Source organism: Pseudovibrio sp. Ad46 (genome assembly GCF_001623065.1).
Lineage (GTDB): Bacteria > Pseudomonadota > Alphaproteobacteria > Rhizobiales > Stappiaceae > Pseudovibrio.
On the sequence record NZ_LMCG01000040.1, the window covers coordinates 230,686 to 288,356 of the forward strand.

Here is a 57,671-nt window from a genome sequence, read left to right on the forward strand (position 1 = left end):
AAGCGCTCGTAGAACTGGCTGAAGCCAGCTTCTCAAAACTGTCGAATGCTGCACCGGATGAAGACTATGTAGCGCAATATGTCGGCGGTGAAGGCTCCATTGAGCGTGAACTGCAGGAGTTGCAGGTCATCCTCGGTTTTGAAGGCCTGCCATACGAGCATGAAGACTACTATGCTGTGCAGGTGCTTGCCTCGATCCTCGGCGGCGGCATGTCATCGCGCCTCTTCCAGGAAGTGCGCGAAAAGCGCGGTCTATGCTATTCTGTCTATGCCTTCCATTGGGCTTTCGCGGATACCGGCTTCTTTGGTGTTCATGCCGCAACCGGACCGGAAGATGCCGCAGAACTGACCGAAGTGCTGGTGGAACAGCTGAAAGAAATTGCCAAGGGCGTGACCGAAAAGGAAGTGTCCCGCGCCAAAGCGCAGCTGCGATCCGGATTGCTGATGGCATTGGAAAGCCCGGCAGCACGTGCGGGCCAGATCGCCCGTCAGGTGATGATCTACGGTCATCCCGTCGCGCTGGAAGAACTGGAACGCCGCCTCAATGTTGTGTCGGCTGACCGCGTACAGATCTTGGCAGAAAGGCTGTTTGCCTCTGACAACCCTACATATGTGAAGGTTGGACCAAAGGCACCTATGCTAAATTATGCTGAGCTAAAAGAGCGTTTGGCAGGGATCAAAGCATAAGCCTATTGCAATTCAGGTAATGCTTTTTGCATAATGGAGCTCTGATTAAGAGGGGAGAGAAGCTGTGTCATTTTTCAAAACAAGCACATCTCCCCAATCTCTTGCGACATTGACCACAGGCCGACTGTATTTACGTGCGCCATCCATGGCGGATTACGCGCAGTGGTCTGATCTGCGAGCTCAAAGCAGAGCCTTCCTGCAGCCGTGGGAACCCACGTGGCCGGCAGATGATCTGACAAAAGCTGCCTTCCGAAAACGCATCCGGCGTTACAATCGCAACATCCGCGAAGGCTCTCACTACCCGTTTTTTCTGTTCAACCGGGATACCGACGAGTTGATAGGTGGTTTGAACCTTTCCAACGTCCGTCGTGGTGTCGCACAGGCAACCTCGCTTGGGTACTGGATGGGAGCTTCCTTTGCCGGCAATGGCTTTATGAAAGAGGCCGTTCAGCGCGTCTGTTGTTTCTGCTTCAATGATTTACACTTGCACCGCATCGAAGCAGCCTGTCTGCCTTCAAATGAGGTCTCCAGAGCGCTCTTAATGAAGGTTGGATTCTCTGAACTGGGCTTTGCACCCTCGTATTTATTCATAAACGGAATGTGGCAAGACCATATTTTGTTTGGCAAAATCCGGGATTCTGCGCCTATACCAGCCAAAGTCCTGCCACAATCAGAGGCAGATGGGGATAAATTGCCTGTAACACATGCTTGAACCATGAAACTGGCGCCTTGACGATGTAATGATCTTGGCAAGGAATTCAGTTAATTTTTCGTTATCGTGGAGAAGCCGGTGTCAGGGACTTATTGTCAGCGCATGCAGAACGTTATTCAGGCTGTTCTGTTAAGCGCTCTCCTGCTCATTGTGGTTGCGTCACAAGCCTTAGCTTTGGAGGCGATTGTCGTCCCCAAGGACGTTGATGCACTCGATCTGACCAGCTCCGTCGATATCTATCCCAACACCAGCAAAAGCATTCAGGTATCCACCGCTCCAGACTCAGATGGCATCGTCAGACGCATCGAAGTGCGCTCCATTGACGATACTGCCAGCTCTTGGGCTGTGTTCGCGCTCTCCAATCCGGGGGAGGAGCAGATCGACCGCTTGCTTGTTGCACCTTACTACAAGATGACTGGCGGCGGTGTACTGGTGCCGGACCTTGGTCAGCGCCGCATCGTGTCTTTGACACCTAGTCAGGGCATCCCACCAATTCGCGAGCGCAGCACAGAAGCAGATATTTACCGCATCACGCTAGATCCGGGTGCGAATGTGACCTTCATCGCGGAGGTCAACACCCCAAGCCTGCCGGAACTCCGCCTCTGGAAACCAGAAGCTTACAAAGACAACATCAACGCTTACACGCTTTACCGCGGTATCGTACTTGGTATTGCTGGCCTCTTGGCGCTGTTCCTCACTATCTTGTTTGTGGTGAAGGGAACGGTTCTCTTCCCGGCAACTGCGGCTCTGGCATGGGCTGTTCTTGTTTATTTATGTATCGACTTCGGTTTTTGGAATCTCGTCTTCGGGCGAACGCTGGGGGATGATCAGCTTTATCGAGCGGTGGCGGAAATCAGTCTCACAGCCGCGCTTGTGGTCTTCCTTTACGCCTATCTCGGCCTCAGCCGCTGGCACATCCATTATACGCACCTTGCAATCGGCTTGTTCATCACTGTGCTCAGCTTGTTTGGCTTGGCGCTTTGGGATCCAACCATTGCAGCTGGTATCTCCCGTATCCTGATGGGTGGTGTGGCAATCGCTGGCTTCGGTGTCATCCTGATGCTCACCGTTCGTGGGTTCGAACGCGCGATTATGCTGCTGCCGACATGGTTCCTGTTCCTCGCATGGCTGTTCGCTGCGTGGATGGCAACGACAGGCATGTTGCAAAGTGATCTGGTGCAGCCAGCGCTGGCAGGTGGTCTTGTTCTCTTCGTTCTGCTGCTCGGTTTCACCGTCATGCAGCACGCCTTTGCAGGTTCTGGTCTCTCCCACAGTGTGATGAGCGATGTTGAACGCCGAGCTCTTGCGCTGACAGGCTCCGGCGACATCATCTGGGACTGGGACGTCGACCGCGACAAAATCCACACCAGCGGTGGCTTGGAAGAAGCTCTGGGCATCAAGCCAGGTCTTCTGGATGGACCAGCCCGCCTCTGGCTCGAAATTCTGCACCCGCAGGACCGTGACTTGTTCCGCGGCACATTGGACGCCGTGATTGATCATCGTCGTGGCCGCGTTAATCAAGCGTTCCGCCTCCGTGGTGAAGATGGTCATTATCGCTGGTTCAAAATGCGCGCCCGTCCGGTGCTCGGCTCTGATGGTGAAGTGATCCGCTGCGTTGGTACGCTGCTCGACATCACCTCTCAGAAAACCGCTGAAGAGCGCCTGATGCATGATGCTGTGCACGACAATCTGACTGGCCTGCCAAACCGTGAACTGTTTATGGACCGCCTTGTTGCTGCGCTCGCTCGCTCCAGAGCAGAAGGCAATGGCAACCCGACTGTCATCCTGATCGATCTCGACCGCTTTAAGCAAGTCAACGACAGCATCGGTCAGACGGCTGGCGATTCCATGCTGCTCACCGCTGCACGCCGCCTCTCTCGTTTGATCAAACCGCAGGACTCTCTGTCTCGCATTTCAGCAGATACCTTCGCAGTGCTGATGATCTCCGAGCAGGACGCAACACGCATCGCATCCTTTGCAGATGAGCTCCGCAAATCTCTGCGCACACCAGTCACCTTCGGTGATCAGGAAGTGTTCTTGACAGCCTCCATCGGCGCTTCCATCTTTGATGGTGGGCCTGAAAAGGCAACCGACTTGATGCGCGACGCGGAGATCGCACTCAATCACGCCAAGCGCCTCGGCGGTGACCGCATTGAGATCTTCCGCCCAACGCTGAAGCCAGTGGCAAGCAACACGCTCGCGTTGGACAACGATCTACGTTCTGCTCTTGAAAAAGACGAGATCAAGGTTTTCTTCCAGCCAATCGTACGTCTGTCTGACAAGACGACAGCGGGCTTCGAAGCATTGGCGCGCTGGGAACATCCAAGCCGCGGCCTGATCCCACCATCCGAGTTCATTCCAGTTGCTGAACAAAGCGGCCTGATCAACGAGCTTGGCCTGCGTGTGATGGAGAAAGGTGCTCGTCAGCTTGCTCAATGGCAGCGCGAGTTCAAACACGCACTACCGCTGTTTGTCTCCGTCAACATCTCTTCTCGCCAGCTGTTGAAGCCGGACCTCATTAACGACGTGAAAGCAGTTCTGGCACGCACAGCGCTGACACCGGGCTCTTTGAAACTGGAGCTGACTGAATCTCTGGTCATGCAGAATCCGGAATTCTCCGTGCAGGTTCTTGAGCGCCTGAAAGGTCTGGGCGCTGGTCTGTCTCTGGATGATTTCGGTACAGGCTATTCATCCCTGAGCTACCTCCAGCGCTTCCAGTTCGACACCATCAAGATCGATCAGTCCTTCGTCCGTCCTAACGGCCAAAGCGCTCGTCCGGTCATCCTGCGTACCATCGTAGCGCTGGGGCATGACCTTGGTATGGAAGTGGTTGCGGAAGGTGCTGAGACTGAGTCAGATGCACTGGAGCTGTTCCAGCTTGGTTGCGAATACGTGCAGGGTTTCCACTTCGGCCAGCCCATGCGTGCTGCTGAAGCAGGCCGCATGCTCAAAGAGCAGTTCGCCCAGCAGGGCCGCAACAACCAAAGCTGATACGAGCAGGTAAGTTAGAAAGGCTCTGCATGGTTGCAATGGAAAATTGTAACCATGTGGCCTTTGCAGCGGAGCTGGAGAAAAATTGATCTTTCTCCGCCAAGTTTCCACTGAATAACTCTGGCGATGACATACTCGAGGCAATTTTCTAAGAGCATCCATTTGAGCTCTCTTTTCCCTATCTGAGATTATTAGCTGCATGTTTTGTTTTGGTAATGCGTGTCGAAAACTACACGTCGCTTTGGGTTTGTTTCTGGTTACATCCAGTACCCTAACACCGGCAAGCGCCACGCCATCGCTGGTGTTGAACCTCGACACTCAAAAAGTCCTGTACGCTGAAGATGCAGGCGATCCATGGTATCCCGCTTCAACAACCAAGTTGATGACCGCTCTCGTAACCTTTGAGGCTCTTGCCAACAGAGAGGTCGACCTTGAAACGTCAGTGGTGATGTCCCCTTGGGCGATGAGGCAGGACTCATTGAAGTCCGGCTTGGAGGTTGGAAGCGTCATGACACTGCAGGATGCGCTTTTTGCAGTGCTCGTTGGATCAGCCAATGATGTCGCAGTGGCACTGGCTGAAAGTGTTGCGGGGAGTGAAGATGCATTCGCGCAGCGCATGAATGCCACCGCGCAACGTCTTGGGATGACCGCAAGCCACTTTGTCAATGCCAACGGTTTGTTCGAGCCCACTCAGCAAACATCCGCACGTGATCTGGCCATTTTGGCGAGCGAAGTCTATCTGCGCTTCCCTCAATACCGGGACGTGTTCGCCACATCAAAAGTGTTCATTGATGGTGCCGAAATCAAATCTTACAATGAGTTGCTGACACGACTGCCGGGCACAGTCGGCATGAAGACAGGTTTTGTCTGTTCATCTGGCCGCAATATCGTTGCACTTACAGATCGTGGCGGGCAACGCTTTATGGCCGTCGTTCTTGGTGCGACGACGGGGCGGGAGCGCAGCGAAAGAGCAGCTAAACTCCTGACTGAGGCAATGACTGGTGAACTGACACCCAATGGTTTGCAACTGAATGAAATTGCTAACGATCTGCATCGTCAACCTGAAAATATGCGCAAACGGGTGTGTAGCAGCCAAAGTGCAGCCTATGAGGCGCAGCAAAACAAGCGCTATCCGATGGGGATCGGCAGAAACAAGAGTTACCTGAAGGCGGCGGTGAAGCACAAAAGCCATAGCATCCGCACTTGGAAGGCTGCTGTGGGTTTTAGCGGCCCGCTACCCTATCCAAAGCCAAAGTAACTTGTTGCAATGCCTGCCACATGTCAGAGTTTGGCAGGCTTGGAAGTGAACTTGATGCCGGCTTCTTCGCAATGCAGCCAGACGACCTTGCCGCTGAAGGAAAGTTTGCGGGCTGGCACCTGAATTTTCACCGTGTCACCGGACACGAGCTTTCCGGTATTGATCAGCAGCCGACAACCACCGTTGCTGATGTCTTCAATCACGCAGGATCGGTTGAAATTATCCGTAAGCAGAACAGCGGGCCAATGACAGGCATGCCGTTTATAGTCTCGGTTTTCTATTTCTAAAAGTTTCGGACGAGGTATCATGAGACCGCCGACCCTTACATCAATATGCGATAACTAGAATCATTAGTTTGGAAAACTGATATACGCATTATCAATTATATATTGCGCAGATGTTAACGTGCGAGCGGCCTATCGTCTCAGCCTAAGCTATTCATATCATGAAGGAAATTGAGAAAATTTCGGCTCTAAATATGCTGAGCGTACAGGTTGACTGTAACCTGCGGGAAGCACTACGTAAATTTGAGGCTGTAACCATCAAGTGGATTGTGAAAGGGAAGGGCTGTTCTATTTTCCAGAAATAATCGTCAATTCACAGTCGCCAACAGAAACCTCAAGCGGTGTGCCGCCAAATGGCTCTCCGTCGATTTGAACTGCCGCTGCGCGATAGGCATCTATGCGGGCAGTTCTGATTGCCTTGCACTCAATATTACGGGATTTTGCGACGCTGCCAGTAAGTAAGCGGCATGCGTATTTGAAGAGCGCCCACACCCCGTCCTCTTTAAAGACCAGTAGATGCAGTTTCTTCTCCAGAATGGACGCATCAGGCACCACGAGGTGTTTACCAGCGTAGTAGCGGCCATTGGTGATCAAGGCCATAGCGCACTGCAGCTCTTCATCGTCTGCCCGCACTTTAAAGCTGCCTTTGCGGCGCGAAAATGCCAGTTGGGCCGCAATGAAGAGATAAGCAAACCGACCGTAACGTCGCTTCAGACGCAGAGGTACAACATGCACCACTTCTGCATCAAAGCCGGTTGACGTGGAAAGGAAGAAAGGGCGTCCATTGGCAAACCCATTGTGCAGTTTCTTCGTCTTGCCTGCGATGATGGTCTTGGCAATCTCTTGCGGCGTACTCGGCACACTCAGTTCATGAGCAAGTACATTTGCGGTGCCCAACGGAATAATCGCCAGATGCGGTTTCATTCCGCGCCCCAGCAAAGCAGAAGCAGCCTCACTCACAGAGGCATCCCCACCAGCAACAGCCAGAATATCTGTGTTTAGGTCAGGGTCCGTGCAAGTCTCAGCGATCTCGCTTGCACGGCTGGTGAGTTTCAGCTCCACCTTCATCCCGGCGTCTTCAAGGCATTGCACAATCTCTGTGATGTTTTGAAAACGGAAAGATGTCGCGGTCGGATTGGCAAGAATAAGCACACGCTTGGCTTTGCGTGATTTCTTTTTCGCCTCTTCCGGCCGAGAGTGGGGAAGCTGGTTTTCCATAAACCTGACCTTGCCTTCCCGACTTACTTGGATTTCTGAAAGGGTTTCATACCCTTGCGGGCAAGCTCATCAGCACGTTCGTTTTCTTCGTGCCCGGCATGACCTTTGATCCAGTGCCACGCAACATCATGCCGTTGTGCTGCCGTATCCAGCAGTTGCCATAAATCAGCGTTTTTAACGGGTGAGTTGGAAGCAGTCCGCCAGCCCTTGCGCTTCCAGTTATGCATCCACTGCGTAATGCCGTTTTTCACATAGGAACTGTCGGTGTAAAGATCGACGGCACAAGAGCGCTTCAGGGAATCAAGAGCCTGAATGGCTGCCATCAACTCCATGCGGTTGTTGGTTGTATCAGGCTCGCCACCGCACAATTCTTTTTCATGCTCGCCAAAGCGTAGCAGCACGCCCCAGCCACCAGGTCCCGGGTTGCCGGAGCAAGCTCCATCAGTCCATGTCTCAACACGTTTGGTATCGGTCATTTATCCAGCCCGTATGCACTCGCATTGGATACGCCACGATGGAACCTGAGTTTATGCAGGTATTCAAGTGGATCTTTCGGAACAACAAGCGCACCTTCCGGCACAGACAGCCAGTCGTAAAGACGGGTCAGCAGGAAGCGCAGCGCTGCACCACGACACAGCAAAGGTAGGTTGTCGAATTCAAGCTCGCTGAACGGGCGCACACTGCGATAACCTTCCAGCAATGCCCGCGCTTTCGTGACGTTGAACATGCCATCCGGCTCAAAGCACCAGGCATTGATGCAGATTGCCACGTCATAGGCAAAGGCATCATTACAAGCAAAGTAGAAGTCGATCAGACCGGAAAGTTCTTTGCCCAGATAAAACACATTGTCCGGGAATAGGTCAGCATGAATAACACCGTTTGGCAGTTCTTTCGGCCACAGTGCCTGTAGCTCATCCAGTTCCGCAGTCAGCTCTTCTGCAAGGCCAACCTTCACTTCATGCGCACGCTCACGGCTGGCATCCAGCAAAGGTGCCCAACCATCAACACTCAGAGAGTTTGGTCGCTTGATCTCAAAGTCAGCGCCTGCCAGATGCATCCGCGCCATGCCTTTACCGAGCTCCGCGCAATGCACCAGTTGAGGCTTACGAACCCACATACCATCAAGGAATGTAACCATGGCCGCAGGACGTCCCGCAAGCTCGCCAAGCATCTGCCCGTCACGGTCAATAAGCGGAGTAGGGCAGTTCAGGCCATTATTGGCAAGATGCTGCATCAGCCCCAGAAAAAACGGCAAATCATCAGGATTAACGCGTTTTTCGTAGAGCGTCAGGATGTAATAACCCGTCTCCGTATGAACCAGATAGTTGGAGTTCTCGACACCTTCAGCAATGCCCTTGTAAGAGAGCAGATTGCCAATGTTGAAACGGTCGATGAAAGCGCCCAGCTCTTCATCGGAAACATCGGTATATACAGCCATAACTATTCAGCCGGACTTGTTCCGCTAGGCGCGGCAGCGGTCCGTAACTCTTTCGGTAGATTGAATGAAATGTCTTCTTCAGCAGTTGTAACGGTTTCCAGTGTCACATCATAATGCTCACGGAAGGATTCAACAATTTCTTCAACAAGGATTTCAGGGGCAGACGCACCGGCGGTGATACCGATTGTTTTCGCACCTTCAAAATCATCCCAGAAGATCTCGGAGGCTCGCTGAATGAGGAAAGCCTTGTCACAACCTGCTCTCTCACCAACTTCGCGCAGGCGCTTGGAGTTGGAGGAGTTTGGTGCACCAACAACAATCATCGCATCGCACTTAGGTGCAATTTCCTTCACAGCATGCTGGCGATTGGTTGTTGCGTAACAGATGTCATCCTTGTGAGGCTTCGCAATGGTCGGGAAGCGTTCTTCAAGAATTTTGACAATCTCTTCTGTGTCATCAACAGAAAGAGTCGTCTGAGAAATCCACGCCAATTGCCGGTCGGTCTTCGGTTTAAACTGGCGGGCATCCTCTGCTGTCTCAATAAGGGAGACACGTCCACGCGGCAGCTGACCCATGGTGCCAACAACTTCCGGATGGCCTTTATGACCGATCAGCAGAATTTCGCGCTCACGCCTGTCATGCAAAATAGCTTCTTTGTGCACCTTGGAAACCAGCGGACAGGTCGCATCAAGGAAGAACAGATTACGCAGTCGCGCAGCCTCTGGCACAGATTTCGGTACACCGTGTGCAGAAAAAATAACGGGACGGTCGTCTACCGGGATCTCATCTAATTCCTCAACAAAAACAGCACCTTTGTTGCGCAGAGATTCAACCACATACTTATTGTGAACGATCTCGTGGCGCACATAAACAGGGGCACCGTATTTCTCGAGAGCGAGGTCGACGATCTGGATCGCGCGATCAACACCGGCACAAAAGCCACGTGGAGCGCAAAGAAGAATTTTGATCGGTGCCTTTGTGGTCGGCGTAACCTGCATGATGTATTCCTGAGTTTTGACTTTGAGCAATTGAAGGATGTTGACTGCCTCTGTCAAGAAAAAGAGTTTTTAATCGGGCATCAAGGGCTGATTTTCTCCAATATTCAGCCTGTCAGCTTCCTCTACTGTGTTTCAGGTGCCTGATGTATCTCGCCATTTGCGTTTGTGGCTGATATAGAAACAAAAACTGCAGGTAAATTTGGGATTCGTATGGTGGGCAATTTATTGGCAAAATCACTGCTCAAAAACACAGGCCGGGCAATTCTTCTGGCAGCACTTGGTGCTTCACTGGCAGGATGCGGCAGCTTTATGTCATCGGACAACGAGCTGGAAGCTTCCTCTACAAACCCGCCTGCAACTGAGAAGACCTTTGATCTGTCCGTGCTTCAGGCGCCAGCCTTATGCCCCGCCTTGCAAGAGCTTTCAGGAACAACCATCCTGACAGTGTACCCGCGCGGAAAAGAAAAGACGCCTGAGAATCTGAGCTATCAGGCCATCATCAGGGATTGGGCGCGTACTTGTAAAAAGTCCGGTCAGAATTCCGCGATGAAATTGGGCATCGCAGGTAACATTACACCCGGTCCAACTTGGAAAGGAGGCGAAATTTTGCTTCCTGTGCGTGTAGCAGTCACACAAGGTGTGGATGGCGGAGAAAAAACAATCTACTCCAAACTCTTCAGCGTTCCTGTCACTTTAGGGGCCGGATCGCCGTCTGCAACATGGGCATTTGTGGAAGAAAATATTATCCTTCCGAATGAACCGGGACAAAATGTTGTCTTTGGATTCGACGAAAAGTAAAAAATAGGTTAGTAAGTGATTACAGCTTGGCGTCATAGTGTCGCGCCAGCCTTCTTGAATGACACGTTGCAGTCATTCAGGGGGAATACATTCGCCGGTCTGAGGAGGGCTGGCGCGTGATAGAGCTGTGCGGGAGAGAATAAGCCACCCATTGGGTTATCGCCGAAGGAGCAACCGCCCCGGAAACTCTCAGGCAAAAGGACCGCACAGTAAGCAACACTCTGGAAAGCAGTGCCGAGCACGCAATCCTGCTGGATCGCATGTTAAGGCTCTCACCGAAGGAGTAACCATACTGGTTTTTGTAGCTGCCAGCGTGGGAAATCTCTCAGGTTCTCGAGACAGAGGGGGCGTACTCGATCATTCCGCGACTCTGGAATGGTCGTTGATGTGTACGCCACTGTCTGAGGGGACCATATGGCTGAAGCTGCAGACCTGCTAAAAACACCGCTTTTCGATCTTCATGTAGAGCTTGGCGCTAAAATGGTGCCGTTCGCTGGTTATGATATGCCAGTGCAGTTCCCGCTTGGCGTGATGAAAGAACACCTCTTCACACGTGAAAGCGCAGGCCTCTTTGATGTGTCTCACATGGGGCAGGCTTGGCTCGTAGGCCCAGACCATGCAACCACTGCTGCTGCTCTGGAAACACTTGTTCCTTCCAACATGAAGGAACTGAAGCCGGGCAAACAGCGTTACACCGTTCTGCTCAACGACAACGGCTGCATCATTGATGACCTCATGGTCTCTCGTCCTCTGGCGAGCGAAGACGATGGTCGCCTCATGCTCGTCGTAAATGCTGCATGTAAAGACAACGATTATAAAATCATCGCAGCAGCCCTTCCGGAAAACGTAAAGCTTGAGATCGTTGAAGATCGCGCTTTGATCGCAATCCAAGGTCCAAAAGCTGCTGAAGTAATGGCGCTGCACGCACCAGAAGCTGCAGAAATGGGCTTCATGGAAGCGCGTCCTCTGGAATTTGACGGCATCTCCGTTATCGCCTCCCGCTCAGGGTACACTGGCGAAGATGGCTATGAGATTTCCATTCCGGCTGGCGCTGCTGAAGCAGTTGCAAAAGCGCTGCTCGCAGATGAGCGCGTTGAATCCATCGGGCTTGGCGCTCGTGACAGCCTGCGTCTTGAAGCAGGTCTTTGCCTTTATGGTCACGACATCGACGAAAACACCACACCTGTTGAAGGCAATATCACCTTCTGCATGCAGAAGCGCCGCAAAGAAGCAGGTGATTTCCCAGGTGGTGAACGTGTGCTGAAACAGCTGGCTGAAGGCACCGAAAATCTTCGTGTAGGCTTGCTGCTTGAAGGCCGTGCACCAGCACGTGAAGGCGCGGAAATCCGCGTCCCGGGTACAGAAGAAATTATTGGCCGCGTCACATCTGGCGGTTATGGGCCAACTCTCGGCGCACCAGTTGCGATGGGCTATGTCCCGTCTAATCTGGCGGAAATTGGCACAGAATTAGAGCTTGTGGTCCGTGGCCGCGCGCTTCCTGCCAAGGTTGCTGAGATGCCGTTTGTAGCGCAGCGCTACTACCGCAAACCAAAATAATTCCGGTGAGGGCAGCGGGCTGCCCCAATCACATTTCAATCGACAAACGACAGTGTAGGGAACGCTTAAATGAGCACATATTTCACAAAAGACCACGAGTGGCTGAAGGTTGAGGGAGACGTAGTAACCGTCGGTATCACTGAGTTCGCACAGAGCCAGCTGGGCGATGTTGTGTTCGTCGAACTGCCAGAAAACGGCAAAACCGTCGATCAGGACGATGAAGTTGCTGTTGTGGAATCCGTGAAAGCTGCATCTGAAGTATATGCGCCGCTCGATGGTGAGATCGTTGAAGGCAACGAACTGCTCGTTGATGAGCCTGCAAAAGTGAATGAAGACCCAGAAGGCGCTGCATGGTTCTTCAAAATGAAGCTCGGGAATGCTGCACAGCTAGAAGCCCTGATGAGCGAAGCTGACTACAAAGCATTTGTAGAAACGCTTTAAGGCAAAGCGTACTCCCGAAAAGCCCGACCGGTTTTCGGAATAAGAATACGCAATAAGCCAAAAGCCGTTCATCACCTGCCATGCACGACAGCCGCATGGCAGGAAATGGCAAAAGCCCTGTTCGCTTTTGCTGCAATGTGCATCAGACAATCTGATGGAGAGAGAACATGCGGTATCTTCCGCTTTCAGACAACGACCGCGCCGACATGCTGGCGCGTATCGGCGTAGACTCAATCGATGAGCTGTTTGCCGATATCCCAGAGGCCGTTCGCCTTGAAGAACTGACAACCTTGCCGCGTCGCAAGACCGAAATGCAAGTTGAGCGCCAGCTCAGCGCAATGGCGAACAAGAATGTCAGTGCCGGATCTCTACCGTTCTTCGTTGGGGCAGGGGCGTACAAACACCACGTGCCAGCAACGGTTGATCATCTGATCCAGCGTTCTGAATTTCTGACAAGCTACACCCCGTATCAGCCAGAAATCACACAGGGCACGCTTCAGGCACTCTTCGAATTCCAGACACAGGTGGCAAACCTGACTGGGATGGAAGTCGCCAACGCGTCCATGTACGATGGATCTACCGGCACTGCTGAAGCTGTGTTGATGGCGCACCGTGTAACCCGCAAGAAAAAAGCGGTTCTTTCCGGTGGCCTGCATCCGCAGTACCGCGAAGTGGTCGAAGGTGTTTCTGCAAAGCTGCCTGGTGCATCTGTTGCGGCCCTGCCGGCAGACCCAACTGGTACAGAAGATATTCTGGCACAGATCGACGACGAAACCTCCTGTGTGGTGGTTCAGTCTCCGTCCTTCTACGGCCAGCTGATCGATCTGAAACCGATTGCAGAAAAAGCGCACAAGCACAAAGCTCTGTTGATCGCAGTGTTCACTGAAGTTGTTTCCCTCGGCCTTCTGGAAAGCCCAGGTGCTCAGGGCGCGGACATCGTGGTTGGCGAAGGCCAGTCCATCGGTAACCCGCTCACCTTCGGTGGCCCTTACGTTGGTCTGTTTGCAACCCGCCAGAAATACATCCGCAACATGCCGGGTCGTGTTTGTGGTGAAACAACGGATGCAGAAGGCAAGCGCGGTTTCGTGTTAACCCTCTCCACCCGTGAGCAGCACATCCGTCGTGACAAAGCGACTTCCAACATCTGCACCAACTCCGGTCTGTGTTCCTTGGCGTTCACCATCCACATGACCTTGTTGGGCGGCAAAGGCCTTGCACGCCTTGCTCGCATCAACCACATGAGCGCAGTTGCACTGGCAGATGCTCTTTCCGCGGTTGAGGGTGTTGAAGTGCTGAACTCCGCGTACTTCAACGAGTTCACAATTCGCACGCCAAAGAATGCACATGACGTGATTGAAGCTCTTGCTGCAAAGGGTGTTCTGGGCGGTGTTCCTGTTTGCCGTCTGGACAAATCCGGTGGTGATATCGACAACCTTATCGTTGTTGCAAGCACAGAAGTGAACACCGATGAGGACCGTGCAGCCTACGCGCAGGCTCTGAAGGAGGTGCTGGCATGACTATGAACCATCAGGGACGTCCAACACGTGCTGGTGAAGCTGGCCCCCCAATGCCGCACCAGACCTTTACGGGCAACAAAGCATTGGACATGGAAGAGCCGCTCATCTTTGAGATCGGCCACATGGACAACTGTGGTGTAGACCTTGACGAGCCAATGGACTTCGTTCCACGCCTCGGTAACCACATGCGTTCTGAGCCGGTAGAGCTTCCAGCTCTGTCCGAGCCAGAAACCATGCGCCACTACGTCCGCATGTCCCGCAACAACTATGCGATTGATTCAGGCCTGTACCCACTGGGTTCCTGCACCATGAAGCATAACCCGCGCCTTAACGAAAAGATGGCGCGTCTGCCGGGCTTTGCTGACATTCACCCACTGCAGCCAATCTCCACAGTTCCGGGTGCTTTCGAGCTGATCTCTGAGCTGGCTGACTGGCTGATGGAACTTACCGGTACCAACGCTGTGGCCATGAGCCCGAAAGCTGGTGCTCACGGTGAGCAGTGCGGTATGATGTCTATCAAGCACGCAATTGCAGCCAAAGGTGAAGAACGCTCCGTCGTTCTGGTTCCGGAAAGTGCTCACGGCACCAACCCGGCAACCGCTGCACTGGTTGGCTACAAGGTTGTGTCCATCCCGGCACGTGAAGACGGCACAGTGGCCGTGGAAGCTGTGATCGAAAAGATCGAAGCCCACGCAGGTCAGGTGGCAGCGCTTATGCTCACCAACCCGAACACCTGTGGACTGTTTGAGCCAGAAGTGATTGAGATTGCAAACGCAATCCATGAAGCTGGTGGCTACTTCTACTGTGATGGCGCAAACTTCAACGCGATTGTTGGTAAGGCAAAGCCGGGTGATCTTGGTATTGACGCCATGCACATCAACCTGCACAAAACCTTCTCCACGCCGCATGGCGGTGGTGGCCCAGGTTCTGGTCCGGTTGTTCTGTCTGATCGTCTGGCACCATACGCACCGCTTCCATTCATCCGCAAAAATGGCGATGAGCTGGAAATTGTTGAGACAACCGATCAGTTGAAGGACGGTGAACAGCCATTTGGCCGTATGACCGCATTCTTCGGTCAGATGGGCATGTATGTACGCGCGCTGTCTTACATGCAGTCTCACGGCTCTGATGGCCTCAAGCAGGCATCTGAAGATGCTGTGTTGAACGCCAACTACGTCCGCGTTGGCCTGCAGGACCTGATGACCCTGCCATTCGGTGTAAAGCCATGCATGCACGAAGTTCTGTTTGATGACAGCTTCCTGAATGATACTGGTGTTTCCACGCTCGACTTCGCAAAAGCGATGATCGACGAAGGCTACCACCCAATGACCATGTACTTCCCACTGGTCGTAAGTGGTGCAATGTTGATCGAACCAACCGAAAGCGAAAGCCGCGCTTCTCTGGACCTGTTCGTCGCAACCATGCGCGATCTGGTGATGAGTGCAAAAGCAGGCGAAAAAGACCGCTTCGAGGGTGCTCCGTTCCTGGCTCCGCGCCGTCGTCTGGATGAAACAGCGGCTGCGCGTAAACCAATCCTAAAATGGGTGGCTCCAGAACCAACCAAGGTGGAACCAGAACTCGCGTAACAACGAGCTTTCTGTAAAAACTTATAGCCCGGCTCTTGAAAAAGACGCCGGGCTTTTTTCTGTGCGGCCCAATCCATGCCCATACCGATGCCCATGGATATTGATTGATCAGAATATGCGGATACTGGCAGTGTCCTGCCCGGTATACGGTCATTCGTGCTTAGCAGATAAAACGGGTGAGGTGGGGGATGCGTAAGGCACCTAAATGGCGCAGTTGGCTGCCAACAAGTCGGCAACTTCGGTTCCGGGTGCAATCAACCCTTGCCAGAACCTTCCCGACCATCGGTGATCGAAACAACTTCTTTCCAGACAATGCAAACCCAAGGCTCGCCCCAAATGAGCACCTGCTAACCGTTGATGAGCGCAGCTCTCGTGCGCTGCCGCAAGAGGTGCAGGCGTTTTTTGAAGAACACGGCGCATTGGAGCAAAGCCGCTATCCTTTGCCAATCACACCTGCCGGTCACACGCAGCTCAGGATGTATAAGCTCGTTGATGCACTGGTCCTCGGCAGCACCGGAGCAACAGTCTTAAAGGCGCAGCATCGCCAGATAGAAGCTGCAGCACCCAACACCATGCGGTTTGCGCGTTTAAAGGACAGGACGATCCAGACTGCAGCCATCAACATGCTTGGCATGGCCGCGGGTCATCGGCACTACTACCACTTCCTGTGCGATGTAGCCTTCCCGCTTCTGTTTCTGCTAGAGCAACTGGGGCCGCTGACATTCCCGCTGAAAATACTGCTTCGGGAAAATCTCCCAGAGTTTCAGAAAGAGTTTTACGCGCATCTGGCTCAAGAGACGCCTCTCCTCAGCCTGGAAGAGTGCAAAGCGAACGAACGCATCCATTGCAAGACGTTGTTTCACTGCACACCAGCGATGAACTGCGAATACAGAGTCCCAGCCAGCGAGCAGGCAGCATCTATGGTCGCAACGCATTATCTGGCTGCATACCAACTTGATATGCACAAGACGCCAGCCACAAGGCTCTATATCGCGCGGGATGATGCAAAAACACGCCGAATAGTGAACGAGAAGTCACTCAAAGAGCAGTTGGAGGCACGGGGTTTTCAAAGCATCATTCCCGGCAAACTAAGCCACAAAGAGCAGGTAGAACTCTTCAACAACGCCAGGATCATCGTTGGAACCCACGGCGCAGGGCTGACAAACCTGCTGTTCACACAAGCAGGCGGCAAGCTGATTGAGATCTTCCCTGCAGATTACGTCCAGAGTGCTTATGCATGGCTCGCACATGTACGGGGACTAAGATACGCGCCGGTTATTGGAGAAAAGAGCGGGGCGCACCAACACTTCTCTCTGTCTCAAAACGCAATCGGACAGATCCTGCACGAAGTTGATGCTTTGGAACTCGCCTAAACCGACTTGGGCATTGCAGGCACTATAATCGCTGCCAGTGCGGCGGAACGATCAAACTGTCATCCAGATTGGGGTTCTTGAACCACTTAAGCGGCGCTATCACGTGTTTCTCTTCATTCCCGTTTAAGAAAGCAGCCCACCAGCTGAAGGTACTGTTGGCGGTGACGATGTGATCGCAAGATGACATAACCATCAGATCTTCATAGTCTTTTCCATCCTGCATCGGATCCGCAAAAAACACATTGTCTTGCTGCGGAACCACCTCACGCGCTCGTTCAGGACTGTCAGAGAAGACATAGAAGGTCAGGCCGGGAATGCGCTCTGAGAGGAAATCCATCGCGCCCTTGTAATAGCCAGCAGAGCACAGTCCAAAATTCTGCAAGTTGTGAGCCTGACTATAATCGCCATAACGTACGTGGAGGGCAGCAGACGGACCTGAGTTAATCCGTTGCAGCAGTTTCAGCCGCTCAAGCACCATCGGTTTCTTGAGCGTGATCTCTTCTCGCAATTGCTCCATGATGGAGAATGGCATCTCCCACTTTTGCCAATACCCGTCCAGATAAGCGCTTTGCTTGAAGACGGGCGTATCTCCATCTCGCAGCAACTCATCCTCGCGGATGTAGCGGCGCTGGTAGAAGGGATAGAACTTGCGGCATATCTTGACGGTTTGCCCAAAGGCCTGCGCAGGCCAAAGCACTGCGGACATTTCAGATTCAGTAGCAGATAAGCCCTGCGTTTTGAAAAGGTTGAGGCAATAGGAGCGGTTGAAATACTGCGCGTACTCACTGTGGTCGAAACGAAGTTTCATCCCCGTTTCAAGCGCGATTTTCCGCCCGAAAGCATACTGAAAAAGCTGATTGCCAATGCCGCCGCGGATACGGACAATCAATGTTGGTTTGAGCTTGCGCCGTCGCGCAGCACCAGACTTTCGCACCTGAGAAGCAACTGACATACGTCCCCCGTACACAAATCAGCGTGTTTACCCCTCAGCCTACCGGAGCTTTGGCAAAGGCTCACTACTAGGTTTTTGGGAGTAAATCTCCTAGGTCGAGCTGAAACTGTGCTAGGTCTGCGAGGATAAGTTGTAATGTGCTCCTGCGGTATCATGAAAATGCCATTCTTGCTGACAACACTGCGCCTGATATAACCAACTGGATTTGCTTATGAACTACGATTTACTTATTTGGGATTGCGACGGCTGTTTGATTGATAGCGAGTGGATTGGCTGTCAGGTCGAGGCCGAAGGCTTCACCAAAGCTGGATACCCCATCAGCACGGAAGAAATGATCGCCCGCTTCTGCGGTGTGTCATCTGCAGAAGTATTTGGCCAGGTTGAAGCGGAAATTGGCGTCAACATCCGCCACCACGAGGCGCTCGTAAATCAGGATGAGGCGCTAAAGGCAGCCTTTGAGCAGCATCTCAAGCCAATCGCTGGCATCCATGAAGCATTGCATGAGTTGGACAACTCATTCCCGAATTTGCAAATGTGCATCGCCTCTGGCAGTTCCATGGACCGCCTGGAACATACCCTCAAGCTCACAAATCTATATGATCGGTTTGAGAATAAATATTTCTCGGCTGATCTTGTTGAAAAGGGCAAGCCAGCGCCAGATGTGTTCCTGAAAGCAGCAAGCGAGATGGGCGTCGCTCCCGAAAAATGCGTTGTTGTTGAAGACAGCCACCTCGGCTTGCAAGCTGCCCGGGCAGCAGGCATGACGGCCCTCGGCTTCACCGGAGCCTCCCACGGCAATGCAGATTTACACAGCCGTCTTGAACAGCAAAACCCAATGGCAATCTTTAATGATATGAAAGAGTTAGCCAATCTCATCAAAAAGCTGAATATGCTCAAAAGTACAGCTTGAGGAGCGCCGAGCAGCACAAACTGCCAAAACTTTCTTGACAGGGCAGTGCCGTTGCGGTCATACACTTGGACATGAGCAAGAACCTGACCATCATTTCTGCGGTTTATTATTATGCGCCCGACATATCGGCGGCCGCGTTCCTATAAACTCATGTAAAATTGAGGTCAGAACCAAAAGCCGCCGCGTAGGCGGCTTTCGTGTTTTAGCTCTCCTGCGCGGCGAAGGAGAGCATTATGAAACATACCGTTGTAGACACCACCCGCTGCTTCCGCCCAAAATCTGAAGCCCTTCAACTGTTGATCGATCGCGGTTTCCTGCATCAATGCACGGATCTGGAAGCGCTGGACGAAAAACTCCAAGCAGGCCCCATCACAGCATACGCTGGGTTTGATGCAACCGCCGACAGCTTGCATGTCGGCCACCTGCTGCCATTAATGGCCATGCGCTGGTTGCAGAAAACCGGACACAAACCAATCCTGTTGGTGGGCGGCGGTACCACGCGCGTAGGCGACCCAAGCTTCCGCTCCGAAAGCCGACCACTGCTGGATGATACCCAGATAGAACACAATCTCGCAGGTATCCGCGCAACTGTAGAGCGCCTCTTCGACTTGTCTGAAGGGCAGGGCCAAATCGTCAACAACGCTGAATGGTTGGATGAATTCCGCTTCCTCGAGTTCCTGCGGGACTTCGGCACGCACTTCACCGTCAACCGTATGATGACCTTCGACAGCGTCCGCTCCCGCCTTGAGGCACAACAACCACTTTCCGTGCTCGAGTTCTGCTACATGATGCTGCAAGCCGTTGACTTCGTTGAGCTCAACCAGCGCTTCGACTGCACATTGCAGATTGGCGGTTCTGATCAATGGGGCAACATCGTCAATGGTGTGGACCTTGGCCGCCGTTCCGGCAGCCAGCTTTTCGGCTTCACACTGCCACTGCTGACAACAGCCTCGGGCAGCAAAATGGGCAAAACTGCAGAAGGCGCGGTGTGGCTCAACCCATCCCGCCTGTCCAGCTTCGGCTTCTGGCAGTTCTGGCGCAATGCGGATGATGCTGATGTACCTCGGCTACTGAAACTCTTCACCGATCTGCCACTGGGCGAAATTGACCGCCTGTCTTCCTTACAAGGGCAGGAGCTGAATGAGGCCAAGAAGATCCTGGCAACACAAGTCACCGGCATCGTCCACGGTCTGGCCGCAGCAGAAGCAGCCCTTCAGCAGGGAGAAGCTCTGTTCAGTGGTCAGGAAGACTTCTCTCAGCCAACCCACGAGCTACCTCTATCCCTCCTTGCCAAACCACTCGGCCTCCTAGACCTACTGGTAAAAACCGGCTTCGCCACCACCAACAGCGAAGCCCGCCGCCTCATCCGCGGAGGTGCCGTCCGCCTGAATACATCCATCGTCCTGGAAGAAACCCGGGTGATTTCAGAAGGCGACCTGAAACCGGGTGAAAGGCTGACCCTAGCGGTTGGGAAGCGTCGTAAGGCATTGGTGGAGTTCGTGTAATTAAGCAGAAGGTGGCGGTCAGTCCAGAACTGGCCGCTTCTATGCAGGCTACAAGACCTCACCATTCACGATTGACCAGTGATGAGGTTGAAGTTCTCATAGGTTCTTAAAGATCAGCTTGTTATCACTATTGGAAACTGCTGCCTTCACATCCCCACCCCAATGCACCAACCGCTCCTGACAAATACCGCAGGGTGTTAATATAACAAAGGGGCTGTTCTCATCATCCCGGCAGATACACAGGGAATGGGTTACAACTTCATCCAGCTTATGCGCTTCCAGAATTGCACCTACTTCCATGCAAAGGGATAGGCCATCATTCTTGGTATCTGGTGCAATGCTGGTTAGAATTTTACCGCTCTCGGTTCTTAAAGATGCTGCCCCACCCCAACCATTAGGATAACGATGCTCAATCAGCAGCTTAGCTGCATCAAACAGAGTTTACTCAATAATCATATCTCGAAGTATTACACCCTAAAAGAGTCTTGTACATCGAAGAAAGGCGGCTCTGCCCCGTCCGAGAAATTGACAGGGCAGAGACCAGTACTATTCGATATCAAAATCTAAAATAGCCTGTTTGATTGCCTCAAACTGAGTTTGAGTGTTGTTCCCACAACTGGAGCGTTCCATAAACTTGTTCCCGGGAACCACTGCTGCTTTCAAGCCGTTACATGTTACCGGCATGGTCTGAGAGAAGTTTCCGAGGCCAAAGAGGTGGAGCAGGAGTGATGACCCCAGAGTGACCGTGTTGCGCTCATAATAATAAGCAAGGAAATCACTTGGCAGGATGTAATGTCCCCAGTGAATGAGTTTGCCATCTGTCGGTAGCTTGTCATCTTGCACGTTGCTTGTTTCGGTATCTACCACGCGGATCGGGCAATACATTTGGCCGCTATCGGTTTCCACGAGTGCCCAGAAAGTCCCTGCAACATCATCACTGACTACCTGAACAATTTCTTTCAGCTCAGAGAATGCGTCCGTGGTGGTTCCATTATTGAAGTCAGACACCTGCTGTTTGGTGACAGATTGAGTTGAGAGGTCTCTCAATATTGGAGAAATTTCTTTAGCACTGCTGCCCAGATACTCGACAAAACTTTGGTCTTCCCTAAATGAGTTTTGCGCAATCTTTGATTTCGAAACATCGGGATTTTCGCAGTAGATAAAATATGAGCGCTGGCTTTTCTCATAAGCAACAAAACCGCCGCTATGGAATGGGCGATAGCGAAGTGTTTTTGAATCTGTCATTGGGCCAATGTACAGACTGGGCATCTGTGGTGTGGTTGCGCTGATGTTCTTCAGATCAGCTTTGTCTTCGGTTTTTGTAAGACCTAAAGAGCCGAACATAACATTTTTGGGCTGTATCAGGCTCAGGCTAGAATTTGTTTGCTCAGTGGACATTTGCTTCTCTCGTTGTTGTTTTGATTGCACTGAGAAGACGAGGCTGCTGACATCCTGTGAGAGGGCATAAGCGCTAGGTTTTAGCCAAAGTAAACAAACCACAAAAAAAGCCCCCGCCTAGAAAGGCAGGGGCCAAGTCATATGGATATGAAGCAGGGACAAACCCTGTAAACCGTGGGGCGAGGTCGCCACACGAACTGTGTAAGACGCTACTTAGGCATTTGCGAGCGGACGACTTCCCGAAGGGCGTCAACCGGCTCAAGAGCCTTGCCACGTTTAATGTGCCAGAAGGTCCAGCCATTACAGGCTTGCTGACCCTGAACGAGCGCACCCACCTTATGGATGGATCCTGAATGCTCGCCGCAGATCAAGGAACCATCGGCGCGAACCGTAGCCTTGAAGCGTCCACGGGCATCGGTCAGTTCCGCGCCCGGTGTCAATAATCCTGTCTCCAACAAATTGCCAAACGGAACCCGTGGAAGGGAGCGTTTGCCTTGTGTCATCGCCAGAAAATCATCGTTGGCAGGTGTAACCCGGTCAATCCGTTCGGAAGCGGCTTTAATGTAAGAGTCTTCACGCTCACATCCCACAAAGTGGCGGCCAAGCTTCTTGGCAACAGCACCAGTGGTGCCTGTGCCAAAGAATGGATCAAGGATCACATCGCCCTGGTTTGAAGTGGAGAGCAGCACGCGATAAAGCAGGCTCTCCGGCTTCTGAGTTGGATGCACTTTGTCGCCGTTGTCGTCCTTCAGGCGTTCATGACCAGTGCAGATAGGCAGCACCCAGTCAGACCGCATCTGAAGGTCGTCGTTAAACGTCTTCATCGCATCGTAGTTAAAGGTCGGCTTGCTCTCTTGTGAAGGGCAGGCCCAGATGAGCGTCTCATGAGCATTAGTAAAACGTTTGCCACGGAAGTTCGGCATCGGGTTTGTTTTCAGCCAAACCACATCATTGTTGATCCAGAACCCAAGGTCCTGCATCACCGCACCAACGCGGAAAATGTTGTGATAAGAGCCAATAACCCAGATGGACCCGTTTGGCTTTAACACGCGGCGAACCGCCTGCAGCCAAGCACGAGTGAACTCATCATAAGCTTTAAAGCTGGAGAACTGATCCCAGTGATCATCGCAGGCATCTACCTTCGAATGATCAGGCCTGTGCAGATCTCCGCCCAGCTGTAGGTTATAAGGGGGATCGGCGAAAACCACATCCACGCTGTTGTCAGGAAGCTTGTTCAAAGCCTCAACACAGTCGCCCTTAATAATTGTATCAAGCCAATCTGGCTTGGTGGAAATGTGGGGTGCCATCAAGGACACCCCTTCTTTACGCTGTACTCTCATTGCGACGCAACACCTCACGCAATTCATGAGTGCTATGGTTACCCACTATGGTAAACCAGAGGTTAATAGTGGATATCTTTTATTCTTTTAGAATCAACGCTTTATTTACAGATTCGAATATTCGTCTCGAAGTTAACTCCCATTAATATTCGACCGCGGATTCCCTTGGGGTAGAGGTTTATGAGGAGTTAAAATGGCGAAAATAGAGACTCTAAATATTTTTTTGAGAGTCAAGCTTTTTTGCTGGCTAAAAAGAACAAGGTAAACGCACTGCGGGGACAGCGGGTAAATCGGTTAACGAGTGTGGCAGGGCTTACGCTGCGGACAGTTTAAAAAAAGCGCGCCATGTAAGGCGCGCTTCCAAAATGCAAATCAGTGCAGGAGAGGGGCTTACTCAATCCCCATGCAGTTGGCGTAAAAAGTCACTGTCGCTGGCCAGTCAGAAAACACACCGCTCACTTTCACATCCTGTGCCAGCACATCCAGCAGCTCATAAACGCTGCCTTCGCTGGCGATCGCATCATTGATGCTGCGATAGTACCAGCCGCCTTTGTTATGAGAGAGCAGCCCAGAGCGCTCCAGCGTCCAGGTGAAGATCTTGATGCCAGCCTCATTCGCAGCCTTTGCATAAGCAGATGGCACGATCTTCCCGTTATCCAGAGTGACAAGCATCCAAAGAGGAGGGGAGATATAGTTCACACCCATCTCTTTCAGCTCAGCCATGGACGGCTTGAAGCTGGTTGGATCGGATGTGTCAAAGCCCTGCATACGGAAGCGTCCATCAAGGAACACGGCCTGCTTGCCAAACTCAGGCTCATTCTTGATCCAGTACAGCACATCATCCAAAAAGAAGGACTGAGGATAAACGTCAGAGGCCGGAACACCAGCTGCTTTATATTCATCAATCAGCTTCTGAGCGAAATCTTCCTGAGTGAACCCATCAAATGGCATTTTCACACTTGGGCGCTTCAACTCCGGCGTAAACTTAACGCCCTGTTCTTTGAAGAGCTCAATGGACTGAGCATGGGTCATCAAAGTGCCACCAGCACCAGCTGCCGCATAAAGGTCTGTGCGCCAGTCAGCTGTGCCTTTCAGGAAGTCCTCAACCGTTGTTGCAGCTGGATTAGAGGCGTCCATCTTGCCGGTGAGACCTTGGAACTCCGCCAATGTGATCTCAGAGGTTCTGCACTCCGCCGCTGCCTTCTCGTCATTGGTAGCAGCAGTAAACGGAGCAACACACGTGCTGGCCAGATCAGTCGCGAGGATATCTGTCGTTGTCGCCAGATCATTTTGAGAATGACGGCAGACCAGCTCTTTGTCCTTGGTGAAGGTAACATCGCATTCCTGCACCCCCGCACCCATCACAGCCGCGGCTTGATAAGACTCTAACGTATGCTCAGGAAACTGCAGGGGAGCCCCACGGTGCCCGATCGTGAAACTGGAAGCCTTTGCAGGATTGCCGATGCAGGCGCGCAACTTATCCTTCAACGGGCTCTCTTGCATCTGCTCAACGAGAAAAGCAGGCCGTGGCCCCAACTGGGCAGCTTGTGCGCTCACAGTAAGGCAGGTGCCAGCCACCAAACCAAGCGCAGCAGTACGAACAAAGTGCATAAAAAGATCCCTCCCGATCATCTGAAGCGTAGTCCTGCAAAGTGCCTCTAGAACTCGCCCATGCAATTTTCGGGATAGTTTTACAGAATAAACTGAAGGAGATAAGGGTAAATATGTAGCTATGAATCTCAATTCTGTGTGCAGAGATGAAACTGACGCTGCGTGAAAATATCCTCACTCACTAAAAAATAAACCATATTTGTCCGCAGTTTGTCTTGACCCTGTCGTAAACATCCCTCAGATATATAGTGACACGAAAGAGGAGAAACCGAACGTGTCGACTATATCCGATAGCGACGTTGTGATGGAAAGCCGTTCCATCCGTACGCCTGAGACAATTCCCCCACAATCCTTTAAAGATGCCAGTGAAGCTGTTGCGCACCTGATCTATCTGTTTGATCGGGCGACTGACTTTCTACGTGAGAATTTTAAAGAGGCTGCACAGGGCAGCATGTCGGAAACCAGGGTCAGAGCATTTTACCCGGAACTGCGATTTGAAGTTTCCAGCCACATCCGCGTTGATACGCGCCTGTCCTATGGCTTTGTGGCAAGGCCTGGCAAATACAAAACCACAGTCACCCGGCCAGATCTTTTTAAGAACTACCTGGAACATCAGATTGATCTCCTGATCAAAAACCACGGTCTTGAAGTGGTGATCGCTGAAAGTGATCAGCCGATCCCGCTGCACTTTGCCTTTTATGATGGCGCACACGTGGAAGGCGCTTTGCCATCCAGCGAAGAGCGCCCGTTGCGTGATGTGTTTGATGTGCCGGATCTTGCCGTCATGGATGATGCCATCTCCAATGGCACCTACCGTTCGAAAGATGGCTTTGAGCCGCTGGCGCCGTTTACGGCTCCGCGCGTGGATTATTCCCTGCATCGTTTGCAGCACTACACCGCAACCGCGCCGCGCTATTTCCAGAACTTCGTGCTCTTCACAAACTATCAGTTCTACATTGATGGCTTTGCGCAGATGGCAAAAGAGCTGATCAATGATCCGGAGAGCGGATATGTAGCCTTTGTCGAGCCAGGTAATCTCATCACCTACGCAGGTGATAAAGAACCGCGCGAAGGTGTGGCCCCGCCGCGCCTGCCACAAATGCCAGCCTATCACCTGCTGCGAGAAGATAACTCCGGTATCACCATGGTGAACATCGGTGTTGGCCCGTCCAATGCAAAAACCATCACCGACCACATTGCAGTGCTTCGCCCACATGCCTGGTTGATGCTCGGCCACTGCGCTGGGCTCAGAAGCAGCCAGCAGCTCGGTGATTACGTACTGGCTCATGGTTATGTGCGTGAAGACAAGGTGCTGGATGCTGACCTGCCAACATGGGTTCCAATCCCGCCACTGGCAGAAGTGCAGGTCGCGCTGGAAGATGCCGTTGAAAAGACCACCGGTTACAGCGGCTATGACCTGAAGCGTGTGATGCGCACAGGAACCGTAGCCTCCATCGATAACCGCAACTGGGAACTGCGCGACCACCGCGAGCCGGTGCAGCGTTTCTCTCAGTCCCGTGCGATCGCGCTGGATATGGAATCTGCAACCATCGCTGCCAACGGTTTCCGCTTCCGCGTTCCTTATGGAACCTTGCTCTGCGTATCAGACAAGCCGCTGCATGGGGAATTGAAGCTGCCCGGCATGGCGACAGACTTCTACCGGACGCAAGTGAACCAGCATCTGGAAATTGGTGTGAAGACCATGGAGGTCCTGAGGGAAATGCCGTTGGAACGGCTCCACTCTCGCAAACTCCGCAGCTTCATGGAAACCGCATTCCAATAAGCACTGATCAGCATTTGTAGAAACAAGAAAAGCCGGGCTCCAGACCCGGCTTTTTGCTGCGCACTTAAATCACGCCGCCGGCCTTCAGCGCTTTCATCATCACTGTTGGCAGGGCTTCTCCCTCAAGCTCATCTGGTGCTGACCACCAATAGCCGTCAGGCTCGTCATAATGTGCTGGTGCCTGTGCCTGCCAGACGCTCATTTCCAGATGGAAATGCGTGAAAGTGTGCTTCACATCCTTCGGCGTACGCACCCAGTCCGCAGTGATCGGAGCATGTGAGAGGTCTTCCATCGCTGCATTATCTGCCCAATGCGTGGTGATGGGCTCACTCATGCCAGCAAGCAGTCCTTTATCTTCGCGTTTGCGCAAAAGAATGCGGCCACGTGCATCGCTGAGCAGAAAGGCCATACCGCGTCGTGTCGGTTTCACCTTCTTGGGGGCTTTGCGTGGCAGCGTGTCCGCAATGCCTTGCCTGCGACCCTCACAAACATCCATCCACGGGCAGATGCCACAGGCCGGAGACTTCGGTGTACAGATTGTGGCGCCAAGGTCCATGATGGCCTGCGCAAAATCGCCGGGGCGATCATGCGGCGTCACTTCAGCCATCAAGGGCTTCACTTCAGCTTTTAGAGCAGGGAGCTCTGTCAGCAATGCATGGCGGCGGGACAGAACCCTCTCCACATTGCCATCAACCACAGCAGCATGGCGCCCAAAGGCTATCGTGGAGATTGCAGCAGCCGTGTAAGGACCGATGCCCGGGAGCTTTAAAAGCCGCTCTTCTTCCTCAGGAAAACGCCCATTGTGATGCAATTGGACAAATTTTGCACACTTATACAGATTTCTTGCACGGGAATAATAACCAAGCCCAGCCCACGCTTTTAGGATGTCTTCTTCCTCCGCATTGGCCATATCAGCAAGTGTTGGCCATGTCTTTATGAAGAGATTGAAGTAGTTTTTCACTGCCGCAACAGTAGTCTGCTGAAGCATGATTTCTGAGAGCCAGACATGGTAAGGGTCTGGTTTTACACCGGAAAGTATATCAGCAGGAGCTGTTCGCCATGGCAGTTGGCGAGAATTTCTGTCATACCAGTAAAGAACAACTAGATTATCTTGCATGGTTTTGTGGGTTAACCTTGGTTTTGATCCCTAAATAATTGGGGTTCCCTTGGTAATTCATGGTACCGCGGAAAACGGGACTGAATTAAGACTAATATAAAGCAATGGTCATATATGTGCCTTAATCTAATGGCGTGATGAAGACGATGAAAGCAACTGCGCAAAATCGGGTTTCCAGGAGATCAAGCCATCAGCTAAACGAGCTGATTGGTAAGACCATGCACCCTGTCGCGCGCAAGCGCGGATTTGCCAGTGCCGACCTTCTCACCGCCTGGCCAGAACTTGTCGGCAAGAAGTATCACGGAAAAGTACAGCCCGGTAGGCTTGTTTGGCCAAGAGCCAAAAGCTCTGAAGGAGAGCCGGTTGCAGAACCTGCAACACTTCTTGTTCATGCGGATGGCTCCACTGCTTTGTTCTTCACGCATGAAGCTCCACAACTGCGAGATCGGATAAACGCCTTTTTAGGCTGGAATGCGGTTGGCCGCATCAAGGTTGTGCAGCGTCCGGCGCTCAGAACCAAAAAGATCACACCAAAACCGCTTCGTGAGCTGTCAGAAATTGAAAACCGCCGCATCGAGCAGAAGGTTGCGTCAGTCTCTGATGAACGGTTGAAGAATGCGCTGGAAAAGCTCGGCAAGAACCTCATTGCCCGCACACCTGCAAGCAACTCCTGATCCATCCTTAAAGACCTGCAGTTCTGAATGAGTGATTACTGGCTGACCACCAGATCATGACCCTTTGCGGTATATCCCAGCAAAAGGTCAGGGCGCTCCATCAAAAGATAGGCTGTCGTTGTTTCCTGCGCATTCCGCAGCTCAATGGTATCACCATTCACCGCCCACGCCGTCACGCTGCTCAGCTCTTCATTGGTGCAGCCGCTTGTTGCTGCATGTCCGTTTGGAAAACTGCTGGTCACCGCTGGTGTCACAACAGCAGCGCCTGACGGGGTCTTGCTAAACTGAACCCGACAAGGAGCTGAGCTGTTTCCGCTGCCCTCGCTGACAACCCAGTTCGTAGAGGTAAGTGCGCCCAAATCTGCGGTGCCTGTATAAATTGTATTGGATTTTGCAGGTATAGCAGTCGTTTCAATCGTCGTTTCTTGAGTAGTTGTAGGTATAGCTTCGACGAAATCTTCAGATACAGAGGCTTGGCAGGCAATTAGTGGTGTGCTGAGAAGCATTAAAGTAGTCAAGCGCTTCATAATGTATCCGTATATCTTGTTAGAGAGTTCTATAAATATTTAATAACTCATTAATGAGGCAAAAACAAAACAACACGAGAAATTATTGTTGTTTTCCATGCATAAATTCTGTGGGTATGTATTAGCAGTGTAAATTTAATCATAGCGGATATCTTGGAACGCTCTCTGCCCGTTTGCCGCGAAATGGCAGAACCCCTTTGTTTTAAACGAAGAAAATCGTTTTCTCGCCTAACGTATGCGTCAATCCAGCTGCCTTACCAAAATTTAATATGACTACTCAGGATATTCGGTAGCATCCGACAAGTATTTGCCATAGTTTCCTGAAAACCAATTGTTGCTGGAAAGCGAGCTGTGGGCATGGCTGTATTCTGCGGATGTTCACCAGTTTGTGATCAATGGCTCTTGGGTTGGAGTGGTTATACTCCAGACCAGATGCTGGCTGTCTTTATGGCGATAAACGCGCCGGGTCAGCCAACAGGGCAACACATTTTAACTTGGGATAGAAAAACGTGACACTCTCTCGCCGTAAGTTTCTTGAGCGCACCAGTGCTCTTACAGCCGCTTCTCTTGCCTTTGCCGCTATGCCAACTGTTGCCTCTGCACAGACCTATTCCGAGGCAGACCTGAATAAGGTTGGCCCGTTGGGTGATAAGGTTATCGGCCAGGCAGACGCTCCCGTCACTGTCATTGAATACGCCTCTTTGACATGTGGTCACTGTGCCAACTTCCACAACACCACATATAAAGAGCTGAAGAAGAAATACATCGACACCGGCAAAGTGCGTTTCATCTTCCGTGAATTCCCGCTGGATACAGTCGCCGCAGCTGGCTTTATGCTTGCGCGCTGTGCACCGGAAGACAAATACTTCGATATTATGTCTTTGATGTTCGAACAGCAGCGCAGCTGGGCATTCACCAATGATCCATACAGCGCCCTGTTGAATATGGGCAAGCAGCTCGGTTTCACTGAAGAAGCTGTAAAGGCTTGCTTGACGAATCAGGAAATACTAGACGGAGTAACCGAAGTTCGTGACTACGGCTCAGACACGCTGGGTGTAGATTCAACACCGACCTTCTTTATCAACGGTGAAAAAGTAAGCGGAGCACTCTCTCTTGAGGAGTTCAGCAAGTACGTGGATAAGAATCTGTAAGACAAGCGGGCAGCCCTCAGGGCTGAATCTCCTGCTCGCAGATCTATGCGCGTATGATCGCTTACACCCTGATGTAAGAGTAGGGGGCGCTCTATGAAGTTTCAGCGCCTCCGTGTCCTTGGGTTCAAATCCTTTGTTGAGCCTATGGAGTTTGTCATTGAAGACGGCCTGACAGGTGTTGTCGGGCCCAATGGTTGCGGAAAGTCCAATCTTGTAGAAGCGCTGCGCTGGGTTATGGGAGAGAGCTCCTATAAGAACATGCGCGCCTCCGGAATGGATGATGTAATTTTCTCGGGCAGCCTCAACCGCCCGGCGCGTAACACAGCCGAAGTGACGCTCTTTCTCGATAACCAAGATCGAACAGCCCCCACTGGATATAACGACAGTGACACGCTGGAAGTCACCCGCCGTATCGAGCGCGAAGCTGGCTCTGTCTATAAGATCAACGGCAAAGACGCTCGTGCAAGAGACGTACAGCTGCTGTTTGCCGACGCCTCCACTGGTGCACGCTCGCCGGCAATGGTGCGACAGGGGCAAATCGGCGAGCTGATTTCGTCCAAACCAACATCGCGTAGAAAGATCCTGGAAGAAGCCGCAGGCATCTCCGGTTTGCACAGCCGCCGGAAAGAAGCAGAAATCCGTCTGCGGGCTGCTGAAACCAATCTGGAGCGACTGGAAGATGTGGTTGTTCAAATTGAAGGGCAACTCGACGGCCTGAAGCGGCAGGCAAGACAAGCCACCCGCTACCGCAACCTCTCCTCAGAAATTCGCAAGGCCGAAGCGACGATCCTGTATCTGCGCTGGCAGGAAGCAACATCCGCGCTGGACGCAGCCCGCAAGCAATATGCGGATGCTGAAATCGGAATGCGGGATATCGCGGGTCTGCAGGCGTCTACGGCGAAAGAGCAGGCACTCGCCGCCCATGAGGTTCCAAAGCTCAGAGAAGCCGCAGGTGGCGCTGCTGCTGCGCTCCAGCATCTGATTATCGCGAAAAACGATCTTGAGTCAGAAGACCGCCGGATCAGAGAAAAACTGATGGACCTTCAGGCGCGTCTTGCTCAGATGGAGCAGGACATCGAGCGTGAAGCCCAACTTGCCAGCGAAAACACCAGTCATCTGGAAGAGCTGGAAGAGGAAAAGCAAGAACTCCTCGAAGCTGCCGAGACTTTGGACGAGCGTGCGGCTGAAGCCGAAGAACTGGTGTTGATCGCGGAAGACAATCTTGATGCCAGCGAGATGAAACACTCGCGGATCACACAGGATCACGCCAGCCTCCTCGCCAAGCACACCCAGCTCGACAATCAGATCTCAGGCATTCGCCAAAAGAGCGCCCGCTTTAAAGAAGAAGCAGACCGCTTCAAAGGCCAGCTTGAAGCAGTCGAGGCAGACATCAAAGCCGCCAGTGGCCCAAGCGATAAGCGCGAAGAGCTGGAAATGGCTCTGGAAGAACTGGCTGAAGCAGAAGATGCCGCAGTCGAAGCAGAAGAAACTCTGGCAACGGCGCGCGAAACAGAAAACAACTGCCGCACTCCATTGAATGAAGCACATTCAGCTCTTTCCAGATATGAGACAGAAGCCAAGACACTGCAGGCCGTCCTTTCTGCTGGCCAAAGCGGAGATTGGACACCCGCCGTAGACCGCATGAGCGTGAACCCGGGTTTGGAAACAGCGCTGGGTGCCGCCTTGGGCGAAGATCTTGATGCTGCAATGGAAGAAGATGCGCCGGTCCGTTGGAGCCTGAATGCGGGGGCGGGCAGTGATCCTGCCCTTCCAGCAGGTGCGACACCACTTTCCGAATATGTGCAGGCGCCCAATGAGCTGGCACGCCGTCTCGCGCAAGTTGGGCTGATTGAGGCTGAACAGGGCTCAGCTTTGCGCAAAGAGCTGAAAGTCGGCCAGCGACTGGTCAGCAAGCAAGGGGATCTGTGGCGCTGGGATGGTTTGATCATCGCAGCAGACGCACCAACACCAGCTGCACAACGTCTTGCACAAAGAAACCGCTTGGCGGAACTGGAAGACCTTGTCGAACAGACGAGGGATCTGGTGGAAGAAAAGAAAGAAGCGCTGGAGACCGCGACCGAGCACAGGCGTCAGGCCGAAGTTGCTGAGCAGGATATGCGTCAGAAACTGCGCCTGGAGCAATCTCGCATTGTCGCCTTGCGGGAAGAGCTCGCGACTGCTGAGCGTGCCTTAACAGAATTGTCGGTGCGTAAAACAACGCTTGAAGAACAGCTCCGCCGCGCAAATGAAGATTATGAAGAGACTGCAGCTTCGCTCGAAGAAGCCGAGAGTGCTCTGGAAGAACTACCGGATATTGCAGGCGTAACAGCTGAGCTGGAAAGTGCGTCCAAAGATGTTTCCACCTGCCGCAGCAAACTGGCAGAGGCCAAAGGAGCCACCGATGCGCTGAAGCGGGAAGGGGAGCTGCGTGCGCGGCGCCTTGAAACCATTGAACGCGACAGACAGAATTGGGTTCAGCGCGCGCAAAACGCAGACAAGCAAATCTCCGTCCTGCGCCAGCGTCGTGATGATGCCGCAGAAGAGCGTCTCATCCTGTTGGAGAGCCCGGAGGAGATCGAGCTCAAACGTCAGGACCTGATGAATGGCCTCACATCTGCAGAGAGTGCACGCAAGGCAGCAGATGATAAACTCGCGGAAGGTGAAAAGCGCCAGCTGATCGCCGACCAGAAGGCCCGTGAAGCCATGGAAGGCTTATCTGGTGCTCGCGAGCGCAAGGTCCGTGCCGAAGAGCGCCTTGAAGCAGCCAAAGAGCGCCGCCTGGAAATTGAGCGCCGCGTGGATGAGGTGCTGGAAGTTAATGTCTCTCGTCTGCATGAGATGGCCGGCCTGTCACCAGATGCGCCTTTGCCGGATGCCGAAGGCGCCGAACGCAAGCTTGATCGTTTGAAGGCTGAGCGGGAACGTCTGGGAGGCGTAAACCTGCGTGCCGATGAGGAAATGCAGGAAATTACGGAGCAGCGAGACACGCTGATCACCGAAAGAGACGACCTGATTGAGGCCATCAGGAAGTTGCGCACAGGAATCATGAACCTGAACAAGGAAGCGCGAGAGCGTCTCTTGAGCTCTTTTGATCAGGTCAACGACCACTTCAAGCGTTTATTCACACACTTGTTCGGCGGTGGAACGGCAGAGCTGAAATTGGTGGATGCGGAAGACCCTCTCGATGCTGGTTTGGAGATCTTTGCACGCCCTCCGGGCAAGAAGCCGCAAACCATGACCCTGCTTTCAGGGGGAGAGCAGGCTCTCACCGCCATGGCGCTCATATTCGCAGTTTTCCTTACAAATCCTGCCCCAATCTGTGTTCTGGATGAGGTTGACGCTCCGTTGGACGATGCCAATGTTGAGCGTTATTGTGCTTTGCTGGAGGATATGGCGCAGAACACGGCAACGCGTTTCACCGTCATCACACACAACCCGATTACCATGGCGCGCATGTCCAGATTGTTCGGTGTAACCATGGCTGAAAGAGGGGTCTCCCAGCTCGTTTCAGTAGATCTTGAGACGGCTGAACGATTCACCGAACCGGCCTAAAATAGGGTACAATACGGCCTTGAAAGTATCCTTTATACGTATTCTCTGTTAGAAACTCTGGAAACTCTTTAGATATCAGTTATTTAGCTTAAGTAGCTCTAACCTTGACAGTGCAGATCACGAGCATTATGGTGCCCCCGACTTTCAGGGGCATCCATGTCTTTGAACTATCTGCCGGTATCTAGGAAGAATGAACATGTCTCCCGATGAGAATAAGCAGAGTGAAAAAGACATGAAAGAAACTGATCGTCACCTGTCTGAGCGGCTAGAAAAGCTCGGCAAAACGTTGGATACACGCTTGGACGAAGCCTCTGCTAAAGAGGAACCGAACAAGACCAGCGCGATGTCAGGCTTGTCACAGGCTTGGAAGATGTCTTCCGAGTTTATTGCCGCTATCTTTGTCGGGGGGGCACTCGGCTGGATGGCGGATAGCTGGATCGGGACCAAGCCGTGGGGGATGATAATTCTCCTTATGCTTGGCTTTGTTGCGGGAATATTAAACGTCCTTCGGGAGGCGGGCAAAGTCGCCGGTCCTGAAAGACGGATGAATTCCGGCAAGAAGCAGGACTAACTAATTCATCGCGCTCTTGCGCTCGTAAATTGGCACTTCAGGGGTACTACCTGTGGCTGGAAATTCAGGCAACGCGATCGATCCGATCCACCAGTTTCATATCTCCAAGATCTTTCCTGTGGAGATTGGCGGTGTTGATTTCTCCTTTACCAACGCTTCCTTGTTCATGGTTGTCACCGTCGCTGTAGCGACCTTGTTCCTCGTTCTGTCTACCAACAGACGTGGTCTGGTCCCAAGCCGCGCTCAACTCATGGCGGAAATGTCCTACGAGTTTGTTGCTGCCACATTGCGAGGATCAGCAGGCAATGACGGAATGCGGTTCTTCCCGCTCGTCTTCTCCCTGTTCATGTTCGTATTCGTTGCAAACATGCTCGGGATGTTCCCATACTTCTTCACCGTTACAAGTCAGATCATCGTGACATTTGCACTCGCAATTCTCGTGATTGGCACTGTAACGATCTACGGTTTCTTCAAGCACGGTGCAGGCTTCCTTAAGCTGTTCGTCCCAAGTGGCGTTCCAGTTGGGGTTATTCCTCTGGTGTCCACGATTGAAGTTATCTCTTTCCTTTCACGTCCAGTTAGCTTGTCCGTTCGTTTGTTCGCAAACATGCTTGCTGGTCACATCACTCTGAAGGTTTTCGCAGGTTTTGTTGTCATGCTCACCGGCTTCGGTGCAGTTGGCATCGCATCTGCGATCCTGCCTCTGATACTCACAGTTGCCATCACGGCTCTTGAGTTCCTCGTGGCATTCCTTCAGGCCTACGTCTTTACCGTTCTTACGTGCATGTATCTTGCAGATGCGCTCCATCCGAGCCACTAAGTAACGTGTAGAATCCGGGTTTCAAACCCAAAACAAAGTCATAGACGAATTTGCTAGTTTAGGAGCACTTGTCATGGAAGCAGAAGCAGCAAAATACATCGGTGCCGGTATCGCATGCCTTGGTATGGGTGGTGCAGCTCTCGGTCTTGGTAACATCTTCGGCAACTTCCTTGCCGGCGCACTGCGCAACCCATCTGCTGCAGATGGACAGTTTGGCCGCCTCATCCTCGGCTTTGCTGTGACCGAAGCTCTCGGCATCTTCTCCCTTCTCGTCGCACTTCTGCTGCTGTTCGCAGTATAATCGTCGACAACGATTAGAGCGTTTTATGATGACGGTTCCTCATGGTAGGGACCGTCTCTAAAATCATAAAACGTTACGAAGAGCGTTCACGGAGAAGTTGATGTCGAATACTCAAGGCAACCTGAATACAACTGCCGAAGTTGGCATTGTAGAGGAGGGCGGTAGCTTTCCTCCGTTCGACAGCACGACTTACCCGTCTCAGCTGTTGTGGTTGGTTCTTTCCTTCGGCGTTTTCTACTGGGTAATGTCGAAAGTGGTCCTCCCACGCATCGGCGGTATCCTTGAAGATCGTCGCGATCGCATCGCAGGTGATATGGCAGAAGCATCCCGTCTCAAACAAGAGACAGATGAAGCCATTGCATCCTACGAAAGTGCTCTAGCTGAAGCGCGCAAAAAAGCCACTACCATGGCTCATGATGCACGTTCTAAAGTGAAAGCAGAAACAGAAAGCGCCCGCGCAGCGGCTGAAGAGCAGCTGGCAGCCAAGCTTTCCGAATCTGAACAGAGCATTTCCAAGATCACAGCTGAAAGCCTGTCTCATGTTGGCGAAATCGCCGCCGAGACAACAGGCGAGCTTGTAAAGGCACTTATCGGTGGCCGTGCTCCAGCGAAAGCTGAAGTTGCCAAAGCCGTTGATGCTGCACTTAAGTAAGGGGTGACAGAATGTTCGATGCAAGCCTTTGGGCACTCGTTGGTCTCATCCTCTTCTTTGCCCTGCTGTGGTACCTGAAAGTACCTGGCAAGGTTGGTGCAATGCTTGACCAGCAAGCGGACAACATCAAGCAAGAGCTTGAAGGCGCCCGTAAGCTGCGTGAAGAAGCTCAGGCTCTGATGGCCGAGTACCAGCGCAAGCGTAAAGAGGCTGAAGCGGAAGCAGATCAGATCGTTGCTGACGCAAAAGTTGAAGCTGATCGTCTGGCTGAAGAAGCCAAGGCAGCTCTCGAAGAGATGATTGCACGTCGCACCAAAGCAGCCGAAGCGAAAATCGCTCAGGCTGAAGCAAATGCGATTGCACAGGTTCGCTCCCGTGCTGCAGATGTTGCAGTTCAGGCAGCTGAAACCATCGTCGCTTCCAGCACTGCCAAAGAAGAAATTCAGGATAAAGTGCTCAAGCAGAGCATCAAACAGGTTTCTGAAAACCTGAATTGATCCTCAGAATTTCTGACAAGAATATCAAAAAAGGCTCCCGATTTTCGGGAGCCTTTTTCTTTGTCTAAACATTACTTGGCTTCAGCTTCCTGATAACAAACTAGACATGCCATTCAGCAAGTCCCAACCGTTCTGAGGTGTCGATTTTAATTGGCAATGGGCTGTCATCCGGCTGGTGCATCAAAACAACATCCGCTTCCGTACAATGTGTCAGCAACGCAATGATGCTGCCTGAGCTGAACGCATCGGCGTGAATTGTATTGCCGGGAACCAGAATACCGCTGCCATGTGGAACAAGGAAGTTGGTGAGAGCAAACTGATCTTCTTCAAGCTGCGTCCCTACAGTGATCACAATCTCACTCTGTTCAGAAGCTGGCATGAACACATGCGGGAAATCGTGCGTCTCAATAAAGAAACCATTCGCCACATCCAGCCGGTACTGCGGATAGGCCTTGCCAAACTCATACTCAACAGCATTCAGATTGCCATCAAACTTCAGCGGGATTGTCTGTCCTTCATCGAAGATTTTGACCCCGAAGGCCGCTGCTATGTCATCCCGATTAGGACTGATTGGCGTCACAAGAGGAATGTCGAGGCTTGTCTCAGCGGAGGCAAACAGTCCGCTTGCGCCAAACACGTTTCCGGGTGCAGGAACCTGTACGGTTGATGCATCCAGCCATCTGCCCTGCGTTTGCAGATAAGACCCATCAGGCAAATTCGCGATATCAGCAGGGGAGGCAGTAACTGACTTGTGTGTTCCAGCTGTTTCCTGAGCTGGTGAGGCGCTGATTAGGAATGGGGCTTTAGCAGACAGCACTGCATCCTTACCGCCCTCCACGACGTTGTGAAGCGCATTTGTCGTCATTCCGAGTTTGTCATTGACCATGCGATGCACAGAAACTGCAGCAAGACTGGAATCCACTTGCCGCCCCGGAATAGCAGGATTGTATTTTACGTTGATACCAAGATCTCCAAGATGACGTTCCTTATACGTCTCTTGCAGATCAGCAGGCTTGGCAGTGTTTTGAACCGCCTGTGGTTGGACTGGGAGGGTCTCGTTCCGCACGGCACCTGTGATAGCTGGCATTTCAATGCTCCTGAATTTAAAGTTGCAATGCCGCCATGATGTGATCTGTTACGCCTCTGGGTTGTGCCAAAATGCACTCAAAGGCGAGTAAGTGCCGCTAGGTCATTCAACTCTGCGTTATAATGCGAGAGCATTGGAAAAGCCTGTGTGCTTGAGTTCAACGCAAGAACTCCTCTTTTTAATTAGCTCTGACGGCTAGTCGATATCATCGCTGACAGTACGAACACACATTTCCATGCACAATTCTAAGCGATCACATGAACACCAATAGTGGCGTCCCTAAAAGAAGTGCCGACCTCCCACGAATTGCGGAAAATTCTGCCGCGAGGGCTAAATGAGTACTTTAAGAACGCCAGTTTCCTGCACTTTTCAGTGGCATATATATTGCTTTATTGAATTCTGAATTTTGCTTAATTTATGAGTTTTGACCAAATGATGAGCCACGCTAATTTTTCACTCGCCAAACCACTCACTTCTGTTCGCATTGAGGTTGATGAAGGAAGGCAAGTCAACGCCGAAGAAGCGCGCAGTTTTATTAGGTTGGCAAATGCGGAGATAGATAAATTCTACACGAAGGGCGCACCAATCAAAATATCCACGAGCGGATCATCGGCGGAGATGATCGACATACAGCGTTTACTTCTGCAAACGCAGGAAACTTGGCAAAAGCACTTTGGATGATCTAGAGGCACGATCATCTCCATCTGAGAGGGTGAATCCAATTCAGAGATGCTTTGTGTGCCGTGCAGGTCGCGTCGCGTTAAAGAGGATCCAGAACACCTGAACCCCAAGCAGAAAGATATAGACTTTGAGTATGGTGAATGGGAACAGAGACATAGCGATTAGATCTGCAAAAATGTTCCTCTGATTCAAAGCCTTTAACTGCGGACCGTCTTTAGCTTGGAGAGAGTATCCGAACCCATCAAACTGGAAATAGACACCAAGGTGCTCCGCTTTCTGGGGGGATGTGGGAAGGGAATGGCCGGAGCATTTTTCGACTACTTTTGCCGATTGGGTTTCACCCAATGGGGATCCGCTAAATGAATACAGCTGGAAGCTTGGACTTGGAGCGCGCTTGTGTGTGCAATCAATGACACGATTATCCGGAGAGATCCTGAATACTCCAGTGACAGCTGTCTTTCCTAAGAAGAAACCAGAGAGAAATCCATGCTCTCGATGGTAAATCTGTATGCGATTCCAATAGGGCACGTAGGTTACAACAAATTCACCATCAACTGACAGTTCAGTATGTTCTACGAGTGGAAGCTCGACATGTGTGAGTTTGCTCCCACCATGGAAATAAGCAACTCCATGAATCAGAAAGCTCATGAATAGAGATAGGGCAAAATATAAAAAGAAACAGCGCGCGAGCCTGTTTGTAAATAACTGTTTTAAATCGTCGGGCGTCATCATATTACTCAGAGAGCATCCTTTGTCTTCAAGCTGACTGAACTACCCCTCAATCATCTCCCGAATAGGTCGGAAAGAGCAGCGGTGGAGCGGTGTTACGCCGTGTGCTGCTAGTGCTTCCTGATGCTGTTTGGTGCCGTAGCCTTTGTGTTTGGCAAAGCCGTACTCCGGGAAATGCTTGTCCATTTTCACCATCAGGCGGTCACGGGTCACCTTGGCAACGATAGAAGCAGCTGAGATGGCGAGGCAGCGGCCATCACCCTTGATCAGTGCTTGGCCTTCCTGCGGCAGGTGATGGGGCACATCCTTGCCATCAATGAAGAACTGTTTCACCGGAACGCTGAGCGAGCGGGCGCAGGTGCGCATGCCCTGCAAGGTTGCTTCGCGAATGTTGATCCGGTCAACGGTCTGCGCACTTTGCACGCACACACTCACATCAGCCATCTCAAGGATTTGCTCAAAGAGCTCCTCGCGCTTGGCCTCGGTCAACTTCTTGGAATCGTTCAGTCCCTCTGGCAGGTTGTCGTAATCGAGGCTGGCTGCTGCAACCACCACAGGGCCAGCCCATGGCCCGCGCCCGGCTTCATCAATACCGGCAAACCGCCCTTGCAGGTCTTGCTCAACAGAGCGCTCAAAGCGCAGGTCAGGAGCATCAGGAAAGGCGATATCAAAGAGGGAGTTTGCAAAATACGACATGCCCCTCATTGCCATGCAGCCCGGCAGCTTTCAAGCATCAAAACACGCCTCGTCTACAACAATGAAAGCTGCACACCGCCGCAAGTTGGTTTGATGAAATGGTCACAGGACAACTTCATTGAGCGCGAGGATAAACCCTTGCTCTTACACGCCAGCTGAAAGCGCTTTGCCAGCTGGTCAGCGTAAGGACCTTTACCCTTGAAGCGCTGCGTCCACTGAGCGTCATAGTCCTTTCCATCACGCATGGAACGCAAAAGGCTCAGCACACGCCGGTAACTGCCCGGAGCTTCCCGCAAAAGCCATTCCTTGAAGAGTTCAGAAACCTCTCGAGGAAGGCGCAGCAAAATGTAACTGGCCTCTGTCGCACCATGCTCCTTACAAACCTCAAGAATGCTCTCAAGTTCATGATCCGTCAGTCCAGGAATGATCGGAGCTGCCAGCACAGCGGTTGGAATACCCGCATCAGACAGTGCCTTGATCGCTTGCAAACGGCGAGGCGGCGTTGACGCGCGCGGTTCAAGGCTCCGCGCGATCTTCCGGTCCAGTGTGGTCACAGAAATTGCCACCTTTGCCAGATTACGCTCTGCCATTTCGCTGAGAATATCGATGTCCCGCATGACCAGCGCTGACTTGGTGACAATGGTCACCGGATGGCCCGTCTTGTTCAAAACCTCCAGAACATCGCGCATGATTTTGTGCGTGCGTTCAATCGGCTGATAGGGATCAGTGTTGGTGCCAATCGCAATGGGTTTGGGTTGATAAGAGGATGCACCCAGCTCCCGCTCCAGCACCTGTGCTGCATTGGGCTTGGCAAACAAGCGGCTTTCAAAATCCAGCCCTGGCGACAAGCCCATATACGCATGGGTTGGCCGCGCAAAGCAGTAGATGCAGCCATGCTCACAGCCCCGATACGGATTGATCGAGCGATCAAAAGGCAGGTCAGGAGAGCTGTTCTTGGTGATCACATGCCGCGCAGTCTCAATCTGCACTTCTGTCTTGATCGGCGGAAGTTCATCAATTGTTCCCCAGCCATCATCCATCAGTTCCCGGCTTTCCGCCTCAAACCGGCCAGCTTTGTTGGAATGTGCCGCACGGCCCCGACCTGTCATGTTGACCGGGAGCGAAGATCCCAAAGGATCAGCGGCCACAGTTTCGGCCCTGTGATTTTGTGCAGTTGACATGGGGCATGCACTTTCATCTTCTTATGAGAACATAAGTGGAACATTGCTCAAAATATCTGGATTTGCAAGCCTTTACTTTCCAAAGATAAGGCAAATCACTGTAAGCTGTTGGAATGATTAGCGCACTTATTCCCACCTATAACAGCGAGCACCGGCTGGTGCTCACCCTGTCCGCTCTGGTTCCGGCTTCCGCAGAAGGCATCCTGAAAGAAGTCATTATCACCGACGAAGGCTCATCTGATGGGACCGAGATTGTCGCGGATGCCAGCGGTGCGGATTTCGTCAGCACCACCTCAAAATCTGGTTTCGCTCTGGCCGAAGGGCTCAAACGGTGCACCCGTTCCAACTGGGTTTTGCTCATTCAGCCCGGCGCTATTCTGCAAGCGGGCTGGCAGGCAGAAGCCGTATCCTTCATAGAGCGCGCGGAGCGGGTCGGAACTGAGCAGAATCTGGTCGGTGTGTTTCCCAGCCGCACAGAAGAATTCGGCACTGTGGCACAGCTCAAGCAGAAACTTATCACCCTCACGCATCGCTTGCTAAAAGCATCATGCCACCAGCTCCCCATGCTGATCTACAAAGACCACCTGCAACAAGCGCTGGCGAACGCGTCAGGAATGAACCGGCAAGATCAGCTCCAGAAGGTTTTGAGGGCTAGCCGGGTCCATTGGTTGAACGGTACAGTGATCTTTCAAAATACGGCGAGATAACGCGGTACCAGCTTGGAGGGCTCATGGATTGGAATCGACACCTGAACCAATACTGCGAGCGCACCTCCGATGCATTCTGGTCTGAGCCACTCAATGCAGCGAGCAACGCTGCTTTTATCATTGCCGCGCTGATTGCCCTTCAATTCTGGTTGAACGCACGCAGTAACGCAAAAAAAACGCATTCAACGCAAACCAACGCACAAGATAACGCAGCTTTGGTTCTCATTGCTCTGCTGACCATAATTGGGATTGGCTCATTCCTGTTCCACACCTTCGCAACCCTCTGGTCAATGCTGGCTGATGTCATCCCGATTGCGATCTTCATGCTGGTTTACTTCTACCTTGCCACGCGTCGATACATGGATGCCAACCTCTTGATATCACTGGGCGCAACGCTGCTCTTCTTTGGGGCAATGGCATTTGGCCCAAGGCTGTTTGAGGGGATACTCGGATCCACTGCTGGCTACTTCCCGGCACTCCTCGCAATCCTGCTTTTTGCAGGCCTGACCCGCAGCAAAAAAAGGCAAACATCCAACGCTCTGTTAGCCGCAGGCGTAGTCTTCGCACTTTCGATGAGTTTCCGGATTTTGGACGAGCCAATTTGCTCGATTTTGCCAGTTGGAACACATTCCTTGTGGCATATTTTGAATGCAATTGTTTTGCTTATTCTAATTCGCGCATTTATACGCTTTAAGACGTATTGAGATACTGCAAAATCCTAGGCGATGGTCTAGTTTTTGCAAAACTGCGACATCTGAACCGGAAGTCATAGTGATTCCCGGTGGCGAGCCGCTCATTCACTCGGTCAGGCAAGAATAGACGATGACGGACAAAAAACGCCCTACCTCCGGCGAACTCGATGAACAAGCGCTCTTTTACCATGAGTATCCGCGCGCGGGTAAATTGGAAATTCAGGCAACTAAGCCATTGGGAAACCAGCGAGATTTGGCGCTTGCCTATTCTCCGGGTGTGGCTGCTCCGTGTTTGGCAATCCATAAGGATGAGTCAAAAGCGGCTGACTATACCGCACGTCAAAACCTTGTTGGTGTCATCTCCAATGGTACCGCAGTTCTGGGTTTAGGCGCGATTGGTCCTTTGGCATCCAAGCCGGTGATGGAAGGTAAGGCTGTCCTCTTCAAAAAGTTCGCTGGCATTGATGTATTTGACATCGAAGTTGACGAGACCAACGTTGATAAGTTCGTTGATGCAGTTGGCGTTCTGGAGCCAACCTTCGGCGGCATCAACCTGGAAGACATCAAAGCGCCAGAGTGTTTCCAGATCGAGAAACGCCTACGCGAAAGAATGAATATCCCGGTTTTCCATGATGATCAGCACGGTACCGCGATCATCGTGTCAGCTGCGGTGCGCAATGGCATGGAGCTCTCCGGTAAAAAGCTGGATGAGATTAAAGTCGTTGCTTCCGGTGCGGGCGCTGCAGCGCTGGCCTGTCTTAACCTGTTGGTGTCCTCCGGTGTAAAGCGCGAGAACATCTGGGTTTCTGACATTGAGGGCGTTGTTTATGAGGGCCGCGAAGCCCTTATGGATGAATGGAAATCCGTATTCGCGCAGAAAACCGACAAGCGCACGCTGGATGATATCATCGAAGGCGCTGATGTCTTCATCGGCTTGTCAGCAGCTGGAGTGCTGAAGCCAGAGATGGTCGCCAAGATGGCAAAACGCCCTCTGGTGATGGGCCTTGCCAACCCGAACCCGGAAATTATGCCGGAAGATGCACTGGCTGTTCGTGACGATGTGGTCATGTGTACAGGCCGTTCGGATTACCCGAACCAGGTGAATAACGTCCTCTGCTTCCCATACATCTTCCGCGGCGCTCTGGATGTTGGAGCAACGGCCATCAACGAAGAAATGAAGCTGGCCGCTGTTGAGGCAATTGCCGCTCTGGCACGGGAAGAACCGACCGATGTGGTGGCCAAAGCCTACGGCGGTGTCACCCACACATTCGGCCCGAATTACCTCATTCCATCCCCGTTCGATAACCGCCTGATCCTGCGCATTGCCCCTGCTGTTGCAAAAGCTGCCATGGAAACTGGCATCGCAACCCGCCCGATCGAAGATTTCGACGCCTACATGGATAAGCTGAACCGTTTCGTGTTCCGCTCCGGCATGGTGATGAAGCCAATCATCGCGCAGGCAAAGGCAGATAAGCAGCGCGTTATCTACGCTGATGGTGAAGACGAACGCGTGCTGCGCGCCGCTCAGGTGGTGCTGGAAGAGGGCCTCGCGACACCAATCCTCATTGGTCGTCCGCAGGTTCTGGAAAACCGCTGTGAGCGCTTCGGCCTGCGGATCCGTCCGGGCACAGATTTTGAGTTTGTGAACCCGGAAGACGATCCACGCTACCGTTCCTATGTTGACACACTGGTGCAACTGGTTGGCCGTAAAGGCGTAACGCCGGAAGCTGCCAGAACGATGGTGCGTACAAACTCCACTGTCATTGGTGCCCTGGCGTTGCATAGAGAAGAAGCTGATGCGCTGATCACAGGCCTCGAAGGCCGCTTTGACAAGCACCTGCGTGACATCAACAACATCATTGGTTGTTCCGAAGGTGTAACGGATTTCTCAACGCTCTCACTGCTGATCAACTCCAGCGGCGCGTACTTCCTTGCAGATACTTATGTCACTGAGTGTCCATCCGCTGAAGAGATCGCAGAGATCACGCATCTGGCGTCTGAGCAGATCAAGCGCTTCGGCATCACACCGCGTGTTGCGCTGCTGTCCCACTCCAACTTCGGCTCCCGTCCGTCAGAAACCTCCAACAAGATGCGGGAAGCCCTGCAGATGGTTTGGAAACAGCTGCCAGAGCTGGAAGCTGAAGGTGAAATGCATGGTGATGCTGCGTTGAAGCCGGAAATCCTGAAACGCTACATGCCAGATGCGCATATCTCCGGTCCTGCGAACCTGCTGGTGTTCCCAACTCTGGACGCCTCCAACATCGCATTGAACCTCATCAAAGCAATGACAGACGCGCTTCATGTTGGTCCAATTTTGCTGGGCGCGAAGAAAACCGCTCACATCATTACGCCATCCGTGACCTCACGCGGCATCGTAAATATGACAGCACTTTCAGCTGTTGATGCACAATGCCGTAAGCAGAATGCAGGCGTTTGCCTGGCACCACATAGCTAAAACAACTCCTTCGGCGGGCACTGGTTAATATGCCCGCCGAAGTTTTGTCAGCTTGAAAATACCTTCCCCTTACGGCATGCTGATTGCATTGATACCGCTTGATATTACGGGGAGGGTAGTATGAGCTTTTCAGAAGCGACCGGGCGTCGCATTGATCGCCTGCTGGGCGAGTACGGCGAAAGCCACCAAAATCACAAAAACAAAGCCATTCACTGGATCTGTGTGCCGGTCATTTTCTGGACGGTAACCGCATTGCTGTGGTCTGTTCCAACACCGATCGGGTTGTCGAACATCTCGCCGTGGCTGAACTGGTGCACGATCGGGCTGGGGTTATCGATCATCTACTACCTGTCATTGTCCATCACACTGGCAATCGGTATGGCCGTTTTCTCAGCGTTGATGATCTGGATTAACATGACTTATCAGCAGTTTGGGCTTGGCATCCCACTCTGGCAGACAGCATTGGCAGTGTTTGTGATTGCTTGGGTCGGCCAGTTTATCGGCCATCATATTGAGGGGAAAAAGCCGTCTTTCTTTAAAGATCTGCAGTTCCTGTTGGTTGGACCTGCCTGGCTTATGCATTTCATTTTTAAAAAGATTGGCATCCCGTATTGAGGGACAAAATTAAAAAACGCTGCTCTTAAGGCAGCGTTTTTTCTGGGTTGATGTAAACATCACCAATTTCGCGGGTATCCATTCGCTGAAGAGCAGGGTGTGAAAGTGGGTCAGCACAATAAGGCTTTGAGCCTGCAGCTGCTTTGGTCTTTCGGGGGGATTTTCCGCGCAACAGATCTTTAAAAAGATTTTTCATTGTCATTTCCTTTGTGACTTGATGGAGCGACAATGCGTCAATTGCATTGCAAGTGCTATCTGGAATAACTAAACCCCGGTTTAGATTTACTGCTCGGAACTGTCCTCGATGAAAAATCTCAATCAAGTCAGCCTCGCTGGCCTTCGCGTTGTTGAAGCCGTCGGGCGCCTGGGCTCCCTGAAAAATGCGGCTGAAGAGTTGGGCATTACGTCCGGCGCCGTCAGCCAGCAACTGCACAAAACCGAGCATCAGTTGGGCCGCCCGCTGTTCACTCGAGAGACAGGCGGATTGAAGCTGACAAGCCTTGGCGCCGAGATTTGTCACGAACTCACATCAGGCTTGAAGCAGATCTCAGAGGCTGTTGCATTGGCAGACCGGGACAGAGAAGAAAGCCTCTTTCTATCTGTAGCTCCGCTGTTGGCTGAGAAATGGCTGGTCTGGCGCCTGAGCAGTTTTATGAAGGCAAATCCGGACATCAATCTCAGGCTGGATGCCAACGACCAGTTGGTGAACCTCAATCACTCCGATGTAGACGCCTGTGTCCGCGTCCATAAACGAGCGCCTGATGATGTTTACTCAGAGCGCCTGTGTGAGCACTTCATCTATCCGGTCTGCTCTCCTGAGATCGCAGAGCGCCTCAAAGAGCCACGGGATCTTCTGAATGAAGTGATCATCCGCGACTATAACTCCTATTACCGTTGGAGCGACTGGCTGGCCCCGTTTGGTCTCAAAGAAAGTCAGCTTCCAAGAGGTCACGGCTTCTCCAACGCATCCCTCTGCATGGATGCTGCAATTGCAGGCCACGGCGTGTTCTTGGGCTGGGATACGCTGGTTGCCAATGCTGTGAAGCAGGGTCAGCTGAAGATTCCGTTCGGTCACCGCTGTTCAACAGGACGATCCTACTGGTTCATCTGCAGGGAAGGGGCCTTGCGCAGTCCTAGTGTTCGCAAGCTGCGGGATTGGCTGAAAGAAGAAATCGCACAAACAGCGGTTGAATACGAAAAAGCTGTCAAAGTCTAATCAAATAAAAAGCCCGGTAACTCAAGCGAGTCCCGGGCTTTAAAATGTCTTATGGTGTTAGCTTAGCCAGCGATCTTTGAGAAATCAGCGACCTGATGAACAGCTGCACGAATTTCAGAAAGGATCTTCAGACGGTTCTCGCGAACCTCCGGCTTTTCAGCATTCACGTGGATGTCGTCAAAGAAGCCGTCAACAGGACCGCGCAGTTTGGCAAGAGCAGCCATTGCAGCGGAGAAGTCAGCAGCATCAAGCAGCGGCTTGATTTCAGCCAGAACGCTATCCAGCGCAGCTGCCAAGTCTTTTTCTGCCTGTTCTTCCAGCAGAGCAGCATCAGGCTTGCCTGTAAAGGCCTTGCCGTCCTTCTTTTCTTCCGCACGCAGAATGTTTGCAGCACGCTTGTAACCTGCCAGCAGGTTGACCCCGTCTTCGCTGCCCAGCAATCCAGCAAGAGCTTCTGCCTGTTTCACGATCAGATTGATATCATCCTGACCACCACGAGCCAGAACCGCGTCAACCAAATCATGACGCACGCCTTTGTCTTTCAGAACCACCTTCATGCGGTCTGCGAAGAAGCTGAGCAGATCATCAATCAGACCTGATTCCAGAGAGGTCTCAGGGATCTTGTCGGAAACGTTTGCCAGCACCACGTCAGCCGCTTTGGAGACCATGGAGAAGATGTCTTTAACAACGCCTTCGCCGGTTTTGCCTTTGCCGATGAATGGAAGATCGGAGAGCGCACTTTCACCGCGTGCAGCTGCAATGTCTGCAAGGTTGCGGCGCAGGCTCTGAACCAGAACATCACGCAGTGGCAGGCGCAGGTCGTTTTCCAGCACAAGGCGGATAACACCCAAAGCAGCACGGCGCAGCGCAAATGGATCTTTGGATCCGGTTGGCTTCTCGTCGATTGCCCAGAAGCCAGCAAGAATGTCCAGTTTGTCTGCCAAAGCAACAGCGATGGAAACAGGTGATACTGGTACATCATCAGACGCGCCAGCTGGCTTGTAGTGATCTTCAATCGCCTGAGAAACAGCAGCATCTTCGCCCTGTGCTTCTGCATAGTAGCGACCCATCAGGCCTTGCAGCTCAGGGAACTCGAAAACCATTGCAGAAACGAGGTCAGCTTTCGCAAGACGTGCAGCACGCTTGGTCTGCTCGATATCAGCACCAACAAGTGGAGCGATTTCCGCAGCAAGACGCTCAAGGCGATCAACACGGGCAGCCACAGTGCCCAGCTTCTCGTGGAACACGATGTCCTGCAGCTTGGAGACGTTGCTGTCCAGCTTGGTTTTCAGGTCCGTTTCCCAGAAGAACTTTGCGTCGGCAAGGCGTGCAGAAACAACCTTTTCGTTACCAGCAATGATCTTGGTCCCACCATCTTTTGCAACGATATTCGTAGTCAATGCAAACTTGTTGGAGAGGCGAGATGTGGCTGGATCGCTCAGCACGAAGTTCTTCTGGTTCACCTTAATGGTGAGCTGAATGACTTCGTCAGGCAGCTGAAGGAAGCTCTCGTCATAGGAACCGATAAGCACGGTCGGCCACTCGTTGAGGCCGGATACTTCGTCAAGAAGGCCAGCATCTTCAACCAGTTCAAGACCAAGCGCCATAGCCGCGTTTTTCGCATCTACATCGATGATGTCTTTGCGGCGGTCCGCATCAAGCACAACCTTGGCAGCTTCCAGCTTGGACATATAGTCTTCCAGGCGGCGCACTTCGATTGCCTCAGGTGCCATAAAGCGGTGACCATAGGTGGTCTGGCCTGATTTGATACCATCAACTTCAAACGGAATAACTTCTGGCTCTTCAGTCTCTGGGCCAAAGGTACAAACGATTGAGTGCAGCGGGCGAACCCAGCGCAAGCTACCCGAACCCCAGCGCTGAGACTTTGGCCAAGGGAAGTTGCGAATGATGTCTGGCATTACGTCAGCAACAATATCCTCGGTCTTCCGACCTGGCTTTTCGATAATAGCGACGTAAAAATTACCCTTTTTCGGGTCATTTTGAATTTCAGCGTCGTCAATAGAAGAAAGGCCTGCGCCACGCAGGAATCCGGCCAATGCTTTCTCAGGTGAGCCAACGCGCGGGCCCTTCCGCTCTTCACGGGTTGCTTTGGAACCTGCAAGCAAGCCAGCAATGTGCAGTGTCAGGCGGCGTGGAGTGGCATAAGCCTTCGCGCCTTCATAGGTTACACCTGCATCAACAAGAGCATTGGTCAGGAGGGATTTCAAATCCTCAGCCGCACGACGCTGCATGCGGGCAGGAATTTCCTCGCTAAAGAGTTCGAGGAGAAGATCTGGCATTGGTGAACGACGCCTTTAACTGGTCAATCAATCGCGAATTTCTAAGGTGGATAGTGCCTAGCAATACTCAAGGGCATTGTCACCCCCAATAGGCAGCGCGGAACCGTAATTGGGCAAAAAACATCAGCCGGGCACAACCAATCAACAGGGGTGTGAACAGCTGCCTTGCATCAGACTTTGTAGTGCTGAGATAATCTAAGCCCGTCTACGCAGGTTCCTCAGTAGTTTCATTGAGTTCGCCAAACAGGTCGAGTTCCAGTCGCAGGTTGTTGGGATCCTGACTGGAGCTGCCCACAACTACTTCATAGACGATGCGCTCAACCACCATCTGGTTGCGCTCACTATCAAATATCGCAAGCTCCTCAATCGGGATGGAGACAGTCACCTGTCTGCTTTCACCAGCTGGAATACGAAGACGCTGGAAGCTCTTCAGCTCCTGTTTAGCGCGTTCTACTGCGGACCCTTTAGGAGCAATATAAACTTGCGAAACTTCTTCCGCCTCAACCTGCCCGATATTGGCGATGGAAAACTGAACCTCAATGCTACCAGTAAGGAGCTCATCAGGAGGTGTAACAACAAGTTCCGAATAATGGAATTGAGAGTAGCTCAGACCAAACCCGAAAGGATACGCCGGTGTGACATCATCTTTGTCCAGTTTCCTGTATCCATGCCAAAGGTCATAGATCACTTTACGCGCATTGCGATCAAAGTCAGGCAGGTCACTTTCTCGTCGTGGGATGACAAACGGCAGCTTGCCACTGGGGGAGACTTCGCCGGATAGAATTCGGGCAAGTGCAGTTCCACCTTCCATCCCTGGATACCAATGCAGCAAGATGGCAGCAGGTTTATCCTGCCATTCATTCATCAAAATAGTGCCGCCACCCATAACAACCACGACACAGTTGGAATTTGCGGCACAGACTTGCTTAATCAATTCAATATCGTGCGGAGGCAGACGAAGGCTCTGCCTGTCGCCGGAACCATAACCGTCTTCAGCTCCTCCGGACTCCTGAGATTTGCCTGCAGAACCTCCACCACCAAATGCGCGTAAAAATTGAGAGGCAATCTTCGCTTCTTCACGGTTCCGAGGTTGAGGAAGAACCTCATGAAAGCGTGCTGCCAGATCAGCGGAGACCCATTCACCTTCACGGCTGTGGTCATTCCCGACCACCAGCACAACGGCATCCGCTCGTTTTGCGATCTGGAGGGCGCGATTGATGTTCTGGCCTCTGTCCTGCCAGATGTCGATCTTGTGTTTGTAGTAGGAACGAAGGCCTGCGAGCGGCGTGGTTATATGTGTCGGCTGTGTATCACTCGTTCCTTTGTCGCCTGTATTAGCCACACTCGCCAAACGCCCAATAACACCAATACTTTGAATGTCCTTAAGAGGTAGAAATCCACCTTCGTTCTTCAGGAGCACAGTCGACTTCTCAGCGGCCTCCTGCGCAACAGATCTAAATTCAGCGCAGCCAACGCGGGTCTTCTCGTAATGGCCTTTCCGCAGCACTCGGAGCTGTTGCAAAATAAGCCTGTAACAGGCGTCATCCAATGCTGCCTCGGAGATCTCTCCATCATCAATCAGTTCCGACAGGTGCTGGTGAAAGTGCAGTTGGAACGGCATCTCCAGATCCATGCCGGCAAGAGCAGCCTCCCTCGCATTGCGTATGCCGAACAGGAAGTCACTCAGCACAAACCCCTTAAACCCCCAATCTGTTTTCAGCAGTTGACTGAGAAGCTCTTTGTTGTGTCCGCAAAGCTCGCCATTGATGGAGCTGTAGGACGTCATGACAGCCGCTGCACCAGCCTCAACCGCCTTCCTGAAGTGAGGAAGATACACCTCATAGAGTGCTCGCTGTCCCACTGTAACATTGAGGGAAAGCTTGGAGTGTTCCATGGATGCCAGAGCAAAGTTCTTGATGCATGCCATGCCATGTTGTTGAACACCGCGAACGAGAGCTGATCCCATTGCGCCGATCAGGAAGCTGTCTTCACCATAAGATTCCTGTGCTCGTCCCCATGCCGGATGGCGCATCAGGTTAAGTGGCACACCCCCAAACAACGTGCCACCAAAGGCGCGCATCTCATATCCAATGATTGCGCCAATCCGTTCTTCCAGTTCAGGGTCAAAGGTTGCCGCTCTTGCAATCACTGTAGGAAACGTTGTGGCACCCTTCAGCACGATCCCGCGTGAGCCTTCTGTATAATGAACACCCGGCAAGTGATGCTCTGGCAACGCCCCCGCTGCCCACGGACCGGATTGAGAGCCGCTCTTCATCATGTCTCGAACGCCCGGCCAGAAGGCCTGATCACCGTCTCGCATGGCCAGTTTGTCATCACGGCTCAACCGCGAAACAATCGCATTGGCGATCTGCTCATCACTCAGGTTTTGCGTGGAGGAAGGTTGAACAGTCATCTCAGGTGGAGGGACGGAAGAGGCTGCTGCAGTGCCATCTTCGTGCGCTTCGGTACTTTCGACAGTCATGGAACAGAGAACTCCGCGAATGCACCCCAATTTGGATCAGCGCATAGATACGCAGGCAGCTGGCAACGGGGGAGTGATTGGCAAATCAAACAGGATATCGCTTTAAAAATATCCGTTTGATTGCAGTCCTGAAAACCTACTGATTATCAGCAGGCATCTTTCAAGGAGTCGTAGGGCAGAGAAGTGACAACAAAAAATGCCGAGGCATTTCTGCCCCGGCACTAAGAATTCATCATGTTGACTGGGACTAGCCTTTGTAGCCCACACCACCAGCTTCGGTCTGCAGGAAGGCTGCACCACAAGCTTTGGAAAGTTCACGCACACGCAGAATATAGCTCTGCCGCTCGGTTACGGAAATGACACCGCGCGCATCAAGCAGGTTGAACACGTGGGAGCATTTAAGCGCTTGGTCATAAGCAGGCATAACAACCTTCTGCAGGCCATCGCCAGCTTTCTCCATCGCTTCTGCGCTTGCTGCCAGCAGACGCTTACACTCGCGCTCATGGTCCGCAAAATGGCGGAACAGCATTTCAGTGTCGGAATGCTCGAAGTTATGACGGGAATATTCCTGCTCGGCCTGCAGGAACACATCGCCATACGTGACCTTCTCGTCGCCTTCAAGGCCGTTGAAGTTCAGGTCGTAAACATTGTCGACACCCTGAACATACATGGCAATGCGCTCAAGACCATAAGTCAACTCACCAGCAACAGGCTTACATTCAAAACCAGCTACTTGTTGGAAGTATGTGAACTGAGAAACTTCCATGCCGTCACACCAGCATTCCCAACCAAGGCCCCATGCGCCAAGTGTCGGGTTCTCCCAGTCATCCTCAACGAAGCGAATGTCATGGATTTCTGTATCAATGCCGATTGCACGCAAGGAAGCCAGATATAGCTCCTGAAGGTTCGCAGGAGAAGGTTTCAGCATAACTTGAAACTGATAGTAGTGCTGCAAGCGCATTGGATTTTCGCCATAGCGACCATCGGTAGGACGGCGAGATGGCTGCACATACGCCACTTTCCATGGACGAGGTCCAAGCGAACGCAGTGTTGTTGATGGATGGGAAGTGCCCGCGCCGACTTCCATGTCATATGGCTGCACAATAACGCAGCCCTGATCGGCCCAGAATCTCTGGAGAGTCATGAGGAGACCCTGAAAGGACTTGGTTGGCTGCATATGTGCCGGAACGGCTTCACTAGACATGGGAGTGTTTCCTGAAAATCCAAAATGTACTGCACCGAAACGGCGCAAAATCCAAGTTGAGGCACAGGTGCCACGTCAAACAGGGAAGGTCAAGCATTCCTGAAAAATCAAAGATATTTTGTGAAAAAGACGGGGAGTAAGGCGGATTACTCTTCTCATGCTCATTTCCGGAATCGCAGCTGTGTTTCGGCGCAGGCCCATACCCCACAATATCAAGGATATTGAGCCCGGGAAAAAGCTTATTTAGTGGCAGGGTCATTGTAGTCTGCATAAAAGCTGGAGAGCGTACCGATGGTGATGTCCCGCCTGCCTGTTCTGAGTGATCGTCAAGGATTTGACCGCCGTTGGTATGCGCCAAATCTGAAACGCGTTTACGCCCCTGCTTCAGCTGCAGAAGTAACAGCCGCTTGGAGAGAGGTGATTGCGTCAGGAGCAAAGGCAGGCGAACTGCAAATTACCTGTGGTCGCCACTGCTATGAGAACTTCGTCTACAATGCGGGCACAAAATACATCATCGATCTGACCGGGCTACGTGGTGTGGGCAGTGATCCAAACTACGGGTATTACATCGATGTCGGCTTTGGAAACTGGGATATGTATCGCATGTTCAACAACATGTTTGATACCACACTACCAGCGGGCAGTTGCTATTCAGTCGGACTAGGCGGGCACATCACTGGCGGAGGGTATGGTCTCTTTTCCCGCGCATTTGGATTGACCGTTGATTACCTGTCTGCAGTGGACGTGGTGATCATGCCTCAAGGGGCTCCAACGCCTGAACTCTATGAGAAAGTTTCTCCCGTGAACCACCCGGATCTGTTCTGGGCGATCTGTGGCGGTGGTGGAGGAAACTTCGGCATTATCACCCGCTACTATTTCCAGGACACTCCGAAAGCACCGCAATATCTTTACACCACCGCGTTTTCATTTGATTGGCAGGATGAAAATGGAAACCTGCTCATCACAGAACCTGTCCTCAAGCAACTATTGGACAACTTCACCCAGTTCTCACAGGAAGGGCAGGACGGAGACACATCCAAGTGGCCCAGCTTTGGCATATTCCATGCAAACCATCTTGCTGCTGGGAAAATGGTTTTCGCATCCTATTATTTTGATGCCCCATCACTCGGGGTTCAAGGTCAGGAGTATGAGGCCTATCTGAATGACAGGATCAAGGATCAGAAAAGGGCGCTGGGCGATATAACAAGATTATCAACCGAGCCGGGCCCCATAAACGGGCATCCATGGCACGGCACTGCAAAGGCTATCAGTCCGGTGAGTGCAACGGCCCAGCTTCGCCGTTTCACGTTTCTGGAAGGCGTTCAAAACACAAATGGTTCCGGCCCAAATCAGTTTGGAAAATACAAATCAGCTTACATGAAGAAAGGCTTCACTGACGACATGGTCGCCGCGCTTCATGAGCATCTGCAGAAAGTCCCGGATGGAGTGTCACTGAGCGATATGAGCCAGAGCCTGTGCCAGATTGACAGTTACGGCTGTGCTATAAATCAGGTCTCCAGCACGGCAACGCCAATCGCACAACGCAGCTCAATCATGAAACTGCAATACCAAACTTATTGGGACAATGACGCGGCAATCGGACAGGATAACAAGCAGCTTGAGGAAGCCCATGTTGGCTGGATCAACGAAATGTATGCTGATGTTTACGCCAAGTATGGCGGATTTCCTGATCCACGAAACGATCCGGATGACATTGTTGACGGTTGTTACTTCAACTATCCAGATTCATGTTTGGGAGTAAATGGGGAGAACTCACCCGGCATAGATCATGCCATGTATCTCTATTTTCTGGAAAATTACGATACAGGTCCGGCAGATCGAAACCTGCGGGCAATAAAATTAAATTGGAATCCGCAAAACTGGTTTGCAAGCGCACAGTCTATTCCTGTTAAATAAGGAATACGTGCAAAATTATCATGGCACCAGGCCCGCAGACCAAACGTCATGCGGGCATCTTTCAGTCAACGACTAGAGCACAGCTCTTAGTAGTTGCTTACAGGGCGGTATTTGCCAGTGGCCGGATCTTCAACCAGACGCGTATATGCTGGATCAACCGGACGCTTGCGAGCAGTTGCATAGGCAGGCTGTTTCTTGAATGCCATATTGGAAATTTCTTTCTTTACGGCTTTGTAAAGAGCATATCCACCTGCAATCAAAGCAACAGTTCCTAATACCTCAGTCATCTGCATTTTCCTTCCATCACTTATGTGAAGCATTGTTATTTCTGGCAATTTGGGCAATCCTATGGAGATTGCTCAAAGACCAAACTTTGCCCAAAGGCTTTTTTCTTCCAGGGTAGCAAGTGTAGCCGCAGGCAATGTGCCAGCAGCCTCATTCAGACCTCCCTGAAGGTTCGCACCGGGTATAAAGCGGCTAAGAAAGCGCTTTTTGGTGCCAACAAATTTCACTTTGGTTTCTTTGCCGTACCGTTCATGGATCGTGGAGTGAAGATCGCCCAGACCATCTACGAGGCCCAGATCACGCGCTTTGGCTCCAGTCCAAAACAAGCCGGAAAATAGGTTTTCGTCATCGCTCAGCACGTCACCGCGGCGGCTCTTCACCATGTCGATGAACATCTCATGGATTTCGTGCTGCAATGTTTTGAGGTGCTCAATGTCCTCTTTAACTTCCGGTGAGAACGGGTCCAGTGTGACCTTCTTGTCTCCGCTGGCATAAACACGGCGCTGGACGCCGGTTTTCTCCAGAAGCTCTGTAAAGCCAAACCCGGCAGATACGACACCGATGGATCCAACAATAGAGGACGGATCAACAATGATGTCATCACCAGCCAGTGCAATCATGTAGCCGCCAGATGCAGCAACATCTTCTACAAAAACAAGAATTTGCTTGTTGTTTTCATCAGCCAGCTGACGAATGCGTTTGAAGATGAGATGAGATTGAACCGGCGAACCGCCAGGTGAGTTGATGGACAAGGCAACAGCCGGAGCTTCTTTAAAGCTGAAAGCTATTTCTAGCGCGTCTTCAACACTGCTCAGGTTCAAACCTGATTTCAATGGAGATGCAGCACCAATAGCACCATGCAAACGGACGACGGGTACGATAGGTCTTACTTTGCCCAATTTGCCCGGAAGGTAGCTGCGCAGCTTGTTCAACAACTCAAAATTCTCCTTTGCGTCGATAACTTGTATGTCGTTGGGGTAACCAACTTCATCCAATATAGGCAGCAATCATCAGGAGAGAAGAGCTTTTGCCAAAAGAAATGGCAATTTACGCAATAAAACGCAACAGTGTGATCCTCATAACAAATCTACACCTTGAGAACTCAGAGAGCCTCATCAAAACAGCGGGGATTACTCGGTTGTTTCAAGCTCGGCACGAATCTGGAGCATGTCTCGCCAGGCATATCTTTTCTCAGCAGGACTGCGCAGAAGATAAGCAGGGTGATAAGTCGCGATCGCCTTGCGCTGAGTACCCTCGCCGCCATAGCTCAGCCATTTCCCGCGCAGCTTGCGAATGCCATCACGGGCACCGCTGAGTGTCTTGGCAGAAGCCGCCCCGAGGAAAACAACAATCTCCGGATCAACCAGTTCAATCTGCCGCTGAATGAACGGACGGCAAATTTCCGTTTCATGCGGGGTAGGGGTGCGATTTCCCGGTGGACGCCATGGAACCACGTTGGCAATGTAGACCATTGACCGGTCAAGTCCGGCAGCTTTCAACATCCGGTCCAGCAGATGACCCGAACGCCCCACGAATGGCACGCCCTGAATGTCCTCTTCGCGTCCTGGAGCTTCCCCAACAAACATGATGCGTGCTTTGGAACTTCCATCCCCAAACACAAGGTTCTTTGCTGTCAGTCGCAGATTACAGCCCTCAAACCCTGCAAGGATTTTCCGAAGCTCATCAAGTGACTGCGCCGAACCTGCGGCGGTTCTGGCCGAACCAACTGTTTCCGCATTCGGAATAACAGCATTCGCGTCTGTCACCGCAGTTGGTGTAGACGTCGTAATAGCTGCTTCCTTGGCAGCACGCTGCCGCTCCAGAATCTTCTTCGCTTCCTGCTTTGCATCTGCGGAGACGCCATTCTCGCGCAGGTTACGTGCCATTTCAGCAGGTGAAACACTGAGGTTTTTGGACTGTGACGGCGCTGGCTCTGGTGCGCTGAACGAGCTGACTGGAGCGATGTTCTGCTGCGGAGCAGAGCGGCTCTTCACCTGCTTTTCCATCTGGCTCTGAGTTTGCGCAAAGCGGTCCACTGGAGCATCTTCCAACGCACAGTCGACGCCGACGGCGCTTAAAAACTCCAGATAAGCCTCCAGCTCGGCGGCATTTGCGACAGGAACTTCAGACATAGCCATTTACTAGTTGTGGCACACAGGTCGGCACAGGCGAAAGGGAATAACTCTTTTGCAATGCACCATGGATGGGCAGCAGCCCAGTCCGCCCTATATTCATTATGAAAGCGCAACTGTCCAATAGAAAAACGAGAATGGGCTAACTCAATGGGGAACAGTGTAAAGTGGTTCACGTTAACTTGGGGAAATTACAATAATTCCTTAAGGTGTAGATAGGTTTTTTGATGGGGTACCTGACGGAATGCACCTTAAAACGCATTGCGCTATAGTATCCGCTCAATTACACAGAGACTAAATAAAGTTTTGACACTTGAGGTGCTGGAAAATAATGCGCTGCCACATCATTTGACGCGAAATGAAGTGGATAAAGTGTAAAGGGAGAATACTATGTCTGAAGGGGAAACTCTGGCAGAACGCGAATCCATGGAATTCGACGTTGTGATTGTAGGCGGCGGTCCTGCAGGTCTATCAGCGGCAATCCGGATTAAGCAGCAGGCTGCGGAGAAGGGAGAGGAAATCTCCGTCGTCGTGCTCGAAAAGGGCTCTGAAGTTGGCGCTCATATTCTGTCTGGTGCGGTGATTGATCCAATTGGCATCGATCGCCTGATCCCTGACTGGCGTGAAGACGAGAGTGTTCCGATCAAGACACCTGTAACAGCAGACCATTTCAATCTGCTTGGCCCTGCAGGTTCCCTTCGTCTGCCAAACTTCCTGATGCCGAAGCTCATGAACAACCACGGCAATTACATTGTGTCTCTGGGCAATGTCTGTCGCTGGCTCGCAGAAAGAGCAGAAGCGCTCGGCGTGGAAATCTATCCAGGCTTCGCAGCAGCTGAAGTGCTTTACGATGATTCCGGCAAAGTGATCGGCGTTGCAACGGGTGATATGGGCGTTGCGCGTGATGGGTCTCATAAAGATGGCTACATGCGTGGTATGGCGCTGTTCGGCAAGTACACGTTGATCGCCGAAGGTGTCCGTGGCTCGCTTGCAAAGACGCTGGTAGACAAATTTGACCTTGATCGCGACAGTGATCATCCGAAATTCGGTATTGGTATCAAAGAGCTGTGGGAA

General features: G+C 52.1%; 51 protein-coding genes and 1 riboswitch (2 of these 52 only partly in view). Of the genes, 29 read left to right on the forward strand and 22 right to left on the reverse strand.

The features are described 5' to 3' along the window. The 4 genes from PsAD46_RS08035 to PsAD46_RS08050 form a co-directional block, all read left to right on the forward strand. Positions 1 to 686, forward strand: partial view of a pitrilysin family protein gene (locus tag PsAD46_RS08035; protein ID WP_063293739.1) — the 3' portion only. It extends 586 nt beyond the left edge of the window; the window shows 686 of its 1,272 coding nt (coding positions 587–1,272); its start codon lies off the left edge, out of view; it ends in the stop codon at positions 684 to 686. 64 nt (positions 687 to 750) lie between these two features. Then, positions 751 to 1,398: a GNAT family protein gene (locus PsAD46_RS08040; protein ID WP_063293740.1), complete on the forward strand. Its 648-nt coding sequence runs from the start codon at positions 751 to 753 to the stop codon at positions 1,396 to 1,398. Positions 1,399 to 1,500: 102 nt separating this feature from the next. Further along, positions 1,501 to 4,389, forward strand: coding sequence for an EAL domain-containing protein (locus PsAD46_RS08045; protein WP_063287212.1), 2,889 nt, complete (start codon positions 1,501 to 1,503; stop codon positions 4,387 to 4,389). A gap of 199 nt (positions 4,390 to 4,588) precedes the next feature. Continuing rightward, complete coding sequence (locus PsAD46_RS08050) at positions 4,589 to 5,647, forward strand: D-alanyl-D-alanine carboxypeptidase family protein (protein WP_063293741.1); 1,059 nt, start codon at positions 4,589 to 4,591, stop codon at positions 5,645 to 5,647. 23 nt (positions 5,648 to 5,670) lie between these two features. Here PsAD46_RS08050 and PsAD46_RS27620 read toward each other — a convergent pair whose 3' ends face one another. The 5 genes from PsAD46_RS27620 to ispH form a co-directional block, all read right to left on the reverse strand. Continuing rightward, a complete protein-coding gene (locus PsAD46_RS27620) occupies positions 5,671 to 5,955 on the reverse strand; it encodes a PilZ domain-containing protein (RefSeq protein ID WP_082830975.1) in 285 nt (94 codons plus the stop codon). A 264-nt stretch (positions 5,956 to 6,219) separates the two neighbouring features. Beyond that, positions 6,220 to 7,149: a YegS/Rv2252/BmrU family lipid kinase gene (locus PsAD46_RS08060; RefSeq protein WP_063293743.1), complete on the reverse strand. Its 930-nt coding sequence runs from the start codon at positions 7,147 to 7,149 to the stop codon at positions 6,220 to 6,222. Between the two features lie 23 nt (positions 7,150 to 7,172). Beyond that, positions 7,173 to 7,625 (reverse strand): ribonuclease HI, encoded by a 453-nt coding sequence (gene rnhA / locus PsAD46_RS08065; RefSeq protein WP_057462906.1) that lies wholly within the window; start codon positions 7,623 to 7,625, stop codon positions 7,173 to 7,175. Then, entirely contained in the window at positions 7,622 to 8,587 is a 966-nt protein-coding gene (locus PsAD46_RS08070; protein WP_057462905.1) for a homoserine kinase, read from the reverse strand. The genes rnhA and PsAD46_RS08070 overlap by 4 nt, the downstream gene beginning before the upstream one ends. A 2-nt stretch (positions 8,588 to 8,589) precedes the next feature. Then, positions 8,590 to 9,585: a 4-hydroxy-3-methylbut-2-enyl diphosphate reductase gene (ispH, locus tag PsAD46_RS08075; protein ID WP_193757735.1), complete on the reverse strand. Its 996-nt coding sequence runs from the start codon at positions 9,583 to 9,585 to the stop codon at positions 8,590 to 8,592. Between the two features lie 210 nt (positions 9,586 to 9,795). Here ispH and PsAD46_RS08080 point away from each other — a divergent pair, with 210 nt between their 5' ends. From PsAD46_RS08080 to PsAD46_RS08105, 6 genes are all read left to right on the forward strand, one after another. Next, complete coding sequence (locus PsAD46_RS08080) at positions 9,796 to 10,383, forward strand: hypothetical protein (protein ID WP_057462917.1); 588 nt, start codon at positions 9,796 to 9,798, stop codon at positions 10,381 to 10,383. A 120-nt stretch (positions 10,384 to 10,503) separates the two neighbouring features. Beyond that, positions 10,504 to 10,598: riboswitch (glycine riboswitch) on the forward strand. Between the two features lie 199 nt (positions 10,599 to 10,797). Beyond that, entirely contained in the window at positions 10,798 to 11,940 is a 1,143-nt protein-coding gene (gcvT, locus tag PsAD46_RS08085; RefSeq protein WP_063287218.1) for a glycine cleavage system aminomethyltransferase GcvT, read from the forward strand. 69 nt (positions 11,941 to 12,009) lie between these two features. Next, on the forward strand, positions 12,010 to 12,381 hold the full coding sequence (gene gcvH / locus PsAD46_RS08090) for a glycine cleavage system protein GcvH (RefSeq protein WP_057462902.1): 372 nt from the start codon (positions 12,010 to 12,012) through the stop codon (positions 12,379 to 12,381). Between the two features lie 167 nt (positions 12,382 to 12,548). Beyond that, positions 12,549 to 13,898, forward strand: a complete 1,350-nt coding sequence (gene gcvPA, locus PsAD46_RS08095; protein WP_063293744.1) for an aminomethyl-transferring glycine dehydrogenase subunit GcvPA — start codon at positions 12,549 to 12,551, stop codon at positions 13,896 to 13,898. After that, complete coding sequence (gene gcvPB, locus PsAD46_RS08100; RefSeq protein WP_063293745.1) at positions 13,895 to 15,484, forward strand: aminomethyl-transferring glycine dehydrogenase subunit GcvPB; 1,590 nt, start codon at positions 13,895 to 13,897, stop codon at positions 15,482 to 15,484. The genes gcvPA and gcvPB overlap by 4 nt, the downstream gene beginning before the upstream one ends. A gap of 188 nt (positions 15,485 to 15,672) precedes the next feature. Next, positions 15,673 to 16,857 carry a glycosyltransferase family 61 protein gene (locus PsAD46_RS08105; protein ID WP_063306565.1) on the forward strand — a complete coding sequence of 395 codons (1,185 nt, stop codon included), beginning with the start codon at positions 15,673 to 15,675 and terminating at the stop codon, positions 16,855 to 16,857. A gap of 22 nt (positions 16,858 to 16,879) precedes the next feature. On the opposite strand, the gene PsAD46_RS08110 is transcribed toward PsAD46_RS08105, so the two are convergent. Further along, positions 16,880 to 17,809 (reverse strand): alpha-1,2-fucosyltransferase, encoded by a 930-nt coding sequence (locus tag PsAD46_RS08110; protein WP_063293747.1) that lies wholly within the window; start codon positions 17,807 to 17,809, stop codon positions 16,880 to 16,882. Positions 17,810 to 18,020: 211 nt separating this feature from the next. Here PsAD46_RS08110 and PsAD46_RS08115 point away from each other — a divergent pair, with 211 nt between their 5' ends. Beyond that, entirely contained in the window at positions 18,021 to 18,719 is a 699-nt protein-coding gene (locus tag PsAD46_RS08115; protein WP_063306566.1) for an HAD family hydrolase, read from the forward strand. A gap of 233 nt (positions 18,720 to 18,952) precedes the next feature. Then, the gene (gene tyrS, locus PsAD46_RS08120) at positions 18,953 to 20,224 is read left to right on the forward strand and encodes a tyrosine--tRNA ligase (protein WP_063306567.1); all 1,272 of its coding nucleotides are present in this window, start codon (positions 18,953 to 18,955) and stop codon (positions 20,222 to 20,224) included. A 96-nt stretch (positions 20,225 to 20,320) separates the two neighbouring features. Here tyrS and PsAD46_RS27625 read toward each other — a convergent pair whose 3' ends face one another. The 4 genes from PsAD46_RS27625 to PsAD46_RS08135 all read right to left on the reverse strand — a co-directional run bounded on the left by PsAD46_RS27625 (position 20,321) and on the right by PsAD46_RS08135 (position 24,573). Beyond that, entirely contained in the window at positions 20,321 to 20,662 is a 342-nt protein-coding gene (locus PsAD46_RS27625) for a cytidine deaminase (RefSeq protein ID WP_153040714.1), read from the reverse strand. Between the two features lie 108 nt (positions 20,663 to 20,770). Then, the gene (locus PsAD46_RS08125) at positions 20,771 to 21,622 is read right to left on the reverse strand and encodes a hypothetical protein (RefSeq protein ID WP_063306568.1); all 852 of its coding nucleotides are present in this window, start codon (positions 21,620 to 21,622) and stop codon (positions 20,771 to 20,773) included. 209 nt (positions 21,623 to 21,831) lie between these two features. Continuing rightward, complete coding sequence (locus tag PsAD46_RS08130; RefSeq protein WP_063287226.1) at positions 21,832 to 22,929, reverse strand: site-specific DNA-methyltransferase; 1,098 nt, start codon at positions 22,927 to 22,929, stop codon at positions 21,832 to 21,834. Between the two features lie 423 nt (positions 22,930 to 23,352). Then, positions 23,353 to 24,573, reverse strand: a complete 1,221-nt coding sequence (locus PsAD46_RS08135; RefSeq protein WP_063306569.1) for a glycerophosphodiester phosphodiesterase family protein — start codon at positions 24,571 to 24,573, stop codon at positions 23,353 to 23,355. Between the two features lie 304 nt (positions 24,574 to 24,877). Between PsAD46_RS08135 and PsAD46_RS08140 the strand changes: the two genes are divergently transcribed. Beyond that, positions 24,878 to 26,356, forward strand: a complete 1,479-nt coding sequence (locus PsAD46_RS08140) for an AMP nucleosidase (protein WP_063293848.1) — start codon at positions 24,878 to 24,880, stop codon at positions 26,354 to 26,356. 64 nt (positions 26,357 to 26,420) lie between these two features. Here PsAD46_RS08140 and mutY read toward each other — a convergent pair whose 3' ends face one another. Beyond that, on the reverse strand, positions 26,421 to 27,473 hold the full coding sequence (mutY, locus tag PsAD46_RS08145; protein WP_063293752.1) for an A/G-specific adenine glycosylase: 1,053 nt from the start codon (positions 27,471 to 27,473) through the stop codon (positions 26,421 to 26,423). Between the two features lie 137 nt (positions 27,474 to 27,610). Here mutY and PsAD46_RS08150 point away from each other — a divergent pair, with 137 nt between their 5' ends. Then, positions 27,611 to 28,147, forward strand: coding sequence for a DciA family protein (locus tag PsAD46_RS08150; protein ID WP_082826820.1), 537 nt, complete (start codon positions 27,611 to 27,613; stop codon positions 28,145 to 28,147). Positions 28,148 to 28,182: 35 nt separating this feature from the next. Here PsAD46_RS08150 and PsAD46_RS08155 read toward each other — a convergent pair whose 3' ends face one another. Continuing rightward, positions 28,183 to 28,674: a hypothetical protein gene (locus tag PsAD46_RS08155; protein WP_153040715.1), complete on the reverse strand. Its 492-nt coding sequence runs from the start codon at positions 28,672 to 28,674 to the stop codon at positions 28,183 to 28,185. Positions 28,675 to 29,183: 509 nt separating this feature from the next. Here PsAD46_RS08155 and PsAD46_RS08160 point away from each other — a divergent pair. From PsAD46_RS08160 to PsAD46_RS08190, 7 genes are all read left to right on the forward strand, one after another. Beyond that, positions 29,184 to 29,825, forward strand: coding sequence for a DsbA family protein (locus tag PsAD46_RS08160; RefSeq protein WP_057462890.1), 642 nt, complete (start codon positions 29,184 to 29,186; stop codon positions 29,823 to 29,825). 93 nt (positions 29,826 to 29,918) lie between these two features. Continuing rightward, positions 29,919 to 33,377: a chromosome segregation protein SMC gene (gene smc / locus PsAD46_RS08165; protein ID WP_063306570.1), complete on the forward strand. Its 3,459-nt coding sequence runs from the start codon at positions 29,919 to 29,921 to the stop codon at positions 33,375 to 33,377. A gap of 196 nt (positions 33,378 to 33,573) precedes the next feature. Beyond that, positions 33,574 to 33,948 carry an AtpZ/AtpI family protein gene (locus tag PsAD46_RS08170; protein WP_108817844.1) on the forward strand — a complete coding sequence of 125 codons (375 nt, stop codon included), beginning with the start codon at positions 33,574 to 33,576 and terminating at the stop codon, positions 33,946 to 33,948. A gap of 52 nt (positions 33,949 to 34,000) precedes the next feature. After that, positions 34,001 to 34,768, forward strand: coding sequence for a F0F1 ATP synthase subunit A (locus tag PsAD46_RS08175; RefSeq protein ID WP_057462888.1), 768 nt, complete (start codon positions 34,001 to 34,003; stop codon positions 34,766 to 34,768). A 73-nt stretch (positions 34,769 to 34,841) separates the two neighbouring features. Beyond that, the gene (locus PsAD46_RS08180) at positions 34,842 to 35,069 is read left to right on the forward strand and encodes a F0F1 ATP synthase subunit C (RefSeq protein WP_008549639.1); all 228 of its coding nucleotides are present in this window, start codon (positions 34,842 to 34,844) and stop codon (positions 35,067 to 35,069) included. A gap of 100 nt (positions 35,070 to 35,169) precedes the next feature. Continuing rightward, positions 35,170 to 35,721 carry a F0F1 ATP synthase subunit B gene (locus tag PsAD46_RS08185; RefSeq protein WP_063302419.1) on the forward strand — a complete coding sequence of 184 codons (552 nt, stop codon included), beginning with the start codon at positions 35,170 to 35,172 and terminating at the stop codon, positions 35,719 to 35,721. An 11-nt stretch (positions 35,722 to 35,732) separates the two neighbouring features. Then, a complete protein-coding gene (locus PsAD46_RS08190) occupies positions 35,733 to 36,218 on the forward strand; it encodes an ATP F0F1 synthase subunit B (RefSeq protein ID WP_057462886.1) in 486 nt (161 codons plus the stop codon). Between the two features lie 100 nt (positions 36,219 to 36,318). Here PsAD46_RS08190 and PsAD46_RS08195 read toward each other — a convergent pair whose 3' ends face one another. After that, the gene (locus tag PsAD46_RS08195; RefSeq protein WP_063306571.1) at positions 36,319 to 37,305 is read right to left on the reverse strand and encodes a hypothetical protein; all 987 of its coding nucleotides are present in this window, start codon (positions 37,303 to 37,305) and stop codon (positions 36,319 to 36,321) included. A gap of 417 nt (positions 37,306 to 37,722) precedes the next feature. Here PsAD46_RS08195 and PsAD46_RS08200 point away from each other — a divergent pair, with 417 nt between their 5' ends. Next, positions 37,723 to 37,986: a hypothetical protein gene (locus tag PsAD46_RS08200; RefSeq protein ID WP_208981728.1), complete on the forward strand. Its 264-nt coding sequence runs from the start codon at positions 37,723 to 37,725 to the stop codon at positions 37,984 to 37,986. A 771-nt stretch (positions 37,987 to 38,757) separates the two neighbouring features. Here PsAD46_RS08200 and PsAD46_RS08210 read toward each other — a convergent pair. Together PsAD46_RS08210 and PsAD46_RS08215 are read right to left on the reverse strand one after the other, a co-directional pair. Then, complete coding sequence (locus tag PsAD46_RS08210; RefSeq protein ID WP_063306573.1) at positions 38,758 to 39,411, reverse strand: ribonuclease HII; 654 nt, start codon at positions 39,409 to 39,411, stop codon at positions 38,758 to 38,760. 53 nt (positions 39,412 to 39,464) lie between these two features. Next, a complete protein-coding gene (locus PsAD46_RS08215; RefSeq protein WP_244271732.1) occupies positions 39,465 to 40,520 on the reverse strand; it encodes a PA0069 family radical SAM protein in 1,056 nt (351 codons plus the stop codon). A 185-nt stretch (positions 40,521 to 40,705) separates the two neighbouring features. Here PsAD46_RS08215 and PsAD46_RS08220 point away from each other — a divergent pair, with 185 nt between their 5' ends. From PsAD46_RS08220 to PsAD46_RS08235, 4 genes are all read left to right on the forward strand, one after another. Beyond that, entirely contained in the window at positions 40,706 to 41,299 is a 594-nt protein-coding gene (locus PsAD46_RS08220) for a glycosyltransferase (RefSeq protein ID WP_057464854.1), read from the forward strand. Positions 41,300 to 41,322: 23 nt separating this feature from the next. Then, entirely contained in the window at positions 41,323 to 42,003 is a 681-nt protein-coding gene (locus PsAD46_RS08225; protein WP_057464855.1) for a ceramidase domain-containing protein, read from the forward strand. A gap of 118 nt (positions 42,004 to 42,121) precedes the next feature. Beyond that, positions 42,122 to 44,446 carry an NADP-dependent malic enzyme gene (locus PsAD46_RS08230; RefSeq protein WP_063293763.1) on the forward strand — a complete coding sequence of 775 codons (2,325 nt, stop codon included), beginning with the start codon at positions 42,122 to 42,124 and terminating at the stop codon, positions 44,444 to 44,446. 120 nt (positions 44,447 to 44,566) lie between these two features. Continuing rightward, entirely contained in the window at positions 44,567 to 45,061 is a 495-nt protein-coding gene (locus tag PsAD46_RS08235) for an Mpo1-like protein (protein ID WP_057464857.1), read from the forward strand. A gap of 25 nt (positions 45,062 to 45,086) precedes the next feature. Here the strand turns inward: PsAD46_RS08235 and PsAD46_RS28095 are convergent, their stop codons facing one another. Then, positions 45,087 to 45,257, reverse strand: coding sequence for a hypothetical protein (locus PsAD46_RS28095; protein ID WP_162531840.1), 171 nt, complete (start codon positions 45,255 to 45,257; stop codon positions 45,087 to 45,089). A 108-nt stretch (positions 45,258 to 45,365) separates the two neighbouring features. Between PsAD46_RS28095 and PsAD46_RS08240 the strand changes: the two genes are divergently transcribed. Beyond that, positions 45,366 to 46,277 (forward strand): LysR substrate-binding domain-containing protein, encoded by a 912-nt coding sequence (locus tag PsAD46_RS08240; protein ID WP_057464858.1) that lies wholly within the window; start codon positions 45,366 to 45,368, stop codon positions 46,275 to 46,277. A 62-nt stretch (positions 46,278 to 46,339) separates the two neighbouring features. On the opposite strand, the gene glyS is transcribed toward PsAD46_RS08240, so the two are convergent. The 3 genes from glyS to PsAD46_RS08255 all read right to left on the reverse strand — a co-directional run bounded on the left by glyS (position 46,340) and on the right by PsAD46_RS08255 (position 52,263). After that, positions 46,340 to 48,577 carry a glycine--tRNA ligase subunit beta gene (gene glyS, locus PsAD46_RS08245; RefSeq protein ID WP_063293764.1) on the reverse strand — a complete coding sequence of 746 codons (2,238 nt, stop codon included), beginning with the start codon at positions 48,575 to 48,577 and terminating at the stop codon, positions 46,340 to 46,342. Positions 48,578 to 48,782: 205 nt separating this feature from the next. Beyond that, positions 48,783 to 51,059: a glycoside hydrolase family 3 C-terminal domain-containing protein gene (locus PsAD46_RS08250; RefSeq protein WP_063293765.1), complete on the reverse strand. Its 2,277-nt coding sequence runs from the start codon at positions 51,057 to 51,059 to the stop codon at positions 48,783 to 48,785. 247 nt (positions 51,060 to 51,306) lie between these two features. After that, on the reverse strand, positions 51,307 to 52,263 hold the full coding sequence (locus PsAD46_RS08255) for a glycine--tRNA ligase subunit alpha (RefSeq protein ID WP_057464861.1): 957 nt from the start codon (positions 52,261 to 52,263) through the stop codon (positions 51,307 to 51,309). 291 nt (positions 52,264 to 52,554) lie between these two features. Between PsAD46_RS08255 and PsAD46_RS08260 the strand changes: the two genes are divergently transcribed. Then, positions 52,555 to 54,180 carry an FAD-binding protein gene (locus PsAD46_RS08260; protein ID WP_063306574.1) on the forward strand — a complete coding sequence of 542 codons (1,626 nt, stop codon included), beginning with the start codon at positions 52,555 to 52,557 and terminating at the stop codon, positions 54,178 to 54,180. Positions 54,181 to 54,266: 86 nt separating this feature from the next. Here the strand turns inward: PsAD46_RS08260 and PsAD46_RS08265 are convergent, their stop codons facing one another. The 3 genes from PsAD46_RS08265 to PsAD46_RS08275 all read right to left on the reverse strand — a co-directional run bounded on the left by PsAD46_RS08265 (position 54,267) and on the right by PsAD46_RS08275 (position 56,597). Beyond that, positions 54,267 to 54,467, reverse strand: coding sequence for a hypothetical protein (locus tag PsAD46_RS08265; protein ID WP_208860103.1), 201 nt, complete (start codon positions 54,465 to 54,467; stop codon positions 54,267 to 54,269). Positions 54,468 to 54,539: 72 nt separating this feature from the next. Next, on the reverse strand, positions 54,540 to 55,400 hold the full coding sequence (locus tag PsAD46_RS08270) for a S49 family peptidase (RefSeq protein ID WP_063293850.1): 861 nt from the start codon (positions 55,398 to 55,400) through the stop codon (positions 54,540 to 54,542). Between the two features lie 195 nt (positions 55,401 to 55,595). Next, entirely contained in the window at positions 55,596 to 56,597 is a 1,002-nt protein-coding gene (locus PsAD46_RS08275) for a uracil-DNA glycosylase (protein WP_208980493.1), read from the reverse strand. A 390-nt stretch (positions 56,598 to 56,987) separates the two neighbouring features. On the opposite strand from PsAD46_RS08275, the gene PsAD46_RS08280 reads away from it, so the two are divergent. Continuing rightward, positions 56,988 to 57,671, forward strand: the 5' end (the start) of a protein-coding gene (locus PsAD46_RS08280; protein ID WP_063306575.1) for an electron transfer flavoprotein-ubiquinone oxidoreductase. Its footprint extends 996 nt past the window's final position; only the first 684 of its 1,680 coding nucleotides appear in the window; its start codon is at positions 56,988 to 56,990; the stop codon falls past the right edge of the window.

Coding starts and splice junctions, on each gene's coding strand:
- PsAD46_RS08045 (WP_063287212.1), top strand. CDS start 1,501: ATGCAGAACGTTATTCAGGCTGTTCTGTTAAGCGCTCTCCTGCTCATT.
- PsAD46_RS08050 (WP_063293741.1), top strand. CDS start 4,589: ATGTTTTGTTTTGGTAATGCGTGTCGAAAACTACACGTCGCTTTGGGT.
- PsAD46_RS27620 (WP_082830975.1), bottom strand. CDS start 5,955: ATGATACCTCGTCCGAAACTTTTAGAAATAGAAAACCGAGACTATAAA.
- PsAD46_RS08060 (WP_063293743.1), bottom strand. CDS start 7,149: ATGGAAAACCAGCTTCCCCACTCTCGGCCGGAAGAGGCGAAAAAGAAA.
- rnhA (WP_057462906.1), bottom strand. CDS start 7,625: ATGACCGATACCAAACGTGTTGAGACATGGACTGATGGAGCTTGCTCC.
- PsAD46_RS08070 (WP_057462905.1), bottom strand. CDS start 8,587: ATGGCTGTATATACCGATGTTTCCGATGAAGAGCTGGGCGCTTTCATC.
- ispH (WP_193757735.1), bottom strand. CDS start 9,585: ATGCAGGTTACGCCGACCACAAAGGCACCGATCAAAATTCTTCTTTGC.
- PsAD46_RS08080 (WP_057462917.1), top strand. CDS start 9,796: ATGGTGGGCAATTTATTGGCAAAATCACTGCTCAAAAACACAGGCCGG.
- gcvT (WP_063287218.1), top strand. CDS start 10,798: ATGGCTGAAGCTGCAGACCTGCTAAAAACACCGCTTTTCGATCTTCAT.
- gcvH (WP_057462902.1), top strand. CDS start 12,010: ATGAGCACATATTTCACAAAAGACCACGAGTGGCTGAAGGTTGAGGGA.
- gcvPA (WP_063293744.1), top strand. CDS start 12,549: ATGCGGTATCTTCCGCTTTCAGACAACGACCGCGCCGACATGCTGGCG.
- gcvPB (WP_063293745.1), top strand. CDS start 13,895: ATGACTATGAACCATCAGGGACGTCCAACACGTGCTGGTGAAGCTGGC.
- PsAD46_RS08105 (WP_063306565.1), top strand. CDS start 15,673: ATGCGTAAGGCACCTAAATGGCGCAGTTGGCTGCCAACAAGTCGGCAA.
- PsAD46_RS08110 (WP_063293747.1), bottom strand. CDS start 17,809: ATGTCAGTTGCTTCTCAGGTGCGAAAGTCTGGTGCTGCGCGACGGCGC.
- PsAD46_RS08115 (WP_063306566.1), top strand. CDS start 18,021: ATGAACTACGATTTACTTATTTGGGATTGCGACGGCTGTTTGATTGAT.
- tyrS (WP_063306567.1), top strand. CDS start 18,953: ATGAAACATACCGTTGTAGACACCACCCGCTGCTTCCGCCCAAAATCT.
- PsAD46_RS08125 (WP_063306568.1), bottom strand. CDS start 21,622: ATGTCCACTGAGCAAACAAATTCTAGCCTGAGCCTGATACAGCCCAAA.
- PsAD46_RS08130 (WP_063287226.1), bottom strand. CDS start 22,929: ATGGCACCCCACATTTCCACCAAGCCAGATTGGCTTGATACAATTATT.
- PsAD46_RS08135 (WP_063306569.1), bottom strand. CDS start 24,573: ATGCACTTTGTTCGTACTGCTGCGCTTGGTTTGGTGGCTGGCACCTGC.
- PsAD46_RS08140 (WP_063293848.1), top strand. CDS start 24,878: ATGGAAAGCCGTTCCATCCGTACGCCTGAGACAATTCCCCCACAATCC.
- mutY (WP_063293752.1), bottom strand. CDS start 27,473: ATGCAAGATAATCTAGTTGTTCTTTACTGGTATGACAGAAATTCTCGC.
- PsAD46_RS08150 (WP_082826820.1), top strand. CDS start 27,611: ATGAAGACGATGAAAGCAACTGCGCAAAATCGGGTTTCCAGGAGATCA.
- PsAD46_RS08155 (WP_153040715.1), bottom strand. CDS start 28,674: ATGAAGCGCTTGACTACTTTAATGCTTCTCAGCACACCACTAATTGCC.
- smc (WP_063306570.1), top strand. CDS start 29,919: ATGAAGTTTCAGCGCCTCCGTGTCCTTGGGTTCAAATCCTTTGTTGAG.
- PsAD46_RS08170 (WP_108817844.1), top strand. CDS start 33,574: ATGTCTCCCGATGAGAATAAGCAGAGTGAAAAAGACATGAAAGAAACT.
- PsAD46_RS08180 (WP_008549639.1), top strand. CDS start 34,842: ATGGAAGCAGAAGCAGCAAAATACATCGGTGCCGGTATCGCATGCCTT.
- PsAD46_RS08185 (WP_063302419.1), top strand. CDS start 35,170: ATGTCGAATACTCAAGGCAACCTGAATACAACTGCCGAAGTTGGCATT.
- PsAD46_RS08190 (WP_057462886.1), top strand. CDS start 35,733: ATGTTCGATGCAAGCCTTTGGGCACTCGTTGGTCTCATCCTCTTCTTT.
- PsAD46_RS08195 (WP_063306571.1), bottom strand. CDS start 37,305: ATGCCAGCTATCACAGGTGCCGTGCGGAACGAGACCCTCCCAGTCCAA.
- PsAD46_RS08200 (WP_208981728.1), top strand. CDS start 37,723: ATGAGTTTTGACCAAATGATGAGCCACGCTAATTTTTCACTCGCCAAA.
- PsAD46_RS08210 (WP_063306573.1), bottom strand. CDS start 39,411: ATGTCGTATTTTGCAAACTCCCTCTTTGATATCGCCTTTCCTGATGCT.
- PsAD46_RS08215 (WP_244271732.1), bottom strand. CDS start 40,520: ATGACAGGTCGGGGCCGTGCGGCACATTCCAACAAAGCTGGCCGGTTT.
- PsAD46_RS08220 (WP_057464854.1), top strand. CDS start 40,706: ATGATTAGCGCACTTATTCCCACCTATAACAGCGAGCACCGGCTGGTG.
- PsAD46_RS08225 (WP_057464855.1), top strand. CDS start 41,323: ATGGATTGGAATCGACACCTGAACCAATACTGCGAGCGCACCTCCGAT.
- PsAD46_RS08230 (WP_063293763.1), top strand. CDS start 42,122: ATGACGGACAAAAAACGCCCTACCTCCGGCGAACTCGATGAACAAGCG.
- PsAD46_RS08235 (WP_057464857.1), top strand. CDS start 44,567: ATGAGCTTTTCAGAAGCGACCGGGCGTCGCATTGATCGCCTGCTGGGC.
- PsAD46_RS28095 (WP_162531840.1), bottom strand. CDS start 45,257: ATGAAAAATCTTTTTAAAGATCTGTTGCGCGGAAAATCCCCCCGAAAG.
- PsAD46_RS08240 (WP_057464858.1), top strand. CDS start 45,366: ATGAAAAATCTCAATCAAGTCAGCCTCGCTGGCCTTCGCGTTGTTGAA.
- glyS (WP_063293764.1), bottom strand. CDS start 48,577: ATGCCAGATCTTCTCCTCGAACTCTTTAGCGAGGAAATTCCTGCCCGC.
- PsAD46_RS08250 (WP_063293765.1), bottom strand. CDS start 51,059: ATGACTGTCGAAAGTACCGAAGCGCACGAAGATGGCACTGCAGCAGCC.
- PsAD46_RS08255 (WP_057464861.1), bottom strand. CDS start 52,263: ATGTCTAGTGAAGCCGTTCCGGCACATATGCAGCCAACCAAGTCCTTT.
- PsAD46_RS08260 (WP_063306574.1), top strand. CDS start 52,555: ATGGTGATGTCCCGCCTGCCTGTTCTGAGTGATCGTCAAGGATTTGAC.
- PsAD46_RS08265 (WP_208860103.1), bottom strand. CDS start 54,467: ATGACTGAGGTATTAGGAACTGTTGCTTTGATTGCAGGTGGATATGCT.
- PsAD46_RS08275 (WP_208980493.1), bottom strand. CDS start 56,597: ATGTCTGAAGTTCCTGTCGCAAATGCCGCCGAGCTGGAGGCTTATCTG.